The 57,671-nt window shown below is 60.1% G+C and carries 33 protein-coding genes (1 of these 33 cut by a window edge); 8 read left to right on the top strand and 25 right to left on the bottom strand.

The genetic code is table 11. The annotated features are described in order from the left end of the window. Positions 1 to 33: 33 nt before the first annotated feature. The 9 genes from PMI07_RS19025 to PMI07_RS18985 all read right to left on the bottom strand — a co-directional run bounded on the left by PMI07_RS19025 (position 34) and on the right by PMI07_RS18985 (position 11,377). On the bottom strand, positions 34 to 2,370 hold the full coding sequence (locus PMI07_RS19025; RefSeq protein ID WP_007758413.1) for a polysaccharide biosynthesis tyrosine autokinase: 2,337 nt from the start codon (positions 2,368 to 2,370) through the stop codon (positions 34 to 36). Between the two features lie 78 nt (positions 2,371 to 2,448). After that, positions 2,449 to 3,354 carry a UTP--glucose-1-phosphate uridylyltransferase gene (locus PMI07_RS19020; protein ID WP_007758412.1) on the bottom strand — a complete coding sequence of 302 codons (906 nt, stop codon included), beginning with the start codon at positions 3,352 to 3,354 and terminating at the stop codon, positions 2,449 to 2,451. 44 nt (positions 3,355 to 3,398) lie between these two features. Continuing rightward, positions 3,399 to 4,364: a glycosyltransferase family 2 protein gene (locus tag PMI07_RS19015; RefSeq protein ID WP_155956564.1), complete on the bottom strand. Its 966-nt coding sequence runs from the start codon at positions 4,362 to 4,364 to the stop codon at positions 3,399 to 3,401. Between the two features lie 2 nt (positions 4,365 to 4,366). Further along, positions 4,367 to 5,296 (bottom strand): glycosyltransferase family 2 protein, encoded by a 930-nt coding sequence (locus tag PMI07_RS19010; RefSeq protein WP_007758410.1) that lies wholly within the window; start codon positions 5,294 to 5,296, stop codon positions 4,367 to 4,369. Beyond that, complete coding sequence (locus PMI07_RS35380) at positions 5,296 to 6,306, bottom strand: glycosyltransferase family 2 protein (RefSeq protein ID WP_024163931.1); 1,011 nt, start codon at positions 6,304 to 6,306, stop codon at positions 5,296 to 5,298. Before PMI07_RS35380 ends, PMI07_RS19010 begins: the two co-directional genes overlap by 1 nt. Before the next feature lie 8 nt (positions 6,307 to 6,314). Beyond that, the gene (locus PMI07_RS35375) at positions 6,315 to 7,508 is read right to left on the bottom strand and encodes a glycosyltransferase (RefSeq protein ID WP_007751332.1); all 1,194 of its coding nucleotides are present in this window, start codon (positions 7,506 to 7,508) and stop codon (positions 6,315 to 6,317) included. A gap of 67 nt (positions 7,509 to 7,575) precedes the next feature. Further along, positions 7,576 to 8,316: a glycoside hydrolase family 16 protein gene (locus PMI07_RS18995; protein WP_280949774.1), complete on the bottom strand. Its 741-nt coding sequence runs from the start codon at positions 8,314 to 8,316 to the stop codon at positions 7,576 to 7,578. 60 nt (positions 8,317 to 8,376) lie between these two features. Further along, positions 8,377 to 9,534 (bottom strand): acyltransferase, encoded by a 1,158-nt coding sequence (locus PMI07_RS18990; protein ID WP_245277194.1) that lies wholly within the window; start codon positions 9,532 to 9,534, stop codon positions 8,377 to 8,379. 358 nt (positions 9,535 to 9,892) lie between these two features. Next, positions 9,893 to 11,377 carry a lipopolysaccharide biosynthesis protein gene (locus PMI07_RS18985; protein WP_007751329.1) on the bottom strand — a complete coding sequence of 495 codons (1,485 nt, stop codon included), beginning with the start codon at positions 11,375 to 11,377 and terminating at the stop codon, positions 9,893 to 9,895. A 112-nt stretch (positions 11,378 to 11,489) separates the two neighbouring features. Here PMI07_RS18985 and PMI07_RS18980 point away from each other — a divergent pair, with 112 nt between their 5' ends. Then, positions 11,490 to 12,458, top strand: a complete 969-nt coding sequence (locus PMI07_RS18980) for a glycosyltransferase family 2 protein (protein WP_007751326.1) — start codon at positions 11,490 to 11,492, stop codon at positions 12,456 to 12,458. A gap of 44 nt (positions 12,459 to 12,502) precedes the next feature. After that, a complete protein-coding gene (locus PMI07_RS18975) occupies positions 12,503 to 13,447 on the top strand; it encodes a polysaccharide pyruvyl transferase family protein (RefSeq protein WP_007751323.1) in 945 nt (314 codons plus the stop codon). Here PMI07_RS18975 and PMI07_RS18970 read toward each other — a convergent pair. Beyond that, positions 13,438 to 14,442, bottom strand: a complete 1,005-nt coding sequence (locus PMI07_RS18970; protein ID WP_007751308.1) for a glycosyltransferase family 2 protein — start codon at positions 14,440 to 14,442, stop codon at positions 13,438 to 13,440. The two genes, PMI07_RS18975 and PMI07_RS18970, sit on opposite strands and share 10 nt — an antisense overlap. 86 nt (positions 14,443 to 14,528) lie before the next feature. Continuing rightward, positions 14,529 to 14,819: an exopolysaccharide production repressor protein gene (locus PMI07_RS33720; protein WP_007751306.1), complete on the bottom strand. Its 291-nt coding sequence runs from the start codon at positions 14,817 to 14,819 to the stop codon at positions 14,529 to 14,531. 727 nt (positions 14,820 to 15,546) lie between these two features. On the opposite strand from PMI07_RS33720, the gene PMI07_RS18960 reads away from it, so the two are divergent. The 3 genes from PMI07_RS18960 (at position 15,547) to PMI07_RS18950 (ending at position 18,852) form a co-directional block, all read left to right on the top strand. After that, positions 15,547 to 16,227 (top strand): sugar transferase, encoded by a 681-nt coding sequence (locus PMI07_RS18960; RefSeq protein WP_007751303.1) that lies wholly within the window; start codon positions 15,547 to 15,549, stop codon positions 16,225 to 16,227. Positions 16,228 to 16,328: 101 nt separating this feature from the next. After that, positions 16,329 to 17,585, top strand: coding sequence for a polysaccharide biosynthesis/export family protein (locus tag PMI07_RS18955; RefSeq protein WP_007751300.1), 1,257 nt, complete (start codon positions 16,329 to 16,331; stop codon positions 17,583 to 17,585). 7 nt (positions 17,586 to 17,592) lie between these two features. Then, complete coding sequence (locus PMI07_RS18950; RefSeq protein WP_007751295.1) at positions 17,593 to 18,852, top strand: O-antigen ligase; 1,260 nt, start codon at positions 17,593 to 17,595, stop codon at positions 18,850 to 18,852. On the opposite strand, the gene PMI07_RS18945 is transcribed toward PMI07_RS18950, so the two are convergent. From PMI07_RS18945 to PMI07_RS18935, 3 genes are all read right to left on the bottom strand, one after another. After that, positions 18,842 to 20,446 (bottom strand): GMC oxidoreductase, encoded by a 1,605-nt coding sequence (locus PMI07_RS18945; protein ID WP_037087633.1) that lies wholly within the window; start codon positions 20,444 to 20,446, stop codon positions 18,842 to 18,844. The genes PMI07_RS18950 and PMI07_RS18945 overlap by 11 nt on opposite strands. 225 nt (positions 20,447 to 20,671) lie before the next feature. Next, a complete protein-coding gene (locus PMI07_RS18940; protein WP_024163930.1) occupies positions 20,672 to 21,733 on the bottom strand; it encodes an aldo/keto reductase in 1,062 nt (353 codons plus the stop codon). Between the two features lie 266 nt (positions 21,734 to 21,999). After that, positions 22,000 to 23,133: a hypothetical protein gene (locus tag PMI07_RS18935; protein ID WP_155956563.1), complete on the bottom strand. Its 1,134-nt coding sequence runs from the start codon at positions 23,131 to 23,133 to the stop codon at positions 22,000 to 22,002. A gap of 283 nt (positions 23,134 to 23,416) precedes the next feature. Between PMI07_RS18935 and PMI07_RS18930 the strand changes: the two genes are divergently transcribed. Beyond that, complete coding sequence (locus PMI07_RS18930; protein ID WP_007751280.1) at positions 23,417 to 24,397, top strand: transglutaminase-like cysteine peptidase; 981 nt, start codon at positions 23,417 to 23,419, stop codon at positions 24,395 to 24,397. Between the two features lie 63 nt (positions 24,398 to 24,460). Here PMI07_RS18930 and PMI07_RS18925 read toward each other — a convergent pair whose 3' ends face one another. The 7 genes from PMI07_RS18925 to PMI07_RS18895 form a co-directional block, all read right to left on the bottom strand. After that, the gene (locus tag PMI07_RS18925) at positions 24,461 to 25,090 is read right to left on the bottom strand and encodes a ribbon-helix-helix domain-containing protein (protein ID WP_024163928.1); all 630 of its coding nucleotides are present in this window, start codon (positions 25,088 to 25,090) and stop codon (positions 24,461 to 24,463) included. Between the two features lie 29 nt (positions 25,091 to 25,119). Next, positions 25,120 to 26,370, bottom strand: coding sequence for an HlyD family type I secretion periplasmic adaptor subunit (locus PMI07_RS18920; RefSeq protein WP_051484223.1), 1,251 nt, complete (start codon positions 26,368 to 26,370; stop codon positions 25,120 to 25,122). A 38-nt stretch (positions 26,371 to 26,408) separates the two neighbouring features. Continuing rightward, complete coding sequence (locus PMI07_RS18915; protein WP_024163927.1) at positions 26,409 to 28,565, bottom strand: type I secretion system permease/ATPase; 2,157 nt, start codon at positions 28,563 to 28,565, stop codon at positions 26,409 to 26,411. 18 nt (positions 28,566 to 28,583) lie between these two features. Further along, on the bottom strand, positions 28,584 to 29,990 hold the full coding sequence (locus PMI07_RS18910) for a TolC family outer membrane protein (protein ID WP_245277193.1): 1,407 nt from the start codon (positions 29,988 to 29,990) through the stop codon (positions 28,584 to 28,586). A 464-nt stretch (positions 29,991 to 30,454) separates the two neighbouring features. Beyond that, a complete protein-coding gene (locus PMI07_RS34995) occupies positions 30,455 to 47,488 on the bottom strand; it encodes a DUF5801 repeats-in-toxin domain-containing protein (protein WP_024163926.1) in 17,034 nt (5,677 codons plus the stop codon). A 637-nt stretch (positions 47,489 to 48,125) separates the two neighbouring features. Further along, positions 48,126 to 49,757 (bottom strand): glycosyltransferase family 39 protein, encoded by a 1,632-nt coding sequence (locus PMI07_RS18900; RefSeq protein ID WP_007753436.1) that lies wholly within the window; start codon positions 49,755 to 49,757, stop codon positions 48,126 to 48,128. Further along, entirely contained in the window at positions 49,754 to 50,782 is a 1,029-nt protein-coding gene (locus PMI07_RS18895) for a glycosyltransferase family 2 protein (protein ID WP_007753438.1), read from the bottom strand. The genes PMI07_RS18900 and PMI07_RS18895 overlap by 4 nt, the downstream gene beginning before the upstream one ends. 220 nt (positions 50,783 to 51,002) lie before the next feature. Between PMI07_RS18895 and PMI07_RS18890 the strand changes: the two genes are divergently transcribed. Together PMI07_RS18890 and PMI07_RS18885 are read left to right on the top strand one after the other, a co-directional pair. Beyond that, on the top strand, positions 51,003 to 51,566 hold the full coding sequence (locus PMI07_RS18890; RefSeq protein WP_007753439.1) for a GtrA family protein: 564 nt from the start codon (positions 51,003 to 51,005) through the stop codon (positions 51,564 to 51,566). Further along, positions 51,547 to 52,671, top strand: coding sequence for a hypothetical protein (locus tag PMI07_RS18885; protein WP_007753441.1), 1,125 nt, complete (start codon positions 51,547 to 51,549; stop codon positions 52,669 to 52,671). Before PMI07_RS18890 ends, PMI07_RS18885 begins: the two co-directional genes overlap by 20 nt. Positions 52,672 to 53,083: 412 nt before the next feature. Here PMI07_RS18885 and PMI07_RS18880 read toward each other — a convergent pair whose 3' ends face one another. The 4 genes from PMI07_RS18880 to PMI07_RS18865 form a co-directional block, all read right to left on the bottom strand. Further along, complete coding sequence (locus PMI07_RS18880; protein ID WP_245277192.1) at positions 53,084 to 53,809, bottom strand: response regulator transcription factor; 726 nt, start codon at positions 53,807 to 53,809, stop codon at positions 53,084 to 53,086. 287 nt (positions 53,810 to 54,096) lie between these two features. Then, positions 54,097 to 55,359 carry a glycosyltransferase family 4 protein gene (locus PMI07_RS18875; RefSeq protein ID WP_197032540.1) on the bottom strand — a complete coding sequence of 421 codons (1,263 nt, stop codon included), beginning with the start codon at positions 55,357 to 55,359 and terminating at the stop codon, positions 54,097 to 54,099. A gap of 455 nt (positions 55,360 to 55,814) precedes the next feature. Further along, positions 55,815 to 57,266, bottom strand: coding sequence for an oligosaccharide flippase family protein (locus PMI07_RS18870; RefSeq protein WP_007753445.1), 1,452 nt, complete (start codon positions 57,264 to 57,266; stop codon positions 55,815 to 55,817). 132 nt (positions 57,267 to 57,398) lie between these two features. Beyond that, positions 57,399 to 57,671 carry the end of a type I polyketide synthase gene (locus PMI07_RS18865; protein WP_007753446.1) on the bottom strand. The gene runs 6,279 nt beyond the window's last position, so 273 of the gene's 6,552 nt are visible here — the last part of the coding sequence; the start codon falls outside the window, past its right edge — the gene reads right to left on this strand; it ends in the stop codon at positions 57,399 to 57,401.

The following is a 57,671-nucleotide window of genomic DNA, read 5'->3' as shown; positions in this document are numbered from 1 at the left end:
AAAAGGGGCGGTCGAACCGCCCCTTCGCAAGATTTATCGCGGCGCGGACGCCGAGCCTTCCTTGTAATAGGAGACGTAGCTGCTGTGCAGCCGCTCCGGAGCGCCCGGATCCGCATAGCGATGCAGCTCCGACATCTCCGTCTTGTTGAGGATCACGCCCACCGTTTTCGAGGCGATCTGCGGTTCGGACCGGATGACCGACTGCACCGCCTTGGCGGGCGTCACGCCCCATTCGGTGACGAAGACGAAGCCATCGACATAGGGTTCGAAGGCCTTGGCATCGATCACCGGGATCAACGGCGCCAGGTCGACGACGATAACGTCGAACGTATCCTTGATGCTCTCCAGGAAATGGCTCATGCCGGAAGAGGCGAGAAGTTCGCTCGTATGGGCGAGCTGCTTGCTGCGCGTCGTCATCGGCAGGATCGTCAAGCGCGAGCGGCGATCGACCCGTGCGGCATTGGTCCATGGCGTCTTCTGGAGCACCACTTCGACCAGTCCGATTTCGGGCTCGGAGGCCAGCATGCGGCTGAGGCCGGGATTGCGCAGGTCGGCGTCGATCACCAGCGTCCGCACGCCGCTCGAGGCGATCAGGCCCGCGAAATTCGCCGCGACCATGGATTTGCCTTCGCCGGGCAGGCAAGAGACGACGCCGATGACCCGGCATTTCCGATCCTGAAGCATGATATCGCAGGCGAGCTTGGCATTGCGCAGCGTTTCGGCAAACTGAGACCGCGGCGCTTCCACCGCAACCCGCATCAACCGCCGGAACGAGATCGGGTTACCGGGGGGCGCCCCGGCCGTCTCGGCCTCGGTCGGTGCCGGTGGCGGCGTTTCCTCCGCACTGGCGCCGCTCACCATCGGCAGGTAGCCGAGGAAGCGCAGGCCCAGTTTCTCCTGCACGTCGTCACCGGTCCGGAAGAACCGTTCGCGGAATTCCAGGAGCGTCGCCGTCGCCCCGCCGATCAGCAGGCCCAGCACGATGGAGAGCGCCATGGTCAGCGTCTTGCGCGGGCTTGACGGCGCGCTGGGCAGGCCGGCATCTGAGATGACACGCGCCTTGGCGATCGGGAAGGATTGCCGCTGCGTCGCTTCCTCGAAACGGCCGAGATAGGATTCGTAGAGCGTCTTCAGCGCCGCGGCCTTCTGCTCCAGCTCGCGCAGCTGGACCATCGAGACATTCGCCTGCGAATTGCGGCCGGCCACCCGGTCGATACTCTCACGCAGCGATTTTTCGCGCGAACTTGCCACTTCGAATACATTGCGGAAGCTGCCGGTCAATTGCTGCAGCTCGCGATAGATCTGCTGCGCGAGCTCGCTCTTTTCCGCCTTCAGCGCGACCGCCTGCGGATGGTTCGCTCCGAACTGCTGGATGATGCCCTGCTCGCGGTCCGAAATGTTGATATAGCGCTTGCGCAGGTCCTGAATGACCGTGTTGTCCGTATCGCGAGCCGAAACGACGGCGTTCTGGACTGCAGAGTCAGGCCCCTTGTCGATGATCGCCTGGTATTGATTGTAGCGCGCCGAAGCCGTCGCCGCATCGGCCTGGGCAACGATCAGCTGGCTGTTGAGATCCGACAGCTGCTGCGTCGACAGAAGCTCGCCGCGGGGGGACACAAGGCCATGCTCGGTCTTGTATTGCTCGACGGCGAGCGACGCCTGTTGCGAGCGGCTGTTGAGGTCGTTCAGCCTCTCCTGCAGCCAGAGCGAAGCTCGCTCCGTCGCATCGAAATTGGCGTTGAGCTGTTCCGTCAGATAGGATTCGGCGTAAGTCTTGGCAATCGTCGCGGCAAGCTGCCGGTCCGGCGAGCGGAAGGACAGTGCGATCACCGAACTGCGGCCGGTGCGCTCCACGGTCAGCGATTGCTGCAGGACGGCCGCGGCCTTTTCACGCCGACCCATCCGCGCACTCTCTTCCGAAGGCGGTGGACCGCCCGGTGTCAGGAGAGCGACGACGCTGCTGATGGCGCTCTTGGCGAGATCGATCGGCGATCGCGGAGGGTTGACCACCGTCTCGTTCTGATCGAGCTGGGCCTTGTCTACCACCCTCAACGCCAGCGCCTTGGACTTCAAGATTTCGACCGCGCTCGACATGCGGTTGTCGATCTGCTGTGCCGTCTGGCTGTCCGGTGGGTCGTCGGCGTAACGCGAAAGGTTTTCGTCGACCAGGATCTGCGTCATGGCGGTGTAGACCGGCTGCGCCATCACGAGATAGAGCCCCGCGAGGGCAACGGTCGCAATGAGGCAGACAACGATAACGCCCGAACGACGGATCGCAGCCGCCCAGAGCTTGTCGAGATCGATGAACGTATCGTGATCCCGTGTTTCGCTCGGAAATATCGTTCTCTGCCTGAAGTTTACCTGATCCATAGGGCTCGCTTTCTGGAGCTTTGAGGTGGCGGATGGCAGAACGGGCCGCCATCCGCCTCGGATGATTTTTAACGCTCGTTACGCGGCTTTGACCCGCATCTCGTGCGACACCATCAATTCCTTGATGGAGGCGTAGATTTCGGCCCCCATGTCCTGACGCATCATGGCGAAGGCAACATTGGCTTCGATGAAGCCGCGCTTGCTGCCGCAGTCGAACGTGCGTCCCTGATAGGGGTGCGCGTGGAACGGCTGGACCTGCGCCAGCTTGTGCATGCTGTCCGTCAGCTGAATTTCGTTGCCGGCGCCGCGTTCCTGCCGGGCTAGCAGTTCGAAGATTTCCGGCTGCAGAATGTAGCGCCCATTCAGGTAGTAATTGGACGGCGCCTCGGCGGGCTTCGGCTTTTCGACCATTTCCGTCACCTCGAAACCATGCGGCACCTTACGTCCGACCCCAACGATGCCGTAGCTCGACGTCTCTTCGGGTGCGCATTCCTCAACCGCGAAGACATTGCCGCCCACCTCTTCATAGAGATCCATCAGACCGGCCATGCAGCCCTGCGAACCGTAGGAGACCATGTCGGGCAGAAGCAGTGCGAAAGGCTCGTTGCCGACCAGTTCGCGAGCGCACCAGACGGCGTGGCCAAGTCCGAGCGGCACCTGCTGGCGGGTATAGCTGACGGTGCCGGCGACCGGCAGCATCTTTTCGAGTTGGGTGACCTGCACTGTCTTGCCCGAACGGGTGAGCGTCGCGACGAGTTCCGGCGCACTGTCGAAATAGTCCTCGATCGCGGTTTTGTTGCGGCTGGTCACGAAGATGATGTTCTCGATCCCCGCCTGCATGGCTTCATCGACCGCATATTGAACGACAGGCCGGTCGACGATCGTCAACATTTCCTTCGGCATGGCCTTGGTGGCCGGCAGGAACCGAGTGCCGTTGCCTGCGACGGGGATCACCGCCTTTCGAACTGGTCTATTCATGTCCATTCCTTCGTCCTTTCTGAGGGCGCCCCGCCCTGTTGATCGGATTTTCAATTGACGTCGGCCGTTTTCACCAGCCGACGCATGCGAACGGCGATCGGCATGCGCAGAAGTCGGAGCGCACGCGGGTTTTCGATCGCCGTTTTCAGGAAGCCGCCGACGGAACCTTTCTTGATTTCGTCGACAAGCGTGAGAAAGGAACCCGCTTCGAGAATGCTGCGGGTCCGTTTGCGCTGAGCGGCCATGGCCTTCGCATCCAGCTTGTAGCGGGCGAGGAAGGCACTGTCGGTGGCCAGCATCGCATCGAGATGGCTCTGCTCCAGCACCCGCGAGATCGAGCCCTGGCGCAGATGATAGACATAACCGATCTCCGGCACGATCGCGCAGCGGGCACCGCTCGCAAGCGCCGATGCGAGCAGCAGATAGTCTTCGCCGACCCGCAGCGTCTCGTCGAAACGCAAATCGTGCTGGACGAGAAATGCGCGCTCGAAGATCGGCTTCATGTAGCCGAAATTGAAGGTCGACTGGAAAATCACGTTCGAGCCGATGAAATCGGCAAGCGTCATCATCCCGCGCCGCTTGAGCTCCTGCTTGGAGAACATGGCGTAGGGTGCGCCGCGATCGAACGGGATGACATCGAGATTGTCGACCACGATCTGCGCGCCGGCCGCTTCGGCCCGCTCCAGCATGGTCAGAAGCCTGACGGGGTAGATCGTGTCGTCGGAATCGAGAATGGCGATCCAACGCCCACGGGCCGCGGCAAGCCCGGCATTGCGGGCAGCAGCCGGCCCGCCATTTGCCGCCTGGACGATCAGCCTGACCCGCTGATCCGAATAGGCTTCGGCAATCGCCCGTGTCCCGTCCGTCGAGCAATCGTCGACGATGATCACTTCGAGCGTCACGCCGATCTGGGCGAGGGCGCTGTCGATCGCCCGGCCGAGGGTTTCCTCGGCATTATAGGCGGCAATGACGAAGCTCACGTCGGGCTGGAAAGCCGGGGTATGCAGATCACGCATCGTCATAAGGCTTCGGCAGCTCCGTACTGGCGAATCTCGCGGATACCGAGCGTGCCCGAGACCGCGCCGGCATGGAGGGCCGCGCGAAGGGCGTAGCGGATACGGGCGACCGGAGAGGGAATGGTTGCAGCCGTCAGCGCCAGGCAATAACCGAGCTTCAGGCAGGCAAGGCCTGTCTGCCTGAGGCGGCTGAGGCCGGAATTCTTGGATGCGAGAATGCGCCCATGCGTCTGGCCGGACCGGAACCTGCGCTTGGCGAGCCAGGAAAAGCTTGCCCGTTTTTCAGGAACCAGTTCCTCGACCATGGCATCCGAAGCAAATTCGATCCGCCCGCCCACATCGGTCAAAGCGGTGAAGAAATGCGTATCCTCGCCGCCGCTCTGGCCGAGCGACAGCGCGAACCTGCGGCCGGCGACGACCGGCGAACGCATGTGGAGAAGGGTATTGCAGGTATAACCGGTCCTGATCTGGCCGCCGACCCAGACGGGCATGGTCGAGTGAAAATCGCCCTTGCGCATCCAGTCGGCGCTTTGGGTCCCGTAGACCGCCCTCACCGGCCCGAGAACCGCATCGGCTCCGGTCCGCTTCGCCGTCGATACGAGCCCGACCAGCCATTGCGGCTCCGCCGTCTCGTCGTCGTCGATGAAGGCAAGATAGTCCGCATCGCTTTCGGCAAGGCAGGCATTGCGGGCAATCGAGATGTTCGACTTCGGGCAATGGACATAGCGGATCGGGAACGGCGAGCGTTCCCGCAAGCCGTCCACCAGCCCGCGTGCACTCGGGCCAACGTCGTTGTCGGCGACGATCAGGCGCAGTTCCGCGCCCGCCGGAACGGCGATCTCGAAGAGCGAGGTCAGCGTCTCGGCCAGTTCCGGCCGCCGATAGGTGCAGATGCCGATATCGATACGGATCGGCCTTTCCTCTGCCGTCATCACGCGATCCTCCGTCGTCGGATGCGGATCAGTTCCAGCCAGAAGCCGGCCGACCAGGCGAAATGCATGATCATCGCCGAGAGCGAGGCGAGCGGGCCGTAGGGGTTGTTCTGACCGACAGCGAGCCAGAAGCCGTAGCCGATGCAGGCGGCGGCCCAGATGACCATCGGTATGGCCGCCCACCAATAGAGAAGCGCAAGCACTGCGCCGACGACGACGGGGGCCACCGCGAGCGGGATCGCCTGCCGTAGCTTCGGGATGGAGCGATGTTTGATGAGGTTTTTTGCCCGGCCCCGGCCATAAGCGAGATATTGCCGGAACAGAGCGGGAGCGCTCGAACGCGGATAATAGGTCATGTAGGTCTTAGCCGTCATCCAGATGCGGAAGGCGGCGGCACGCAGCCGGAAATCCAGCTCGGCATCCTCGTTGTGACTGAAGCTTTCGTCATACCCGCCGACGGAGCGAAAAGCCTCGATCCGCATCAGCGCATGGTGGCCGTGATCGACCCATTCCCCGCCGCCACCGGCGCGATGTTTCGAACCGCCGTTTCCGAGCTTGGAGTTCTGCGCCACCGCGGTCGCCTTCTGGAAGGCACAGAAACCGACCGTCTCCATGCCGACCACCACGGAATCGGCTTCCATCTCGATCGCCTCCTGCAGCAGCGTGCGGCAGTAGTCGTCCGGATAGTCCCCATGCGCATCGATGCGGATGAGAAAGTCCCGGCCCTCGCCGAAACGATCGACGGCGAGGTTGATGGCGGCGCTCTGGATGCGCTTGCGATTATCGAGCAAAACGACGTCGCGGATCTCCGGGATGAGGCTCTGGACGATCTCCGGCGTGCCGTCCTGGCTGCCGCCATCGGCAACGACGATCAGCATGTCCAGGTCGCCGCGCTGATCATTCAGCTTGTGCAACAGCGGCTCGATCGTCGCCGCCTCGTTCAGGCACGGGATCACCAGAAGTGTCCGGATATCGGAAATCTGGGCATTGGAGTGAGAACGCGAAACCATACTCCACCTCACGATTGCACGGTTGAAACGGCCGGCAGGTCTGCCGGCGACGAAACGTTGGGATGTAAAGCCGCGAGCCGCGAGACAAGGGCGCGACAGTCCGCCGGCCCGGTCACCCACTGGCTGCGCTCGACGGCCGCAAGCCGCGAAAAAAGCTCGGCATAACGGGCTTCCGTCATTTCGTTGAACAGCGCTTCGAGGGTTTGCGGCGTCACCTGATTGCGCACCAGGCCTATGCCTCGCCTGCCGATGAAACGGCCGGTCTCGGTGCCCGCAAGAGCGATCGGGACCGCTCCATAAAGCCCGCCTTCATAAAGGCGGTTCGGCAAGAGCCAGTTCGAATTGAGCCCCTCCTCGAAGAAGTCGATCGCCCAGGTGAACTGCACGTCGCGGTAGATCGAGCCAAGATCCTCCGGATTGCGGTAGGCACCATGAAACTCCACATGCGGGGCGGCCGCGACCTTGGCACCGAAATCGTCGAACTCGCCGTAGGCGGGACGGCCGCGCAACACGATCTCGACCTTGCCGTCCATCCGGGCGGCGAACTCGATCAGCATGTCGAGCGACTTGGCGCAGCGGATCGCTCCGAACCAGCCGATCCGCCAGGGTTTCCCCGGTTCGGGTGGACGGGAAATGGCCGGCCCGGAAACCAGTTCCGGCTTGAGGGCCAGCACCTTGTTTTCCAGGAGCATCACCGGCAGATCGAGGCCGGAACGCGGTTTGAAGAAATTCTCCACGAAAGCCGGCGAACTGGTGATCAGCAGGCTGGCGCGACGGCCGAACGCCCGCTGGGCCGCCCGCATCATCCGGCCTTTCATCCCCTCGTCGAGCAGGAGCCGGTGAATGTCCAGGCATTCGTAGACCACGGGGATCTCGCGGCCGAACAGCGACGCAGCGCGCCCCGCCAACGCCAAAGTTTCCAGATTGCGGGCGATGATGACGTCAGGCTCAGCGATATCGGCCAGCCTCCGCTTCAGCGCCATGCGAGCGGCAACGACCGCACCGATGCGTTGCACGAAACGCCCATCGGCGGTCTGGCCGAGCGAAATGGTCGTCACATCCAGCTCGTCGGCAAGCACGTTCGAGCCCCGGTCGAAGCCGGCGACGGTCACCGTCGCACCGCCGGCCTTCAGGGTCAGGACACGCCGCCGGATGGCCGCATCGGCCATGTCATGCGCCAGATAGAGAACGTTCAAAGTCAAATGGTCCAACTCCATTTATCGAGCCGTAAGCTCTCGAAATCGTCGGGCAACGAGCCGCCGGGACGGCTCAGTCGAGCGTGCAGAGCACGGATTCGGGAAAACGGCATTCCTCGCCGATTGCCGTAAAGGCGACCCGGTCGATGCTCATCGAGGTCGGCTGACTGTAGGAGAATGCGCCCATCCACTGCTTGAGCGTGTCTGTGCCCCACAGGCTGAGGAAAATCTTCTGGGGGTTTTGCGGTATCTTCGCCTTGTCCGTGACTTCGTGAACGAGCTTGCCGTTCACGAAGTAGCGGAGGCGGCTCTCCTCCCAGATGAAGGCATAATCGTTGAAGCCCTGATCAGCGCCGCCAGCGACCGGCACCAGCTTTTCATTGTTGCCCTTGGCGGAAACATACTGATTGAGCTGGACCTGGCCGGTATTCTTGCCGAGCACTTCGAAGTCGATCTCGTCATGCGGTTTTTTGTCGGTCGGGCCGATATAGGTGAAGAACGCCGAATTGAGGCCTGCACCCGTGGCGGATTTCATCCGCACCTCATAGGTGCCGTATCCGAAGCGCGCCTTGGTCTGGATTTCGCCGCAGGCGAAGTCCCGCTCGCCGGTCTTGCCTTCGGTGAAGGTGAGCTGCAATGCGCCACCCTCGGCCTTCACCTGTTTCTTCGACCACGTGCAGTTCTGATGTTTGCCGTTGTTCCAGCCGTCCGAGACGTACCAGACGGAACGGTCGAGGCTGTCGAAGGTCTCCACGAAGGACTGACCCGCAGCACCCTGCTGGGCATATGCTGCGGGCGAGAGAAGTCCAGACATCGCGGCAGCGATGATAACCTGGCAGGTTCGTTGAATCTGTCTGGCCTTGGCCGTCATGTTTCACCTGTGCTGTTGCGTTATTGCGGGTTCGCCAGGGCGCGTGGCCCCGGCGGATGGGTGGGATTTGAGGGCGGCCGAAAGCTTGGCTTTGCGGCCGCGGCTGCCCGTCAACACCTCGTAGAGACCCGGTGTTGTGCGCGAGACGAGGTGGTTGCTGGCGAAAAGGATGATGAAGCTTGTGACGACCGCTGCCCCATAGAAGAGCGGGTAGAAATCATCGCCCGCCACGCGGTTCCACACCATCCACATCAGCACGAGCAGCGGAAAATGGGCGCAGAACATCCAGAAGCTCAAGCTTCCGGTGGCCGCCAGCCGCTGACCGATCCGGGGACGGATGGCGATCGCCGACATCAACCAGAAACCGCCGGCACCGAGGATCGACAACGCATTGCGCGCCAGATCGAGCGCCCAGGGAAAATCCGGACCGGTCTGGTAGAGACCAATCGAGAGCAGCACGGCGGCGGCGAGCAGGACCGCGGTCCCCAATGCCGCGAACCTATCGACGGCCTTGAGATCCACGCGATTGAGCGCCAGGAAGATGCCGAGAGTGAAGCTGAACAGGATCGATTTCTTCAACACGATACCGATCGTCAGCCCCGGGATGATCGCAAGCAGGAACAGCGCCACGAGCGTCGGCACCGGAAAACGGCGGACGAGCACGGCGAGGATCGGCGACAGGACGATGCAGACGACGAGGTCGCGCAGGAAATAGAGCGGGATGTCGATTGGCAGCCCTTCCGTGGCGAATGCGTAGCTTAAGGTTTCACGCGTCGACGCGTTCCAGAGGTCTGGAAAATACCCAATGCCGATGTCGGCGCGCTGGATGACGAGCACCGTCGCAAACAGGCCAAGGTTCCATATCAGGAACGGCACGAGGACCGTCCTCGCCTTGGAGCGGAGCGTCTTTGTATAGTTGAACGCCTCCCAACCCCGCTGGAACAACAGGTAGCCGGAAATGGCGCTGAGGCACGGCACGCCGATACGGAACAGGCTATCCACGAGGAAAACCCTGACCCAATCGAAGAAACCATTCAGCCCTAGAAACGGGCTGGTCGCCGGATCATGCGGCACATGAACGAAGACGATGCCGGAGATCAGCAGGATGCGCATCAAATTGATACGGGAGGATATGTTGTGATCGACAGTCAAACGAGTCACCCTTTTTGGGCGGCGCCTCCCGTCACCACCGTTTCAATCAGAGCAGACTTGAGCCCGCAGTCAGGCAAAAAGGATCGTGCCGAGATTGGCACAAAATGTGGCGGCGCAGCAAAAAACGAGCCCGTGACAGATTCCCCCGGGTTCGGAGGAGCCTTGGTTTGATCGCCCCTGCAACCGACCTAGGCCTATGGTTTGCAAGGCCTCAAGGCACATTTTCATCGCTCGAAATGCTGCACCGCAACAGCACAAAAAAATCTTTTTGCAATAGACTAAAACGGCTAGTCCTTCGTATCTCCATACCTCTTCCTCCCCAGCCAGGGTTCAAATGTGGCGAAATATGGGCAAATCTGCGACACATTCAGGCGGACGGAACCGTCGGTGCGGCGCCCAGCTTGCGGCGGCGGACGAGCTCCAAGATTTTTCGCAAAAGCGCGCGTTCGGTCAGCAGAAACAGCACCGAATAGAGGATTGCGCCCACCGCGCCGCCTGCCAGCACTTCCAGGTAGGGGTTCGTTAACCGTTCGGCGAAGATGTGCAGGAAGGCCCGAACACCGATCGCCATCACGAAGGCGGTGATCATCGACCGGCTGCTGGTCAGGAGGCCGCGCAGGAACGGAATGTCATCAACGCGGAACACCGCCCAGGAATAACCAATGAGGGTGATGGCGTTGACGACGCAGAGCGCAACCATCGCATCGACGAGGTTGCCGTAATAGGCGGCAATCGCGATGGCGGCCGTCGTGGCGATCGCCCGGAGCACGGCCGACCAGAACAGCACCCGGCCATGCCCAGTCCCCTTGAGATACGGGATGAAGGTGCTGCAGGGCGTCACGATCGCCTTCGACAGGGCGAGCAGACCGAGCACCGGCCAGGCATAGGCCCATTGGGGGCCGAAGAGCACCAGCATCCCCGGTTCCGCGATCGCCCACAGGCCGAACATCGCCGGCGCCAGGATGACGGTGGTCACCTGCGTGCTCAGCATCAGTGCATCGGCGCGGCGTTTGCGATCGTCGCCCATCAGGCTGAAGGCCGGGAAAAGCACGCCCATGACGGCCGAGAGGACGACCTGGTTCGGAATGCTGGCAAAGCGGTTGGCGGCCGAATAGGCGCCGGCATCGGCCAATCCGAGCATCCGGGCGATCACCACCATAGGCGACTGGAAGGTCACGAAATTGGCGATCTCCGACCCCATCAGCCCGGAACTGAAGGCCAGCAGCGGCACGATCTTGCGTGGTTTCATCGAGAACCGCGGCATGTAACCGACGACCGCATAAAGCCCGACGAGCCGGATCAGTGCTGCGGAAAACAACTGCATGACCAGCGCCCAGACGCCAAATCCGAAGAAGGCGAGCGCCACGGCCGCTAGCGCTGCGATCGATTCGGAAATCGTGCTGAGCACCGCATCCTTGCTGAAATTCATCTGCCGGGCGAGTAGCGAATAGGCGACATCGCCGGCAAGCTGGAGCGGAATGAGCAGCGCCATGATCCGCAAAAGGCCGGCACTTTCGGGCGCACCCATAAGGATCGCAAGATCGTCGGCACCGAAGAAAAGCAACAGCGCCATCAGGCATGCCATGGCCAGATTGGCCCAGAAAACCGTGTGGACGGTGTCCATGTCGCCGTCCCGATCGACGACCAGGGCGGAGGTCAGACCGGCGCCCCCGATCATCGCCAGAAACTGCACGACCGTGAGCGCCACGGCCACCGATCCGAAATCTTCCGGGGTCAGCAGTCTTGCCAGAATGGGGACCGTGACAAATTTCAGCCCGAATGTAGCGGTCTTTGAGAGCACACTCCAACCGACGTTGGTCGTGATCGTCTTCACGCCTTGGCTTGGAGCCATATGATCAAATCCTGTTACTGGAGGTCATTCGATACGGCAGCGAACTGCCGCTAACCCGGAGCCCGACAAAAGTCAGCGGCTTGCAATTCTTTGAAAAAGCAGGGGCGAAAACATGGCGACGTTCACGGTTGTTATCCCATTTTACCAAAAGGAAGCCGGCATTCTTCGCCGCGCACTGAAATCCATCTTCGAGCAAAGCTATCAGGACTTCGATATAGTCATTGTCGACGACGAGTCACCCCTACCCGCCGATACGGAACTTCAAGGCATTGAAGATGCTTGGAAATCTCGCATCCGTGTGATCCGCCAACAGAACGGCGGGCCGGGTGCCGCACGCAATACCGGCCTCGATAACCTGGGCCCGACGACGCGTTTCGCGGCCCTTCTCGATTCGGATGACGTCTGGCTGCCGGATCATCTGAAAAACGCCTATGAGAGCATGACCCGGTTCGATGCGGAGTGCTATTGGGCCTCGATGCAGGCGAGCGCCGAATTTTATTACCACTTCGGCATGGCCGAGCTCGAACAGGCCGAGGGTGGTACACGGCTTTCCGAAAAGCCGCTGCTCATCGAGATGCCCGATCTCGCCAGCGTGATGCTGAAGAACTGGAGCTTCCTGCATCTCTCCTGCATGGTCATCGCCCGGCCGGTCTTCGAAACGGTCCGTTTCGACCCCTCGTTGCGGCTGGCAGCGGAAGACGTGCTGTTTTTCGTCGACTGCATCCTGAAATCGAAGCGAACCCTGCTCTGCGACGAAGAGGGCGCCGCCCGCGGCATGGGCCTCAACATCTTTCACAGCATCGACAACCGGTCGCCGCAGTTCCTGCGGCAGCAGTTCAACACCTGGGTGGCGCTCGATACGCTGGAGGAGCGATTCCGGTCCCGCCCCAGTGACGTCGCCTCGATCGCCTCCTACAAGAACACCGCCCGCCGGCAGGCGCTCTGGAGCCAGGCCGGACGGGTGAAACGCGGCCAGGCTCCGGATCTCGGCCTGCTCGCCCGCTGGCTGACGCGCGATCCCGCACTGATCCGGGCGGCATTCGAACTCGGGGCCGGAAAACTCGGCCGCGGCGCACGCTAAATGCTTGCGTTTCCTTTTCAATTCATCATCCCACGGAGGCCCGCATGAAAGCGTACTACTGGGAATCTCATCACGGCAATTTCGGCGACGATCTCAATCTCTGGCTCTGGGACGCGCTGCTTCCCGGCTTCCGGGACGTCCATCCCGACACCCTGCTGGTTGGTGTCGGCACCGTCCTCAATCCCATCCTCCTGCCTGCCGGGCAGAAGAAACTCGTCATCGGCAGCGGTTATGGCTACGGCACGCCGCCGGACGTCAGCGATCCCTCCGAATGGGACATACGGGCGGTCCGCGGGCCGCTGACAGCCGCCAAACTCGGCCTTTCGCCCGACAAGGCGATCACCGACCCCGCAGCGATGATCGCCGACATGCCGGAGTTCCGGAACCTGCCGAAAATCCACAAGAAGACCTTCATTCCCCATTGGGAATCAGCCGAGTTCGGCATGTGGAACGCCGTCTGCGAGCCCGTCGGCCTCACCTATCTCGATCCACGCGGGGAGGCGAAATCGGTTATCCGTCATATCGCCCAATCGGAACTGATCATCGCCGAATCAATGCATGGCGCGATCCTGGCGGACGCCTTCCGGGTGCCGTGGGTGGCCGTCAGCAGCTCCCGTTCCATCAACAATTTCAAGTGGAACGACTGGGCCGCATCGGTGGGGACGACATACGAACCTCGTTACGTGCCGGTCTCCACGCGAGCCGAAGCGGTGGCCAAACGCTCGCGCTTCTGGGGCATCAGCTTCGACGGCCAGCAACCCGCCCATCAGGCGGCGCCGGATGCCCACAGCGGTGAAGTCCTCACCCGTACGTCGCCATCGCAGACTGGCCTTCGCGGCATGGCGAAGCAGTTTCTCGCTGCCCCCTCCGTGCTGGCACTCTGGCAGGCAAGCCGCGCAGAAGCTCGGCTCAGCCCCGACGAAACGCTGGCCCAGCGCAAGGAGAAGTTCCGGATGATGCTGGAAGGGATCCGCCGCGACTATTTCTGAACAGCGGGAATGCCGGGCAGAAGATAGCGCATGCTGGCCGGCTGGGCCTGCGGCTTGGACGACCTGGCGCGCAGGAGATCGAGTTTGTCGAGAAAGATACCCTTGGCGACGGCCGGCAGGACCTGCGGGCGGGAGAGTATGTGGCGGATAGCGGCACCCTTCCCCGCCTGCGATTTGACGTCCAGAAAGGCGCGCAGCTCGTACCGGTCGCGGATAAAGTCGCGATGCCGGGTAATGACCGCCCTTGCATCTTCGCTAAGTGCCGGATCGGCCAAGATCGCGTTGTCCGCCTCGTAGAATTTGCGCAGATCCTCGGTAAGGTGCCGGCCGCTCAGCGAATCATGGCGCACGATGGCGCCATAACCGCAATGTTCGATCACCTTGTAACGCGCGCCCTTGGCAAGCGCCCGGGCGTAGAAGTCGTAATCCTCGCCGAAGCCCATGTTCTCGTCATAACGAAGGCCGTGGGCGTCAAGAAACGCCCGGCTCATCACCGGCTTCAGGAACCCCGTCTCGCCGCGTTTGACGCCGCGCTTGGAAATGTTTCCTTCCACGAATTCAACCAGCGACATGGTCCGTGCTCGCGTCTCGAACCGTTCCGGACAGATCGATTCGCTCGGTTCGTAGATGAAGGCGATATTGTCGGCGATAAAGTCCCAGCCGTCCTCCGAAAGCATCGGCTTGAACCGGCCGGCAAAGAAGAAGTCGTCGGCATCGAGGATGCCGATCAGAGGCGCACTGGATATGGCGATGGCGTGATTGCGGGCAGCCGAGGGTCCGCGATTCTTTTCGAACGAGACGACCGTCAACCGTCCCGACCTGTCGTCGGCATTGCGCGCGGCATCTGCGGTACCGTCGGTAGAGCCGTCATCGACCACCACGACCTCGCTGACATACACCTCGTTCAAGGCGGATTGGACTGCAATTCCAATCGTTTCCGCAGCATTCTTGGCCGCGATGATGACGCAGATCGTCTCGGAAGAGTGTCCAGCCATAGCCTTCTCCATAGTTGCCGACCCGCAACTATGGGCTCAGGAAAATGGCCCTGGTGTGAAATTGCCGGAAAAAACCTTCCCCGCTGTCAGGTATCGCCGGCCGGAAGGTTCGGAGCAGTATCGGCACGCAACCCGTCACGCCGGCTGCCATCCTTGGAGCTTTTGACGCCGGCCGTCTCACCCAAGCCTTCGTCAAGAAGCTTTTTTTCGCGGCGAACCAGGTAGAGAATGCCGACGAAATATCCGACTTGAAGAAGCACGGCGCAGAGCAGCGTGTGTATGAATGCCGTATAGGCCGAGCCGCTGATAAAATACGCAGCCACCGCGAACACGATCAGAGTCCCTGTCATGCAGATGAAGACGCGCGGCGCGTACATGATCGTTCCTCCCGAACATAAAAGTTCAGTTCGTGAATTTTCAGGCTCCTCTCCCGATAGAACAACCATATGAGTCTGCTGGAGAGGATTCAAGTTTCCGATCTCGATAATGCCAGACTAGTGGTGAAACTTTCGTAAGGTCAGGGAGGTTCCGAATAAATAGTGCAGGCTGTGAATCGGCCACTATCTCAGTACCACAAGGAAAGTGCCGTGATTTCGCCACATTTCCGCCCCGATTCGTCCCCGTTGGAACGAATTGTCCTGCCGCCTCTCTCAACTCGCTCAAAATTCGATCAACTTTTATTACAAAGCTCACTCAGAAGCGAAAGCCGCTGCTGCATCGCAGCATTGTATTGCGACGCAACAAGAGTGGGCCTTTGGTCCCGGGCGCAAGCTTCTTTGGTCCCCATCTTGAAGAGCGGGGCGATCTATGACTAGACCGCGCCCAGGCTACGGAGCGACGATAAGTTTGAAGCAGGTGGGGAATATTAGCTATTCAACCGATTTTACACGCCTAATACAGTATTGACTGTACTTTCGGCGTATATCTCCGAAGTTGTTCCCAACCAATCGCGGGTTGGAAACCGGCTCCAGCCCTCCGCCGGATTCCGCCGGTGGAAAAGTTTGACCTTCATCAAATTCCGAACACAGACTTATTATCACATTGGCGCTCAATGACGCGCCGTAATGGCACCGACTATCGCAAAATCTCAATGGAGTTCACTCTATGAAGTCAGCGACACGTTCGGCAGGTTCGCCGTTCTCAACGTCAGACCAAGCCCGCATGACCCTCCCAACTGGGGGCTTGGCAAAACGCAGCTTCGATATCACTGCCGCCGCCCTAGCCCTCATCCTGTTCAGTCCCATCTTCCTGATGATCGCGGCGTTGGTGAAGTTTTCCGACCATGGCCCCATTCTCTACGGGCATCGTCGGATCGGCCACAACGGCCGCACCTTCAAATGCCTCAAGTTCCGCACGATGGCCGTCAATGGCGACGAACTCCTGCGAAACCACCTGAAAGCCAATCCGCAGGCCGCGGAGGAATGGCGAGCGACACGCAAACTCAAGGCCGATCCCCGCGTGACGGTCGTCGGTACCGTGCTGCGCAAGCTCAGCCTCGACGAGCTTCCGCAGCTTCTCAACATCCTGCGGGGTGATATGAGCGTTGTCGGTCCTCGGCCCGTGGTGGATGAGGAACTGAACCTCTACGACAGCTTCGCGGCCTACTACCTGAGCACCCGCCCGGGCCTTACCGGCCTCTGGCAGATCAGCGGCCGCAACGACGTTTCCTACGAAACCCGCATCGCGTTCGACACCCACTACGTCCAGAACTGGTCGCTCATCGGCGACGTCGCAATCATCGTGAAAACGATCCCCGCCGTCTGCATGGCGCGCGGCAGTTACTGATCATCCATCCCCTCTGCTGATGCGCCGGGACCTTGACGGGATCGGCGAATTTGGCGGGCTTCGAGCGCGGACCTTGTTCCGCGCCTTTTGAGGAAAAATCCATGCAGACACAAACCGCCTCCGCGAGGAGCCTGCGTGCTTTATGTTTTCTGGCCGGTGCGATCACAGTCGCTCTGGCCGGTAGCGCGTCTGCGGACGAGACCGGCTATCGCCTCGGCGTGATGGACAAGCTGCGCGTCCGCGTCGCCGAGTGGCAACCAGCCGACGGCACGATCCGCAACTGGGATGCAGTAAGCGGCGACTATACCATCGGGCCGACCGGATCGCTGTCGCTCCCCTTCATCGGCGACCTTCCGGCAGCCGGCAAGACGGCGGGCGAAGTGGCCAGAACCATCGGCGAAGAACTGCGCGGCAAATTCGCGTTGCGCAACCTGCCGTCGGCTTCCGTGGAAATCGCCCAGTTCCGGCCGGTCTTTCTGGCTGGCGACGTTCATACACCGGGTGAGTATCCCTATGCGCCCAACCTGACCGTCCTCAAAGCCGTTACCCTCGCGGGCGGCCTTCGCAGGTCCGATTCGGGGCAGCGTTTCGCTCGCGATTTCATCAATGCGCGCGGCGACGCCTCCGTCTATGATTCCGAACGCGGGCGGCTTGTCGCCCGCCGTGCCCGGCTTCTGGCGGAAGTCGACGGAGCCACCGAACTGAAGATTCCTCCGGAACTCAAGGATGTCGGCAATGCCAGCAAACTGATCGCCGGCGAGGCCTCGCTGATGAAATCGCGGCGCGACCGCTACGAACTGCAATTGAAGGCACTTACCGAACTGCGAACACTGCTCGAAAACGAGGTCCAGTCGCTGAGCCAGAAGACCGAGACCCAGAAGCGGCAGTTGCAGATCGTCAGCGAGGACCGGGAAAAGATGGCGAAGCTGACCGAACAGGGCCTGGCGACATCCAGCCGCCGCATCACCGCCGAGGAAAGAGCAGCCACCATCGAATCGAACCTCCTCGATATCGATACGGCGACACTTCGCGCCAAGCAGGACATCAGCAAGGCAAACCAGGACGAGATCAACCTGCGCAATGATTGGGAAGCCCAGCGTGCCCAGGAGCTGCAGGATACCGAGGCCGAGCTCGAAAAGCTCGGGTTGCAGCTCGGCACCAGCCGCGAGCTGATGTCCGAAGCCGTGGCCCAATCGGCCGAAGCGCTGAAATTCGATCCCTCCGGCAAGTCCGCCGCCATCAAATACACCGTGGTGCGGGACGACGGCCAGGGGCCGAAAGAAGTTGTCGTCGGCGAAAACGACAGGCTTCTCCCCGGCGACGTCGTCAAGGTTACCGCCGAACTGCTGATGCAATGAGGACCGCATGAGGATTGCCAGATCCGCGCTGATAGATCCGGCTCACAATGAAGTCTACGGCGTGGCCGCGGTCGCGCTGTCCTTCTTCATGTTCGCCTATTCGAGCCGGTTCGGGCCGATTTCGATCCTCGTCTATTACGGCCTGTGGTTTCTGCTCGTGCTCGCCGATTATCGGCAGGCACTCGGCAATTACCTCAAATATCTCTGGATCTTCGGATTTGCGCTGTTCTGCTTCATCTCCGCCTTCTGGTCGCCGGCCTTCGGCATCTCGCTGCGGACCGCGATACAATATCTGACCCACGTGGTCTGCGCGCTGATCGCCATGCGCACGATCAGCGTGCTGACACTGACCCGCGGCGCGATCCTGGGCACCGCGGTCGTGCTCATGTATTCGATACTGTTCGGCACCTATCTCTACGATGCGATCGACGGCAGCTTCAGTTTCGTCGGCGCCTTCTCCTCGAAGAACCAGCTCGGCTTCTATGCCTCGCTCGGCCTTTTCTTTGCGGCGTCCTATCTGCTCATCTGGCGGCAGAAAGGCCCCTGGTTGATTGCTTCGGGCGGCGTCGGCCTCTTGAGCGCCTATTGCCTTCTCGCCTCGCAATCGGCGACCTCGGCCATCACTACCGCAGGCGTCCTGGCGCTCTGCGCCGGTTACATGCCGGTCGCACACCTTTCCCCCAACCACCGCAAGCTGCTGGTGGCCGGGCTGGTGGTCATCGGAGTGGTTGCGGTGATCGGGGCGCTTCAGATCGGCGCGATCGACGCCGTTCTCGGCATTTTCGGCAAGGACTCGACACTGACCGGACGGACGTATCTGTGGCAGCAGGGGATCGAAGCGGTTCGCGAACGTCCGGTTCTGGGTATCGGTTATCAGGGCTATTGGGTCGCCGGCTTCGCCGATGCCGAAAGGTTGTGGGACGCCTTCTTCATCACCGGCCGCACCGGCTTCCATTTCCACAACACGTTCATCGAGGTCACCGTCGAGACCGGTCTGATCGGGCTCGCTCTGCTGTGCATGATCATGCTGACAAACGTCTTCGGCCATCTGAGTGCGATGCTGAGCCGCAACCGCGATCCCGGGTCGACGCTGTTATGCGCGCTGAGCATCCTGTTGCTGATGCGGGCTTTCGTGGAAGTCGACGTGCTCTTCCCGTACCAGATCGGCTCGTTCCTGATGTTCTACGCCGCAGGCCGGCTGACCCTTCGCCGGACACCCGTCCCGTTCGCCGACCCCATCAGAGGCCGGCGGGCCATCATCGCCTGAGCTTTTCGGACAGATGGCCGGCGAGCCGTAGCGCCAGCGCCACGGCCGGCAGTGTGGGGTTGGCATGGCCACCGGTCGGGAACAGGCCACTGCCGGCGAGATAGAGGTTGGTTATGCCGTGCACGCGGCAATCGGCATCCGCCACGCCATTGTCGGGCGTGCCGGACATGCGGCTGAGGCCGATCTGGTGATAGCCGTCGAAAGCCTGGTTGAGCACAGCCTGCCGACGCGCCGGAGCGTCATGCAGATATTCCAGCCGACCGAGTCCGGTCTGGCGAAGCCACGTATCGAGGATCTCGTGCGATTTCAGAACCGAACCCAGATCCTGTTCGACCACCCGATAATCGACGGCAACCGCGCCCTGCCTGCCCGTTCCGCCCGCAGGGTGAAGGCGGACCCGGCTTTCGGGATTGGGCACCTGTTCGGCATGGTAGCGAAGCAGATAGCGGCCCTTCGGATTGATGAGCGTGCGCCACGGCTCGATGCGTCGCTCCAGCATGTTGAGAAGCGATCCGAATAGATCGAATATCGATCGGCGATCGGTGCGGATATTCCGCCAATGGTGGCGGCGATCGATATTCTCGATCCCCCTGGCCGTCGGCGCCAAGCCGAGCGACAGGCGACGATAGAGACCGAACATTTTGAGGAACAGGTAGATGAGCGACAGCGCACCCGAACCATGCACGGGGTCGGCGACCGAAATCGCGTCGATCCAGAAGACGCAATTGAGAAGCTTCTCCTCCGCCTGGACCGCCGGCGTGATCTGCAGCCTGCGCCGGAAGACATAACCCTCGTCGTCCACATTGAATGCGAAGTGGCTCGCGATCCTCGGCCTGTCGAACTGCAGCACGGCGATGTAGCCGGTGAGATGTCCCTGATAGAAACGGCCGAGCGGGCCATCGGCACCGCCCAATGCCTCCGGCCACACCTCCCGCAGGGCGAGCAGCAGTCGGACATTTTCCAACCCTCCGCCGGCGAGGACGAAGGTTCGCGCCGTGATTTGGTTCTGCCGCCCATCTCGATAGACGGTGAGGCCTTCGACACGCTCGCCGGAAGCATCAAGAGTAATGCCGGTGACTGTCGCGTTGACGAGACGAATACGCTTGGAGGCCTTGAGCCGCTCCCCATAAATCGGTCCAAGATCAGGAACCCGGCTCCACCGCTCCAAGGCGTTCGTGTCGATCCTGTTGTCGGAAACGCCGATCGCCTCGAAGGCAGGCTCGCCGGCATTGCAATTGAGGACCGCCAGCGCCTCCGCATAATGGCGGCGAAGTTCCTCGTGGGAAATCGGCCAGCCCGAAAAGGGCACGTGATCCCGTACCTCGAAATCAAGATCGTCGAAGGTGACGCACCGGCCGCCCCAGAGCGCCGACGCACCGCCGATGCCCGGGCGGGACACCGCCATTGACGGAGCATGATGGCGGTTGGTGAATTCGATATCGCCGGCGCCATCTACCGCCCCGCCCGCGCCCATTTCGAGGAGGGTTACGGAGAGTCCGAGTGTCTCCAGCTTGAAGGCGAGCGCCAATCCGACGGGGCCAGCACCGACGATGCAAACATCCGCGGTTCCCGTCTCGGAATGTCCTGATGCCATGTACGCCTTTGAGAGAAAGCCCTGGACCATCCGCAAATAGCGCATGCCGCCGGAAATGGAACCGCATCTTTCGGATGAAGCTCGGGCGAATTTCGGCTTCTGCTGTCCAGCGCTACGCTTTGAGGCTTAGTAAGCAGCCAACCCGCAGTGATGCTGCGGTTCACCGATATCGATCAGGCGCCGAGACGATCGAAATCCAACTCGCCGCCTGCTCACGTGCATCGACTAGGCGACGCGCTGCGAGCGAGTGAGCGGAGCGACTTGCGCCAATCCCGCCGCTGAACGGACAACGCGGCCTTCGACCGGATGAGCCGGATCGGTGAAGCCCGGCGTCGAAGGATGGCCGGTGGCGACGAGCCGATCGACCAGCGCCTCGTCCTCGGCATCGAGCTTAACGTCGAGCGCGCGGACATACCCATCCCAATGTTCCTCAGTGCGCGGACCGGCAATCGCCGAGGTGATGAGCTGGTTGTTGAGCACCCAGGCCAGCGCGAAATCGGCGGCCGCGATCCCTTTCGCCTGGGCATGAGCGGCGATCTGCTTCGCAATCGTAATCGACTCTTCGCGGAACTCGACGTCATGCATGCGCTTGTCGCCGCGACCGGCCCGCGTGTCGGCAGCCGGTGCCTCGCCGACATTATACTTACCGGTCAGGATGCCGCGTGCCAGCGGGCTGTAGGGAACGACGCCGAGACCATAGGCGGCCGCGGCCGGCAGCTGCTCGGCTTCCGCCGTGCGGTTGACGATATTGTAGAGCGGCTGGCTGGCAACCGGCCGGTCGATGCCGAGCTGGTCGGCCAGGTGGGAGACTTCGGCGATGCGCCAGCCGCGGAAGTTGGAGACGCCGAAATAGCGCAGCTTGCCGGCCTTGATCAGGTCGGCGATGGCTCGCATCGGTTCGTCCAGAGGCGCATCGAACACGGCCCGGTGGAAATAGAGGATATCGATATAATCCGTGCCGAGATTGCGCAGCGAATTTTCGACCGTCTGGAAAACCCATTTGCGCGAATAACCGCCGCGGTTCGGCGCCTCGCCGCGGGAATTGACGAACTTGGTTGCAACAACCCAGTCGTCGCGATGCGCCTTGATGCCGCGTCCGACCACTTCTTCCGACTTGCCGTCATGGTAGACGTCGGCGGTATCGATGAAATTGATCCCCTGCTCGCGCGCCTTGTCGATGATGCGGAAGGCCACATCGTCCGGCGTCTGGTTGCCGAACATCATGGCGCCCAGCGTCAACGGCGAAACCTTGAGGGCGCTGCGGCCCAGATAACGATAATCAACCATTCAAATCTCCCACTCTTTCAGTTCGATAATATTCGGCTGTGAGTGTCCGCGAAATCGCGCACGACCGAAAGGTCGCGGCTAATGAAAAGGCGGGAGGAGCGGAACTCCTTTTTCGTCTCGACCGGCACATTGAGGAATTGCTGCCGGATGGGAGAGATCTGGCGCCGACACCGTCGTCTCAAAGTCGGTCACGGCATGGACGACGCATCAAGCGCCCGTGCCGTTTCAAGTTCGATCAGCAGTTACGGCAGGACCCTCAAGGATATCTAGAAGCTGACCGCCTTCGGCTCAATGGCGACCAGCCGGCCACCCTCGATCTTGTAGAGGCCGATCTTGCGCTCCGCCATTCCGCTCGGCGTAAAGCGAAAGAGGCCTGTCACACCGCGAAATCCGGTCTTGGTCATCAGCGCTTCCGGGGTCAGCGCCACGGCACCCTTGCCTCTGACGATGCCGGCAGCGACTGCGATACTGTCGTAACCTTCCGCCGCATAGACCGTAAGCGAACGCTTGTTGAAGCGGCGATAGCGCTCGCCGATCAACAGGGACGCCTCAGGATCGACCGTGGCGATGATGACATTGGCGGCAGCCGGATCGGCATGAAGTTCCATCGGCCAATGGCTGGTTCCGACAACGGCCAGTTTGGCAAAAGAAGCCCTCACACCCTTCAGGATCGGCCCGACTGCCGCAGAGTCCCCCATCAGCACCAGGGCGCTGGCATCATCGAGCAGAGCCTTGTTGCGGGTGAGCAGATCACCCGGCGGCGCGGCGGGATCGTAACGGACCACGCCGATCAGCGCACCGCCGGCCTGGCCGATCGCGGATCTCAGCCGCTCTTCATCGACACCGGCTATGGTATTGGGCGCCAGGACCACAACTTTCTTCTGGCCCGATGCGATGACCGAGCGCACGCCTCTTGCAGCGCTCGCCACTTCGTCGAACCCGAAATTGAATACTTTCGCGCCCGTCACAGGGCTTGAAAGATTGATGAGAGGCGGCCGCTGATCGGCCGGAATGGCGGCGATCGCCGCCGTGGTCGCCTGGGGCGCATAGCTGATGAGCAGACCAGAATTGCGGGCCCTGGCAGCCGCGAGCGCCGGAGCAACCGCTGCCGGCCCCTCCGCCACGTCGATCACCTTGATCTTCATCACGCCGGCATCGTCAAGTTCGCCGATGGCAAGAGCCGCACCATCGCGTATGTCGCGCGCCGCACCATCATAGAGGCCGCCCGGAGCCCGGGTCAAAAGCAAGGTTATTTCCGTCGAGCCGCGCCCGAATGTTTCCTCAACCACGGATGGCGGCGGCTTCAGCGCCTTGTCGTCCAGAACCTTGTCGGCAACCGACGAGGACTCGCATCCGGACAGTATGGCGGCGGCGACCAAACCCAGCAGCGATGCGCGCATCGGACGCAGCCACGCCCTGATTCCGAGAATTTTGTGGGCAATATCGGCAAGAGCCGGCCGGTGAAAAAACGAGCGTCCCTGGGGCATTTCCTGGACCAATCTGCGGCCTTCTTGTTTGTGTCGGCGGCATGCTAGCCCAGACAAAACCTATTAACAAGCGCTCACACAGAAATATAAAATTTTATGCTTTTTCTATCAAATAACTTATTTATAGATTATCCATCTTCAAGAACCAGAAATTCAGGTGGATTTGCTAATTTCTCTCCAACAAGGGAGATAGAAAATGGCAAACAAGAAGAATACTCTGAAAGCCGCAATCATCGCTGCCATGGCATTACCATTCATTGCTTCCGCAGCGGCATCCTCCCCCATAACCAGCCAACAATTTTCGATCAATACTGGATCCACCGTATCGATTATCGGAAGTCACGTTCTGGAATACCTCCCTAAGCCAATCTCGATCATGGCTTCGCTTGCGTTCGGCAACGTAAAGGTTGCCGCAGCATTTCAGACATTCAGCCAATTCGGTTCAACGATCGCTCTGCCGGCGGCAAGACCTGCGGGAGTGATCGAAGTTGCAATCAAGCCGGCCGACATGTCTCCATCCAAGCGTTTAGCCGAGCCGGCAACGTCCAACGGCGCCGTGTTCGATACGGTTGCCATCCCCTTCAAGCGCCTGGCCGCCTTGAAGAAGCTCGCTCCCGCACTCGAAGAAATGGACAATGGCACGGCGGTGAAATGCACCGGCAAAGGCTGCAGCCCGGCCTTTGCCGCGATCCAACTCGTCGGCATGAATACGTCGCAGTCTTCGCTTCGCGACAAGCTCAACGCCGTCAACGCCGCGGTCAACCAGTCCATCCGTTACCGCACTGACCAGGATACCTACAAGGTCGCCGATCGCTGGAGTACGCCTCAGGAAACGCTTAAGCTGCAGCAGGGCGATTGCGAAGACTTCGCGATCCTCAAGATGGCGGCACTTCGCGCCGAAGGCATCGATCCCGACCAGATGTCGATCGTCGTCCTGTTCGACCAGAAGCGGCATTTCTACCACGCTGTCCTCTCGGTCGAAGCCGGCGGCAAGTTCTTCATCCTGGACAACATGCGCAATCAGGTCCTCCTGGATACGCAGCTTCCCGATTACATGCCGCTTTATTCCATCAAGGCCGGCAAGGGCTTCCTGCACGGCTCGCGCCGCAAGGACCAGAACCTTGCCATGGCAACGTCGCTGGAAAAGATTGCACCAGGCGAAGGCGCAAACTTCTGATCTCTCTCAAGTTTCTTCGCATGGCCGGTGCGCGTTGCGCTCCGGCCTTCAACCTTGAGAAGATCAATAACGGGAAATATAGCCGATCAGCATCGGCTTTTCGTGCGCCGGAGCAAGGGCCAGGTTGATCTGCCCTTTGATGATCTGCCGGGCGCAGGAGATCGTGAAGCCGGTATTCAACGTCTTACCGCGGTTCATCTGCAGCGTATCCATGGCATCCTCGATCTGCGTGTCGATCGAGAATTTCAGGGTCTTCATCAGCTGCGAGGTATCCTCCCCGACGAGCCGCTGCCGAAGCATGACAAGAAACGGCTCGTTGAAGAATTGCAGGCGCTTCTCGCGTGTCAGCACGACCGTTGGGGACGGCGATGCCTGAACCAGTGCGTTGAGGTTCTCGAGCGAGGAGACGTCTTCGACGGTCGCCAGCCGTCCCAACGCCCATTTGAGGCTGAGGACACGCAGCAGCGACGTGAGATTGCCCGCCTCCGGCATCTGGGCCGCAGTGTACTGCACCAGGTCACCCGTGGTTATCTTGCCCGCCGCCGACATGCGGCTGAGGCCCTCCCAGTAGATCTTCTCAAGCCTGATGCCGCGACGCTCGCCATTGCGCGCCACGACCGCGCGAAAACGCGGCTCGACTTCTTCCTTGTCGATGATCGGCAGCGGATCGCCCGCAGGTTCGATGACGGACATTGAAAGCGCACCTGATTTCATTGGGGTTTCTACCGTTCGGTAAGCGCATCGGAGCGCGCCCGATTGATAGGCTTCATGAGGTAGCTGAGGACTGTCTTGCGGCCCGTCATGATTTCGGCAGACGCAATCATGCCAGGGATGATCGGATAGGACTTGCCATTGCGTTCCAGCTCCGACTTGCTGGTCTTGACCTGGACGAGGTAATAGGTCTCGCCCTTTTCCTTCTCGACGATACTGTCGGCCGAAACGTTGGTCACTTCGCCTTCGAGACCGCCGAAGATCGCGAAATCATAGGCCGTGATCTTGACGATTGCCGGCTGGCCACGGCGGACGAACGCCACGTCGCGCGGCGATATGCGCGCTTCGATCAGCAGCGTATCCGCCGTCGGAACGATGCCGGCAACCACGCGGCCCGGATCCACATAGGCGCCGATCGTATTGACTTCCAGGGTATTGACGATGCCATCGACCGGCGAGCGAATATCCGTGCGCTTGACGCGGTCCGAGGCACCACGGATCGTTTCATCGATGACCGAGAGTTCCGCGAGAGCCTGTGCCTTGTCGGTCAGGGCCTGCTGGCGGATCGCCAGCGAAATTTCCCCGACCTGGAGCTTTGCTTCATCGATGGCACCGCGAAGGCGTATCAGGCTTTCCTGATAGACCCTGAGCTGGCCCTGCTGGTCCGTAAGCTGGCTCTCGACCGTCAGAAGCTGGGTCTGCGACACCAGTCCCTTTTTTGCCAGCGGTCCGTAGAGATCGCGCTGCCGCGTCGACGAGGCGATATTCTGTTCAAGCCGATCGATGTTGGCGTTGGCTTCATTGAGTTCGTTCTGGCGCTGCTTCACGCGCTCCTGGAGCACATCGAGCTTGTTCTTGTAACTGGCCTTGTTCGCCGAAAACAGCCGTTCCTCGTTGTCGCAGACGGTCTTGGCCATCGCCAGAACATCCGCCGGGCAAACGAACGGCTGATCGTACTCGCCTTTTTCTTCCATCTGCAGGCGCGCAATCTTGACGCCGAGCGCCCTCGCCTTGGCGACGGATTCTCCGAGCGTGGATTCGGTCGTCGTATTGCTCAGCTGAACGATCAGATCGCCCTTGCGAACCACCTGGCCGACCTGAACCGCAATCTCCTGCACGACGCCGGCTTCGGACGACTGGATGATCTGCGTCTTGGAAACGGGAATGACCTTGCCTTCGCCGCGGGCGATCTCGTCGATCTCCGCAAGTGCCGCCCAGGCGAGAAATGTCGCCATGCAAGCCGCTACCAGGCCAACCAGCATGCGGGCGAAAAACGGAGGATTGTCGTGAACGCCTCTGCTCACGGCTTTGCTCCCTTGCGCTGCATCGCCTCGAGCACGGCAGCCTTCGGGCCATCGGCAACGATGCGGCCCTTGTCGATCACCACCAGACGGTCGCACAGTTCCAGCATGCTGAAGCGGTGCGTGGCGATCAGCAGCGTCGTATCGCGGCTGAATGCGGTCGAGAGCTTGGCGAGCAGATGACGCTCGCTTGCAAGGTCCATAGCGCCTGAAGGCTCGTCGAGAAAGACGATCTTCGGCTTGGTCAGAAGCAGGCGGGCAATCGCCAGAGCCTGCTTCTGGCCGCTGGAAAGATTGCTGCCGCGTTCCCCGACCGGCATGTCGAAACCGCGCGGATGGTTGGAAACGAACTCATCGACGCCGGTCATGCGTGCAACGTCGAGCAGTTCCTCGTCCGTCGCATCGGCACGGCCAATCAGCAGGTTTTCCTTCACCGTCCCCGAGAACAGGTCGGACGATTGCCCGGCCACCGCGACCGCGGAGCGGACTTCGGACATGTGATACTGGCGGATATCGACGCCGTCGATCAGCAGGCGACCATCGGACGGCAGATAGAGGCCATCGAGAAGACGGCCGAGCGTCGTCTTGCCCGAACCGATGCGCCCGATGATCCCGACACGCTCGCCGGGAGCGACGGTCAGCGACAGCTGATTAATGACCTTGTAATCGGATCCCGGATACTGGAATGCGACGTTCTGGAAGCTGAAGCCGCCCCGCTTGATCTCGCGGTTCACGAAGCCCACCGTGGACGGACGGTCTTCCGGCTGTTCCATGATCTTGTCGAGGATCTTGAGCGAGGTCATCGCCTGGCGGAAACGCGCAAGCGCCATGGCGATCTGGCCGAGCGGAGCTCCCGCACGGCCCGCCAGCATGACGGTCGCGATAATCGCGCCCATCGCCAGATGGCCCTCGGAAAACTCGTAGGTGCCGGCGATGACGATCAGGACGCTGACCATCTGCTGGACAAGATTGGTGAGGTTCACCGCATTCGAGGAGACATGCTTGATATCCTCGCTGGTGCGGCTCGAAAGCTTCATCAACTCCTGCCAGCGACGCAGCATGCCCGCTTCGGCGCGAAGGCTCTTCACGGTCTCGATCGTCGAAATCGTCTCGACCAGCAGCGATTGACGGCGCGACGCCTCGTTGGTCGCGGCCGCCATGCGGTGACCGATCTTGGCCTGGGCATGCAGACCGATCAGCACGGAAAGCAGCAGCGCCACCGCCGGGATCACGACAAGCCAACCGGAAAGCAGATAGATCACGATCAGGAAGATGAACACGAACGCCGTATCGATCAGCAGGCCGATCGTGTTGGACGTGAAGAATTCACGCACGAACTCATATTGAGTGACCCGGTTGGCATATTCGCCCGTCGATAGCGGACGTGACGCAAGCGTCGAGTTCAACACCTTGTCGAAGATCATCTGGGAAAGACGCAGGTCCGCGTTGCGCCCCGCATGATCGATGAGCGCGGCGCGGGCGGTCTTCAAGAGGAAATCGAACGTGTAGGCAAGCGTGATGCCGATGGCCAGCACCCAGAGCGTCGGAAACGCCTTGTTGGGAAGCACGCGGTCATAGACGTTCATCGTGAACAGCGGCGAACCGAGCGCAATCAGGTTGATGAACAGCGCGGCCATGATGACGCGCATATAGGTGCGCCAATAGGGAACCAGCGCCCGCAACAACCAGTGGCGGCGCTCGATTTCTCCCGCCTCGCCGACCGAGGCATTCTCGGACGCATTCTGATAGTAAAGCGTGAAGGCAAAACCGAAGCTCGGCTTCAGTGCCACGAGCTCCTGCCGCGTCAGCTTGACGGCATTTCCCGAGGCGGGAACCAGGTCGGTGACGTAGTTTCCATCAGGATCGGTTTCCAGCAGCGGCAGGACGCCGCCGTTCTCGAAGACGATGATGGCGGGGCAGTCGAAATTACCCTCGCGACACTCGCGCTCGCCATGGCGCATGACTTCCAGCCCGATGCGCTGCGCAAGATGCTCGACATCGTCCAGTTCAAGAGATTCGGAAACCTCGTCCGGCAATCCGGAAAACAGAACGATGTCTGACGTCGGGCGTCCGTAAAAGCTCGCAACAGACCTGAAAGCAGTTTTAAATGTCCGAAACGGCGTCGTATCTGCGTGGTCGAGCTTTACGTTGAGCATATGGTCCTTGCCAATCCGTTACTGTCGGATCGGCGCCAGGAGATCCATGGGCATGCCAGCCTTTTGACGGGAGTCAATTTCGACATAGCCAGGATTCGTGACGCCACCCGGGACAGTGAACTCATTCCGGGCATACGCCTCAGCCTGGCCGACGGGCTTGAGCTTCATCGACTGAAGCAGACTGCCTGATGCGGCCAAGATTTTATATTCGGCGAAAAGAGAAGCAAATCGTGCGGTTTCCGCAAGAATGCTGGTGTTGAAACGGGTGTTCTGGGCGTCCAGCACGTCGAGAAGCGAACGCTGGTTGACCTTGAACTGCTCGCGATACGACGAGACGAGGCTGCCGTTCGTCGAGGACTGGCGCGCCAGGATCGCGGACAGTTCGCCGCGGCCGCTGCGCTCGTTCCATGCGGAGCGAATCGATTCCTCGACCTCGCGATGGGCCTGCGCCAAACCGTAACGCTGTTCGCTAGCACGACGGATCTGCTCCTGCTCGCGAGCCTGATCGATGCCGCCGCGATAGAGGTTCCAACGGGCGGTCACACCGACCTGAACGTCGTTGGTATTGCCCTGGTTGCCGTCGATGTCGTTGCCGACGCGGGCACTTCCCTGAAGGTCGACCTTCGGAAGATAGCTGGAGCGCGAACCGCGAACGCCCGCATCCGCCGCATCGACGTCGGCATCAGCCGCATGAATCTGCGGGCTGTTTTTCTTGGCGATGAAGATCGCGTCGTTGAGCGTCTTCGGAATGAACTTGGCGAGCGATACCGGCACCTTGACCGGGCCGATCGGCTCGCCGACCGTCTTCAGGAAGCGGATCTTGGTGAGTTCCAGCTCTTCCTGGGCTTCCCGCAACCGGGCACGCGCCGCTTCGAGTCGCTCACGGCCCTGCAGACGATCAGCGTCGGTCAGGGCACCGCCCTGGATGCTTGCGCCGATATCACCGAGGATCTGATTGTGGGCAGCGACGTTCTGCTGGGCGATGCCGACGATCTTGGACTGCAGGATATACTCAAGATAATCTTGAGTAACCTGAAGAGCCAGCGACTCGGAACGCTCGACGACGCGGAACGAAGCGCCGTCAACACGTGAAGCCTGCTGCTCGACCTGAGAACGGCGACTGCCGCCGTCAAACAACGTTTGTGTAATCGTTAGGCTCGTATCCGACGGCGTATAGGTTTCGTAGTCACGGCTCAGCGTGCCAGTACTGCTGTTCGACAGTCTACGACGACCAACTCCCGCCTGCAGATCTATGGAAGGAAGATAAAGCCCCCGGGCCTGCCGCAGTTCAAACTCCACAGCTTCGCGGTTTTCTACCGCCTGCATGATCTGCGGGTTGGTTTTCAGGGTCTTTGCTACTGCTTCATCAAGCGTCATGGCGTTGGCGGGTGCGCTAAACACAACCCCCAAGGCTACAGTCGCCAACAGCGTCGCCCAAATTCTTCTGCTCTTAAACAATCGGAAGCCCCTCGCCGATCTAAATCCCATAACGGCATTCATATACTGCGGCGATTTCGTTGGAAAGTATTATCATTTTTGATTTAGGCGCCCAAGCCCACTTCGAATATTCCATGGCCTAGGGTTAATTACCAAATGTAAACCATCTATCTATCTGTTTCTTAAGACGAAATTAAGAATGAAAAATAGTAGCTTAAAAACTTGTGGGTTGGCGTCCAGTTACGCAGACGTATACATTTACCTCTTGTGTAGCCGCCGAGACACATTGGCGAGCAGGCCCCCATAGTTGGCCGCAAATCATGCGGCGTCCTAAAAGTGTATAAAATTCGAGAGACTCAAGTTTTAGCGTTATTTTATTGATCAGCGGTTGCTGAAACAAGAAAAGGCGCTTGCGCGCCTTCCCGTTGTTTTCGATTTTGGGCAATCTTCACTTAGACGTGAGAGATGTTTGCCGAGTGCTTGTCGTCGTCGAAGAGGATCTTGACGGCTTCGGTGTGGTTCTGAAGCACGGCAACGTCCTTCCAGCTGTCGGTCGCAACCTGAACACTGACGGTCGTGTCGTTACCGGCAATCGTCGTGCGGACATTCGCGGCAGCCTCTTCACCGGTTGCCTGATGGCCAAGCAGGGTGTCGAGAAGCTTCGAAACGTCGACCGCATCGCCTTCGTTCGACTTGTAGTCGGTGATGACGTCGGCCATGTCGAGTTCGTGCAGGGCCGAAGGATCGAGCACGAACGTATCCGCACCGGCACCGCCGGTCATCTGCGTCATGCCTGGCATGGCGGCGAGGATATCGTCACCGTCCGTTCCGACCAGCACGTGATCAGGCGCATCGCTGAACAGAGTGTCGAACCCGACTTCGACGAAGGAGCCGGTCGATCCGTCTGCGTAGTTGAACGTGCCTTCGGCAAACAGCGTCTGGCCGTCGATATAACCTTCCGCGGCGTGGGCATCGAGCGAAATGCCGGTGATGCCATAGTCGTGGAGGCCCTTCAGCTCGCCGGCATCGCTGATGCCGTTGCCGTTGGCATCCTGCCAGACCAGCAGCTTGTCGAAGCCGGTGTCGGAGGCATCGATCTTGCCGTCATGGTTGACGTCAAGCGTCGAGAGCGCCGCCACACCGCCGGCATGCGCGCCGCCGGCAAAGTTCGGAGTGAAGATCTCCGAACCGTTGTCGATCTTGCCATTGCCGTCGACATCATAGGCAAGGATGCCGTCGGTCTTGGTCCAGGCTACCTGATCCAGCTTGCCATCCGCATTGATGTCGAACTTCACGCCGTCTTCCACCGAGGTGAAGGTGAGGCCGTTGTGATCGAGATCGAGGATGATGGGATCGGCTGCGTCAACGAGGTAATTGCCCTTCAGCTTGACGCCATAGAAGTCGTTCCAACTAAACAAGTTAATGTCGTCGGAATTGTCCAGTAGGAAGAATACCTGCCCGGCATACAGCCCGGCCTGAAGCTGCTGAGCCGTCAAAGTGATATCGACGCTCCACCTTACTTCGTCGCGGTCAGGGGTCGCTTGAACAGTGACGTTCCCTAGTCCCGGGCCAAAATTACCCAAGAACTGATAATCGGATCCGTTCCAGAAGCGAACACTGATGAATTCGCTCGAATTGTCGGTGCTGAAGTCTCCCTTTGCCGAAATGGTAATCGTTTGATTGCCCGTGAGCGTGCCGGGCAAGCTAAACCCGAACGTGTGGCTTTCGCTAAAGTAGTTCAGCGGCTCGGTTTGCAGATTCGACTCCCAAGCCTTCGTCTTGGTGTCCGGTACTTCCGTGACGGTAATCGAAGCCGTATTCATCTCCGTTGAAAATGCCGTGCTGCCGCCTCGCTGCGGCAGGGGCACGTTCGCGGTCGAGCCCGCCGTACCGGATGTCTGATCCCAGGCAACGTAGTCGAAGGACGCAGTTGTTCCATTCTGAGCATTCGGGACAAACCTGACCTTGTCGTCTGCCGCAAGCAGCAACGCATTACCGTTGCTGTAGTTGCCGAAGTTGGTCCAGGTCGTGCCGTCCAGCGAATACTGCCACTGGCCGTTGCCGCTGGACTTCCCGGTAATCGCAATGCCTTCGAGAGCACCGCTGTCGGCATCCGTGACCGAAGTCCCCAGGATAGAAGCAACTGTCTGGCCACTGTTCGTGGTCTGGTCTTCGTTGATCGTCGTGAGGGACGGTGTCGCATCCGCCATGACCGGAGCATCGTTGACCGATGTCACCGTGAACGAGACGGAACCGACATCCGTCTTGAAGTCGTTGGCGCCGTTAGTCTGGCCGTTGTCACGGACCGTGTAGTCGAACGAGGCCGCACCGTTGAAGTTCGCCGACGGCGTGAACTCGATGTTCGTGCCGTTGATGACCGCAGTGCCTCCGACGATGTTGGAGAGTGCCGTGATCGTCAGGGTCTGTCCCGACTCGTTGGCCGGACCTTTGCCATCGTTACCGAGCAGCGAGTCGAAGCTGATAATCCGCACGCCGCTGTCTTCGGCAACCGAGGACAGAACGTTATCGACTGCATTCGGCGCATCGTTGACCGGCGTCACCGCGAACGAGACAGAGCCGACGTCCGTCTTGAAGTTGTTGGCGCCGTTGGTCTGGCCGTTGTCACTGAGCGTGTAGTCGAACGAGGCTGCACCGTTGAAGTTCGAGGACGGCGTGAACTCGATGTTCGTGCCGTTGATGACCGCAGTGCCTCCGACGATGTTGGAGAGTGCCGTGATCGTCAGGGTCTGTCCCGACTCGTTGGCCGGACCTTTGCCATCGTTACCGAGCAGCGAGTCGAAGCTGATAATCCGCACGCCGCTGTCTTCGGCAACCGAGGATAGAATGTCGTCACCCGCAGTCGGCGCATCGTTGACCGGCGTCACCGTGAACGAGACAGAACCGACGTCCGTCTTGAAGTCGTTGGCGCCGTTGGTCTGGCCGTTGTCACGGACCGTGTAGTCGAACGAAGCTGCACCGTTGAAGTTCGCGGACGGCGTGAACTCGATGTTCGTGCCGTTGATGACCGCAGTGCCGCCAACGATGTTGGAGAGTGCCGTGATCGTCAGGGTCTGCCCCGACTCGTTGGCCGGACCTTTGCCATCGTTACCGAGCAGCGAGTCGAAGCTGATAATCCGCACGCCGCTGTCTTCGGCAACCGAGGACAGAATGTCGTCGACCGCAGTCGGTGCGTCGTTCACCGGCGTGATGCTGACGCCGATCGAGCCGGTAGACACCTTGGTATCAGTGTGGACAGCAAGATCGGAGAGCGTGGCGCTATCAACGACGGTTGCCGAAACGCCGAGGTTGAAGTTGCCGGCGAAATCGTGCGGCGGCGTCATCGTTAGGCCGGTGGTGTTGACCCCGGCAGTATTGGCGATGACCCAGACCGCGCCTTCCAGCGCGCCCTGGTTGAAGGTCGCACCCGCCGGGAAGCCGGACAGTTCGATCCTCGTGACCTTCTCGGAACCATCGGTGTCGCCAACGGCGATGTTGAGGCCGATGGCAGCCGATGCATCTTCGCTGCCGGATCCGGAACCGGAGATGGTGGCGGTATCGGCGATCGGACGAACATTGACCGTGACGGTCGCGGGGCTCGTGAGGCTCCCGTCGGACACGGTGTAGTTTATGATCGAATAGCCGGCTTCATTTGCGATCGGCCGGTAGAAGAACGTGCCGTTCGAGGTCATCGAAGCGTATTCTAGCGGTCCGTACGGGTTTGCGGTGATGATATTCACCCTGGAGATGGCGTCGCCATCGACGTCACTATCGTTCGCCAACACATTCACTCCGGAGAGTTCCTGGTCTTCGTTGACGAAATAGACCTCATTCGCCGTGGTCGGAGCATCGTTTGCCCCGGTTATCGTGAAGGTCAGGGTCGATGTGGCGGACGTCAGGCCATCGCTGACACCGTACTTGAAGACGTCCTGCACCGGCTGCCCGCCCGCCGGCAACGCATCGTAAGTGGCGTTCGGCGTGTAGGTGTAGGTACCGTCCGAATGGATCGTCAGATCACCATAGACGCCATGCGCAACTGCACTTCCGCCTGCCGAAACCGGACTGAAGACTTGGTCGCTGGTCACAGCGCGGATCGTGATAACGCTGAGAGATGTGCCGTGATCCGGATCAGTGTCATTGGCCAAGACGCCGACGGTACCGTTGAGCACCGTTCCAGCGTCCTTGGCTGAAGTATCCGTCAAGCTCACTGCGTCGGCAACCAGCACCGGCGCGTCGTTCGACCCGGTGATATTGACGGTCAGCTCAGCACTCGATGTCAGGCCATGGGCGTCCGCCATCGTGTAGGTGAAGACGTCGCTCGCGGCCGCATCCTTGGCAAGCGCCTGGGTGTCGCCGTCGTTGTTATCCAGCGCATAGGCATAGCTGCCATCGGAATGGATGGTGAGCGTACCGTAGGTACCAGCGATCGTCAGGTCGCTGCCATCGGCCGGAACGGTCACTGCCGGACCTGCACCGAACTGGATCGCAGTCACCTGCTTGCTGTCGAAAACACCATCCGCGTCGGTGTCGTTGCTCAGGACGTTACCGGTCGCCGAAGGATCGCCAAGCGTGCCGTTGGAAACACCACCGGCTTCGACCACCGGGTCGCCGGCATTGCTGTCGGCACCCGCATGCGGAGCGTCGTTGAGAAGATCCGCCGCCTGCATGGTGCCACCAGCACCACCATTCTCACCCTGGAAGGTGAACTGCTCGACATTCTTCGCCGTCGCCACGACGCTGCCGCCTAGGCTGAAGGTGAAGGTACCATCGAATGCGCGCGTAATGACATAATCAGCCCACTTGCCGGCCAGTTTCACCGTATCGGCGTCCCCGCCCGTTGTGTCGTCAATGTCATTGATCTCGACCTTGGTGCCGACCAGACCGGTCAGGTCGATAGTGTCGCTGCCGAGGCCGCCGTTGATCACCACGGTCGTCGGCGCGATTGCCGTGCCGCTCAAGTCGCCTACAGCGATGCTGTCGCCGGCACTGCCCAGGGTGACTTCGATACGCTCGATTTCATCGGCGCGGACGGTTGCACCGTTGGCACCGGTGTAGCTGACCAGGATGTCGGTGGCATTGACGCCCGCGACGATATCGGTCCCGCTGGTGGCCTTGGCGATGTTGAAGCTGCGCTGAACGGCATCACCAGCGATCTTGAGCACGTCGTAGTCCGGGTTGCTTGCCCCGGTTTCCGAGCCGCCGTCGATGATGTCCGCGCCGGCGCCGACCTTGTAGAGGATCGTATCGTTACCTTCGCCGCCAAAGATCGTGTCAGCGCCGGCCGAGCCGGTGATGGTGTCGTTGCCGGCACCGCCGTCCAGGGTGAGCGCTACAGCAGGCAGCGCGACAGTATTGAGGTTGCTGGCATTGATGACATCATTGCCGCCCTTGCCTTCGATGGTCAGCTCGGACGTGCTGATCCCCGAAACGGACGGGATGCCGTTGCCATAGACCTGCAGGAGATTGGAGTTGCCTTCGATCGTAATCGTCTCGGCCGTATCCTGGCTGCGGACCGTGATCTTGTCGGCACCGTCGGCCTGATAGAGCACCACCGATTCGATGTTGGTGGCGTTCACATCGACAATCCCATCGCCCTCGACATCAAGGGTGAAACCGGTCGAGGTCACCGTAAGAACTGCGGATTCCGCAGTGGCGTTTCCGGAAGTCAGGAGAACGTCACCTTGGGTGCCGCCATCGATGGTGTCAACACCATCGCCAATGGCATAGTTGAAGGTATCGCCACCGATCCCGCCGTCGATCGTGTCGTTGCCGAGACCTCCGGTGATGTTGTCAATGCCGCTTCCGCCATTGATCTGATCGTTGCCGGCGCCGCCCCAGATTTCGTCGCTGCCGGCGCCGCCTTCGAGGATGTCGTCACCGCCGAGGCCTGAGATCAGGTCGCTGCCGTCACCGCCGTTGATGATATCCGCTGAATTCGAGCCGCCGAGGACGTCATTGCCTTCGCCGCCTTCGATCGTGATAGGCCCGCCGTCAGCCGTTGAGCCTGCCGCCAGGAGGATGACGTCATTGCCATCGGTACCCACGATCTTCTCGACGCCGGAGAGATAATTGGGAGCCGTGGTGTAATCGGCTACGAAGCCCGGTTTGCCATCCCGCTCAAGGATGATCGTGTCGCTTCCTGTACCGCCGGTGACCTTGTCGCCAGTGCCGGCAAGACCAGTAATGTTGACCGCCAGGAGGCTGCCGTCGCCCAGCTGAATGTTGCGGGTACCGGAACCGGTCACGTCCGCGCCGAGAACGAAGGTGTCGTTGCCTCCGCCACCGTTGAGAACGTCGTTGCCGTCACCGCCGTCGAGGATGTTGGCGCCGTCATTGCCGTTGATCGTGTTGTTGAGGCCGTCGCCGATAACATTGATCGGAGCTTCGCCCTGCAACGTGATGTTCTGTACTCCGTTCAGCGTCAGCACGATGCCGGTGTCCTCGGCGCCGCCGACAACCGTCAGGTTCTCCTTGGTGATCGTCGCAGACTGGTTGGTGACCGTGCCAACCAGTTCGATGCGGAACCCGGCAGACGCTGCAGTGTTCGCGTCGGTAATCGTCGTGAACGTACCGACCAGATTGTTGCCGTCGAAAAGCTGTATCGGCGCAGTCAGATCCAGCTCGACCGCACCGCCATTGAAGTTGATGCTTTCGACACCGTACAGCTTGTCGATCTCGCCATTGACGGTATTCAGTACCTGCCAGCCGCCATCGAGCATCCTGGTGATCGCGAAGTTCGACTGATTGCCGTAATAGACAACCATATCGTTCTCGCCGGCAGTCGCCGCGATATCGGCTTCCCCATTGCCGTAGATCGTGTCCGTGCCGCCGGTTGCGAAGAACTGATCATTGCCCGTGCCGCCGACCATCTTGTTGGTGCCGGTACCGCCGCCGAAGCGATCATTGCCCGCACCACCATAGAGGCTATCGTCACCGCCGTTGCCGTTGAGAACGTCGTTGCCGTCACCGCCTTCGAGGATGTTGGCGCCGTCGTTGCCGTTGATCGTGTTGTTGAGGCCGTCGCCGATAACCTTGATCGGAGCTTCGCCCTGCAGCGTGATGTTCTGAACCCCGTCCAGCGTCAGCACGATACCGGTATCCTCGGCGCCGCCGACAACCGTCAGGTTCTCCTTGGTGATCGTCGCAGACTGGTTGGTAACCGTGCCAACCAGTTCGATGCGGAACCCGGCAGACGCTGCAGTGTTCGCGTCGGTAATCGTCGTGAACGTACCGACCAGATTGTTGCCGTCGAACAACCGGACAGGTGCCAGCAGATCGAGAGTCAGGTTATTGAACTGGATCTTCTCGATCCCGTAAAGGTTGTCGGTATCGACACTGACATTGCTGCCGATGAATTCCGGAGCGCCGTCCAGTGCCTGGACTCTCCAGATGCCGAGACCGCCACCGAGGACCGAGGTGTCGAAGAAGACATGATATTTGTCCGCGGCGCCGCCATAGTTCGCGCTATCGGCTTCACCAATGGTCGCATTCAGGTCTGAACCCGTGTTGCTGGTTCCATTGCCGAAGAGACTATCGGCCGCCTTGCCGCCCCAAAGCTTGTCGTCGCCAGCGCCACCCTTGAGGATGTCTGCACCGTCGCCACCGGCAAGCGTATCAATGCCCTGGCCGCCGTCGAGGACATCATTGCCGGCGCCGCCGACGATCGTGTCGTTGCCGATACCGCCTTCGATGGTCGTGCGGCCCGCAACTTCGTCGGTGACGTAGTCCGATCTCATGATGATCAGATCGTCGCCATCCGTGCCGACGATACGCTCGACGCCCACGATGTTGGTCTGATAGCCGTCGAGCACGAAGCCCTGAGCGCCGGTCTTTAGATAAACGGTGTCACCAAGGTCAAAACCGCCGTTGATCGTATCAAGCGTGCCGGCCTTGCCAGCAATATTGACGTCGATGGCCGTAAGCCCGACCAGAGGAACGCCGCTGCGTACGGCACCCGCGGCAAACGTCGTGTCTGCGCCAAGGTTGATCGTGTCGCTTCCGGCGCCAGCTTCGATGATGTCGGCACCAAGGCCGCCCGTAAGCGTGTCGTTGCCGTTGCCGCCCCTCGCGGTATCCTTGCCAGCGCCGCCGATGAAGCTGTCATTGCCGTCGTTGCCATCGAAAATCACGGAGACAGGATTTGCGGCGGTAATACCGCTCGCGTCGACCACGTCGCCGGTGGCCGAATTGCTGCCGGTCACATGGATCGTGTTCGGCAGAACCGCAGTGCCGGCGAGGCTGCCGACATTGACCGTGATTGCGCCGCTGCCGGCAACGATGTCGATACCTTCGATTTCGTCGGCACGGATCGAAGCGCTGTTCGAACCGTTGTAGCTTACCGAGATATCATCGGCATTGCCGGATCCCGCATTGATCGCCGTACCACCTGAAGCCAGGCCGATGTTGAAGGTGCGAGCCTGAGCGTCGCCCTCCACACGCAGAACGTCGTAATTCGGAGAAGTAACGGATGTTTCCGTGCCGCCGTTGATGCGGTCATTGCCATCGCCGACCTTGTAGATGAACAGGTCGTCGCCGGCGCCGCCTTCCAGCGTGTCGTCGCCACCGTTGCCGATGATGGTGTCGTTGCCGTCGCCACCGCGGATCGTGTTGGCCTGGCTGCTGCCAACGAGGATGTCGTTGCCGTCACCGCCGGTGACGTTGACGATACCATTCATCCTGTCGATGCCGAGAACCTTGTCGGTAACGGCAGTGAGGTCGGTTGCCGTATCGCCTGCCACCGTCTGGCCGTTCACGGTGACGGAGTTGTCACCGAGGTTGACGAATACGCCGGAGTTCAGGTCGTCGTAGCTGATGTTGTTGCCGTTGTTGGTGACATTGCCGGCGGCATCCACGCGGACCGTGAAGCTGGCATTGTCGCCGTCGCCATCGCTGTCGGTTGCCGTGTAGAGGAAGCGCAGATCCAGATAGGCGTCGTCATTGCTGATCGGCGCGCCATGATCCAGCGGCTGATGCAGGGTGAAGGTATAGCTGCCGCTGCCGTTGTCGTTGAGCGACACTTCGAACACGCGATTGGCCGCGATTGCCGGGTCGCCATTGACATAGGCAACCAGGACACCCGCCAGCAAGGCATAAGACAAGGTCTGTCCGTTGGATGTCAGCGTGATCGGCTGACCAGCCGCATTGGTGATGTTGGCTGCCGGAGTTGCGTTGGCGAAGGCCACCGAGCGGTTTGCGCTTCCGCTGTTGTTGTCGTCGCTCTTCCAATCGATCCCGAGCGAAACATTGCTGACCGCCGGGCTGCCGCTGTGCTCTTCGAGGAATTGGCGCGAAGGCGTGTCGGCTTCCGGCGTGTCGTCGACGATGGTGACAGCGAACGAACCGGGTGCCGTATCACCATCACTGTCCTTGGCAGTGAAGCCGAAGTTCAGCGTTGCGCTGGAACCATTGGCACCGAGGTGATCGATATTGTCATTGAGGATGAAAGTGTAAGAGCCGTCACCCGAGTCGGAGAGCGAGACGGTGAAAACGGTGGTAGCACCTGCCGTGGCAGTCAGCACGGTTCCATCAGGCGACAGCGTATACATGATCGCCGTGCCGTCATGGGTCAGACCCGAGTCTGCACCGTTGAGAGCGGCATTGAAGGTCACGGAGCGGTTGAACGAACCGGAATTGTTGTCGTCGGCACCCCAGTTGATGTTGAGATCGCCGCGCTGGATCGTCGAATAATCGGTGTCGGCCAGGAATGCGTCGCCAAGATCTGTCGGCAGATTGTTCTCGTTGACGGTCTCGTTTTCAACGACCCCAACCGAAGGTCCTCCATCTGCGATGGTGACGTTGAAGCTGCCCGATGCTTCGTCATTGTCGGAATCTTCCGCAATGAAATTGAAGCTGAGCGTCTTGCTCGCCGCGTCGGCATTGGTGTGGTCGATATTGTCGTAGAGCTTGAATGTATACTGACCAGAACCGTTGTCATCGAGAGAAACAGTAAAGATGATCCGGGCGCCGAAACCGCTACCCGTATAGGCAGTCAGCGTCGTTCCATCGACATCGTACCTGATGGTCTCGCCGTTCGACGTCAGGCCTGAAGGCGCACTGTTGGCACCAAAACGGACGGAGACGTCCGGGCCGAAATTGGCATCGCGGTTGTCGGCCCCCCAATGAATGTCGAGGTTGCCGCGCTGGACGGTGGAGCTATCGCTGTCTGCGTTTGCTTCGTCGCCCAGTGTGTAGGGAAGATTGACTTCCGAGACGGTTTCCCCTTCCGGCGAACCGATATATGGCGCGTCGTCGTCAATGGTCACCCGAACGGTACCGCTTGCCGGGTCGCCGTCGCCATCCCGGATGGTGAAGTTGAAGTCGATATTGATATCGTCTTCCTTGTTCGCTCCGGACGTGGTGCTGTGATCCAGCGGCCGCTCAAGGGTGAACGTGTAAGCGCCCGTGGCGACATCCGTCACCTTGAGTGTAAAGACGACGGGGCCAGCATTGCCGGCGGTCGCCGTCAGCGTATTGGTGCTGTTATCCCAGGCGTAGCTGAGGCTGGTGCCGAACGACTTCAATCCGAGGCTTGCGAGATTGCTTGTCTGGAAGACAACGTTCGTCGCTTCACCGGCGAGACCATCCGTGCCGAAATTGTAGCTGAGGTTGGCGCTGGCGGTCTTGGCGTTGGAGGCGGCGTCATCCGTATATGCAGGACCCGCACCATTGCCGCTGGAGAGCCCGTCCTCGTCGACCGTCACACCCGTCTGCGTCGGCGAAACGGTCGGCGCGTCGTCCCGGACCTTGATGTCGAGAGCGGTCGATGTCGTGGCATGCGTCGTATCGCCTTCGCGATCGGAAATCGTCGTGGTGACGTAAACGCCGTTGACACTTGCGGTTTCGTTGGCATTGGCGGCATCGCCATGCTTGATCGGCTGGTACTGGGCCATGGACACCGTACCGTTGCCGTCGATAGACAGGGCGAACACGACGGTCGCACCGACCTTGCCGACGACCAGGTTACCTTCGGTGTAAAGCTTCACATCCGAACCGTTGAGCGTCTGGATGCCGGAGTTTTCACCGTTGAAGACACTACCGTCAGCCTTGGTCAGCGCCAGTGACTGAGAACCGGCTCCATCGGCGCCGTAGCTGTTGCCGGCCGTGGAAACCATATTTGCCTGCTGCGACCATCCGAGCGCCGTGCCGAGGCTGGAGAATGCGCTGGGAAGTGCGCCCGCCATATCGTCCGTGCCGGCGTCAGCGCCCGCAGTCTCGTCGCCCAGAAGGGTGTTGCCGGCAACGGTCACAACGCTTGCAATCGGCGCATCGTCATCGATCGTCACGGTAAAGCTGCCGCGACCGGTCGAGTCGCCATCGGAGTCCGTCGCGCGGAAGTTGAAGGTCAGGTCGAGATTGTCTTCGGCATTCGTGCCGCTGTGGTCGAGATTGCCGAGGAGATCGAACTTGTAGCTGCCGTTTGCCGCGGTCGGGTCAAGCGTAACCTTGAAGACCTGGTTTGCGGCGGCAGTCGGATCGGTGCCGTCCTTGTAAGCCGTCAGGACGTAGCCGCCGTTCCAGTTGCCCGAACCATCGCGCAGGTAATCGATGCGGTAGTCGAGCGAGACGCCATCCGACGTCAGGTTGGCGAAAGCAGAGCCGAGATAGCTCGACACATTGTTGTCGCTGATCTTGCCGGTGCTGATTTCGACGACCTGACCGCCAGCGCGCACGAAATTGATCTCGCGGCCGATCGGATCGTCATCGTAATCGCGGTTGTCGCCCAGATATTCCGACTTGACGTCCGCATCAGCACCCCAGTTGACGCCGAGGCTGACGGCGCCCGTCGTCGTCGATGCACCGGCGAGGTCCGCGTTGGTGCCCGTAGCGCCCGGATAGCTCTCGCTGGCATTGCCGCCGAGCAGGCCGTCTTCGTCCACGGACGAAGCAGCGACGCTGGTGAGCGACGGAGTGTCGTCATCGATAGAAACGTAGAACGCGCCATCGGCATCGTCGCCATCGCCGTCGACCGCGGTGAAGTCGAAGCCCAGCGTGATCCTGCCGCCCTGGAAACCGCTATGGTCGAGGTTGTCGATCAGCGTGAATGTGTAGGAACCGGAGTCCTGATCGGACAGGCCGACGGTAAAGACCGCAGCGCCTGCCTTGTCGGCACCGAGATTTTCCCCGTTTGCACCGACATAATGGCCGTCTTCATACCGATAGGCGGTCAGCAGGGTGCCGTTCAAGCTGGTCTCGTAACGGATCGCATGACCATTGGAGGTCAGGCCGTTCGGAGCGGAATTGCTGTCGAACACGACATAACGGTCGCCATCCACGTTGGAAGAGCCGGCATTGACTGCGGAATTGCCCTGGTCGGCGCCCCAGGAGATGTTGAGCGAGTTGGTCGTGGCCCCGGCGGCGGTACCGATATCGTCTTCGTCGACGCCACTGGAGCTCGGGAAGAGGCCCAGAACCGGCGTATCGTCGTCGATCGATACGGAGAAGCTCTTGGTGACCTGATCACCGTCCGCGTCCCGAGCGATGAACTGGAAGTTGAGGTCGGTGTTGTTTTCTTCATTGCCACGTGCCTGGTCGATATTGTCGAGCAGCGTGAACGTGTACGAGCCGGAGCCGGCATCTGAAAGCGAGACTTTGAAGACCGCGGCCGAGGCTTTCGATGCAGCGTCAACGGCATGGCCGTCGGCGTCATAGTAGCTGCCGTTCTGCTGACGATAAGCGATGAGTTCAGTGCCGTTCGCGCCCACTTCGTAAACGATCTTGAAGCCGTTCGAGGTCAGATCTGCAGGGACAGAATTCGTGCCGAAGACAACCGAGCGATCGCCTGCGACCTGCGCGCCAACGTAGCCGCCGTTGACGTTCTTGTTCGCATCATCCGCGCCCCAGGAAATGTTGAGGTTGCGGGTCGTGACCGTATCCACGAGCAGCGAATCCCCGCCGCCGAAGAGCGGGCCCGGATTGCCGGCGCCGGATGCGAGCTGGGTCCAGCCGTCTTCATCGACGTCGCCATTCTGCGGAGTGCCAACCACGAGCTGGTCATCCGCGATCGTGACGGTCGCCGTCCCGACTGCCGCGTGGTCGCCGTCCGCATCCGTTCCAACGAACTTGAACGACAGGGTTGCAGAATTCGAACCTTCGGCGTGATCGAGTTCGTTGAAGATCTCGACCGTGTAGGAGCCCTTCGAGGCGGTCGGATCGAGAACGATCTGGAAAACCTTGGTTTCCGTGCCCTGGATGTAGGCGGTCAGGGTCTGGCCACCGTTGACGTCGCTGGTCAGCACGTAGTTCAGCGCGTTGCCACCCGAGGTCAGCGCGCCACCGGTGATGCTCAGGCCGAAGGTCGAGGCATCGGTCGTGGTGATCGCCGAAGCAATGGCACCGGCAGAATTCGAGAAACCGACCGTGCGGCCATAGGTGTCGCCGGCGCCGCGAACGTCGTTGTCAGCCCCCCAGGAAATGCCGAGCGAAGCAGCATTCGTCTTGACCACATCCGCAGACGTCGCATCGGTCGCCGAATAGGTTGAGACATCATCTTCGTTGAGGCCGGCATTGGTGCCGACAGTCCCCTGGACCGGCGTGTCGTCGATCACCGATACGGTGAAGGAACCACCAACGCTATCGCCGTCGGAATCCTTCGCGATGAAGTCGAAATCGAGATTGATCTTGTTTTCGTTGCTACCGGCCGGATGATCGAGCGTCGCGTTGAGAGTGAAGTCATAGCGACCCGCACCGAGAAAGCCGTCGTCGCTCACGGTGACGGTAAAGACGACCGTGCCGCCTTCGAAGCTTTCGCCAGTATAACCGATCAGAGTGCAGCCGTCGTCAGCAAGATTATACTTGACATCTTCGCCGTTGGACTTGAGGGCAACATCGTTGCCATAGGTCGCCACAGCGCCTTCGACGATGCCGCCGAAAACAACGGAGCGATCGTTGAGACCGGCGCCGGGCGTCGGGTTATTGTTGTCGGCACCCCAGAGAATGCCGAGCGAACCGAAGGAGGACTTCTGGGTTACGTCGACGAGGCCACCGAAGACCGTGAAGTCATTATCGCCCGAACCGGACGTATCTTCATTGCCGCCAGGCAGTTCCTCTTCTTCGACGCTGCTGTTGATAGCACCGAGCCAGATCGGCGCGTCATCCGCCACGATGATCGAGAAGCCGCCATCGACGGCATCGCCGTCGGAATCGGTCGCCGTGAAGCCGAAATTGAGGGTGAGCTGATCGACGGCTTCGCCGCCGGCACGATGGTCCAGATTGCCCAGCAGCTCGAACTTGGCATTGCCGCCATCGGTCGTCGGATCGAGCGTCAGCCTGAAGACCGCATCGCCATGCGTATTGTAGATGGTGACAGTCTCACCGCCATTGGGCAACGAGGTAACCCCATCAGGCCCAACCTGCAACGCGTAGCCATCCGATGTCAGGCCTGCGAGAGCCGATGACAACCCGCTGAAGCTCAACGCACGGTGCGTGGTCGCACCGGCATCGCCGACCTTCGCATCGTCAGCACCCCAGGAAATGCCCAGCTCAGCGGAGCTTGTCCGCGGTTCCTTGGAGAAGTCGTTGCCGAGCGGGAGATCGTCTTCATCTACGCCATTGAGCTGGACCGGCTTCCCAACGGTCGGAATATCGTCGTCGACATTGATGGTCAGTGTGCCGGGCGTTGCAGCGGCGTCGCCGTCCTTGTCGGTGGCCTGGTAGGAAACCGTGAACTGCACATTGTCTTCCGTGCCGGGGATCGTTCCCTGCGGATGGTTGATCGGTGCAAGCTGGGTGACCTCATAGGCACCCGTCACCGTGTCGGTGATGGTGATCGAGACGACCGCACGTTCGCCCTGATAGATGGTCATCACCTTGCCGTCTTCAGACGGCGTCGCGGTGAAGCCTTCGGGCAGTGTCAGGCCGCTGGAAAGCCACAGCACCGAGCCGGCGCCATCGGCACCGTAGGCATGCGCAAGCACACCCGTGGCGTTGACGGAATCGGCGTCATCGCCATTGCCACCCTCGATGCCGCCTTCGAGAGCGTCGTCATCGAGCTGGACCAGCGAATTCTCGCCGATCGTCGGAATATCGTCGTCGACATTGATGGTCAGCGTGCCGGGCGTTGCAGCCGCATCGCCGTCCTTGTCGGTGGCCTGATAGGAAACCGTGAACTGCACATTGTCTTCCGTCCCCGGGATCGTTCCCTGCGGATGGTTGATCGGTGCAAGCTGGGTGACCTCATAGGCACCCGTCACCGTGTCGGTGATGGTGATCGAGACGACCGCACGTTCGCCCTGATAGATCGTCATCACCTTGCCGTCTTCAGACGGCGTCGCGGTGAAGCCTTCGGGCAGCGTCAGGCCGCTGGAAAGCCACAGCACCGAGCCGGCGCCATCGGCACCGTAGGCATGAGCAAGCACACCCGTGGCGTTGACGGAATCGGCGTCATCTCCGTTGCCACCCTCGATGCCGCCTTCGAGAGCGTCGTCATCGAGCTGGACCAGCGAATTCTCGCCGATCGTCGGAATATCGTCGTCGACATTGATGGTGAGTGTGCCGGGCGTTGCAGCGGCGTCGCCGTCCTTGTCGGTGGCCTGATAGGAAACCGTGAACTGCACATTGTCTTCCGTGCCGGGGATGGTTCCCTGCGGATGGTTGATCGGTGCAAGCTGGGTGACCTCATAGGCACCCGTCACCGTGTCGGTGATGGTGATCGAGACGACCGCACGTTCGCCCTGATAGATCGTCATCACCTTGCCGTCTTCGGACGGAGAGGCGGTGAAGCCCTCAGGCAGCGTCAGGCCGTTGGAAAGCCACAGCACCGAACCGGCGCCATCGGCACCGTAGGCATGCGCGAGCACACCCGTGGCGTTGACGGAATCGGCGTCATCGCCGTTGCCACCCTCGATGCCGCCTTCGAGAGCGTCGTCATCGAGCTGGACCAGCGAATTCTCGCCGATCGTCGGAATATCGTCGTCGACTGTGACGGAGAAGTTACCGGTCTGCGAATCGCCGTCGGCATCCGTTGCCGTATAATTGAAAGTCAGCGGAAGGCTGTTGCTTTCGGAAGCATGGTCGAGCGGACCTTTCAGCTCGAACGTCGCAGTGCCATGTTCGGATGTCGGATCGAGGGTGACGGTGAAGACCGCCGGACCTTCGATAGTGCCCTTGTATGCCGTGATGGTAACCGTACCGTTGGCCGAGACCGTTGGCGCGCCATAGACAACCGCAACGCCACCCGAAGTCAGGTTCTGCGGCAGGCCGTCGCTATTGAAGGCAATCGAACGGCCGAAGGTATCGCCTTCCGACTCGCCCTTCACATTGGCGTCGGCGCCCCAGGAGATGCCAAGGCCTGCCGAAGTGACGAGACTCTCGTGGGATTCGCCTTCGTCATTGCCGCCCGAAAGATCGTCCTCGTTCACCGAAACGAGCGTCACCGAACCGCTGATCGACGGACCGTCGTCAGCGATATCGATCATGAACGAACCCGTGGACGCGTCGCCGTCCTTGTCGGTAACCGTAAACGAGAAATTCAACCGCAGAATATCGTCGGCGCTGGTTTCATTGCCGTCCGGATGATCGAGCGGCTGGGACTGCGTGAATGTGAACTCGCCGGTGATCGCATTCGTGACCTGAAACGCGAACACCGTGCTGGTTACACCACCAACCGTAATCGTTCCGGTTACCGTCAAGCCGTCCGGAGAGGTCGTCACGGTGACAGGATGTCCGCCCGAGGACAGCGTCTCTGTATCACCAGGAGTAGGGGTCGGGGCCTCGTTCAGGTTGTTGGCGTTGTTGAAATTGACCGAAGTCACGATTCCGAAATCATCGCCGCCGTCAAACTGCAGCACGCCCGTGATGGTCTCGTTGCCAGTGATATCATCGACCAGCACCGATTCCGTCAGGCCGAACGGCGTCGACATGTCGACTGCGATCGGCTGATCGTCGCCCGTCGTCTGGGGGCCAAACGGTCCGCCATCACCAAATTCCGTGTCGCCGAGCAGGGAGGCCAGCTGAATGGGGCCATTCTGGCTCTGCTGAATCGAGTCTTCGAATTCGGCGCCGGAGCTGTCGGGCCGTCCGGTTGCGCTGAAGGATCCATCCGGGCCGGCGGCGACGTTGATGCCGCTGTCTTCCAGCGCGGCAAAGAGTACCTGCTGGGGAACTTCCACCTCGCCGATCAGCATTGTCGGGATCTTGGCAGCGCCGTTGACGATGACGATCTCGGTACCATCCGCCTGGACCAGGATCAGGTTCGCGCCGTCGACGCGGACATCATCGATCGAGACATTCGCCGCGAGGTGAATGATGTTGTTCGCGTCCGGGGTCACTTCCGCAGCCGGAGCTGCAGGAGGAGCGGCCGGCGCGTTCGGATCGGTCGGAATGCGGCCCGTCGTCGGGGTGCGGCCATCGCCGGCCTGCGCCACCTGGATCTCATGCTCGATCGGCGAAGGCGTCGAAGAAGAAGAAGCGATCTCCTCCTGGATTTCCGACGAGAAATTCTCAGTCAGATTTTCTTCCGAGATGTTCGACAGGCGCGGATCTTCAACGGACATGACTCTAACCCCCAATAAAAACTGTGCCGCAATCAACTCCGCCCCCAAATATAAAGCAAGAGTTCCTTAACCTTCGGGATATAGCCGGTTATGTGGTGGAAAAGGAATTATTGACAGAAGGTTAACTGCGGTGGCCGAAGACGTATTAAAGCCACACATCTTGGCCCTGTCGGCGGGAAATCATGGTTTCCGAAAGGTATCCGGGGTGGTTGCTACAGGCATACACCCGGCCTGATCGAGCTACTGCCGCCTCAGGCGATCGATTTGTCAGCTGAAAGGGGGCTGATTCGGTCTTCAACTTCGCCTGACTGGCTGCCGGGAGACACGAGCAGATGGATGCGAAACAAGCTAAGTAAGCTGTAACGCCGTGATTTTATTGACCGGCAGGCAGCATCTGCTTTGGCAGGCCAGCCGCCGAAATCAATGAATATTCGGCCATCCAATAAATTCCTGACAAGAGCCAAAGCAAATCGACGGACTATACTATATTAAATTTTAGTAAAATTTGCATCATTCCCCCGCGGCACGCTGGCCACCGGTTCCGGAAACGGCTTTGGAATGTGGTCGCGATCAGATCCGGATAAGCTCAACTGGTATTGATAGAGCCATCCTGTTTCGCACCACGCTATACTTTCGGCTAGAGCCGCAAATTGCGGCATTGCGTAAGATGGTTGCCGCCAAGCGAAATATCGGCCTCTTCCTGGTAATCGGAAACACCCGTGCCAGTTCCCGCCTCCGCCAAGATGCAGTTCGCTTTGGGTGGGTTGAGGATCCAGAACGCCGGCAGGTCGGACGCGACGTCCTCGGCGAGATACGGATAGATCCGGCGGCCCCCGACCTGGGCGTAGTTCAATCGCCCGAACAGCCCCAGGCTCGCGGCGCCCATTCCCTCCAATTTCTGCTTGATCCGCAACATCCCGTCCCGGACAGGCGCCTGAATTTCCAGGGCGCTCCGTCTTCCCTCTCCATTGTTCAGATACCGCATCACCGCCCAGAATTCGGAAGGCCCATTCGTCATGATGACGGCGTCAGCCGGAGAGCTGGCCTCCCATGCCGCGACGATCTCGCGATACCCCCGCTTCTCGAAACTCATCGTATAGTTGATGCCGCCCGCCAGCATGACGAGGGCAATGGCGGAAACGACGATGCGCTGGACGATGGTCTGGGCCTTGAAGACGGCATCCGCATAAAGCGCCAGCGAAATGGCGAGAAACGGCAAGAAAAGACCAAGTGTTCGATAGATGAAGACTGGCTTGGCGAGCAGTGAGATGGCGAGGAGCACCAAGAACGGCAGAAATACCAGCGCCCCACCGATCCAGCGCGCCCGGGGTTCGGAAAGGGGCAGAAGCGTTAACAGAGGCAGGATTAGAAAGCCCGCGATGGTGGGCCAGGGAAATTCGAGGCCGAGAAGCGTCAGCGTCAGATGGATGCCGATGGTCGGGAGATCGAAACCGGCTATGCCCTCGGTCTGGCGAATGGCACCGATCACCAGCGGATAAAGCGCGGCCAGGGCCACCACCACATATGTCGCGATCAGAAATAGCAGATCCCGGCCCGGCGCACCCTGCCTAAGCCGGATCGCCGCATGCAGGAACAGGAAGAAGGCCACGAAGAACCCGAGCCCATGCGTCAGGGTGACCGCGAGCCCCAGGCATAACGCTGCAATGAGCCTTCCCTTCGACGCATGACGGTCTCTCACCATCGCCTGCAGCACGTACCAGAGGCCGATCTCCAATATCGCGAGCATCGGGTACATGCGGACATTTTCCGCGAAGAAAAGCTGCAGCGGCATCACGGCGAAGATCGCGCCTGCCCAGAGCGCAACGCTGCGATCGTAGATGCGCCTGCAGGCCTCATAGATCGCCACGATGGCTGCAACGCTGAGAAGCGTCGAATTGAGGATGTACCAGCGATCGCTGTCGCCGAATGCCGCCCAGAGATGCAGCTGGACATAATAGAGCGGTGGATGCGTATCGAAGCGCAAGGCCGCGAAAAGCAGATCGATCAGCGGGCTTTCGGCCAGCGCGACGGAAAAGACCTCGTCTTCCCACAGCGAGGCATCGAGGAGAAGGTTGAGAATTCGGAGCACAATTCCGGCCGTGATCAGAGCGACGAGGAGAATTGGGACGCTGTCCCACTTTCGTGTATCGCCCGACAGGCTCGATGGCTTTCCGCCCTTCGGAGAGGATTTTTCATAGTCGGCGGCGGCATCCTCCCGCCTCATTGCCCTTTGATAGGCGGTTCGCACGGCGTCCATATTCGCGCTCATGTGGTGGCACGCCGGCGGCGCACTCTCGGGCCGATCGAAACCAGGTTGTCCCGGGGAGCCTGTGCGGTGAGGTTTTCTCGCACGATGTAGATCGGTCGCTGCTTGATCTCGGCATAGACGCGCCCGAGATACTGGCCGAGTATGCCGATGCCGATGAGCTGAATTCCCCCGAGGAACAGCATGCTGACCAGCAGGGACGCGTAACCGGGCACTTCGACGCCGAAATACAGCGTCTTGAAGATGGTCAGCAGGCCGTAACCGAAGGATGCCACGGAGATCGATGCCCCGACATAGGTCCAGATTTCCAGCGGTACGCTGGAGAAGGACGTAATGCCCTCCAGCGCAAAATTCCAAAGGCGCCACCCGGAGAATTTCGAATGCCCGGCGACGCGAGGCTCTCGCACATATTCGACGACCGTCGTTTTGAAGCCGACCCAGGCAAACAGGCCCTTCATGAAACGACGACGCTCCGGCAGTTGCCTCAATGCGTCCACCACTTTGCGGTCGACCAGCCGGAAATCACCGACATTGGGCGGTATCTCCTGCGAGGCAATCAGATTGTGCAATCCATAGAACATCGAGGCCGTGTGGCGCTTTAGAAAGCCATCGCTTGAACGGTCCGCACGCTTGGCCAGCACCACGTCGAAACCTTCGCGCCATTTCGCGATCAGCATGGGGATGACGCTCGGAGGATCCTGGAGATCGACGTCGATCGGGATCGCGGCATCGCTTTGACAGGCATCAAGCCCTGCCGTCATCGCCGCTTCCTTGCCAAAATTGCGCGACAGGTCGATGATCCGGATGCGCGGCTCGTCGTGCTGTGCCTCCGTCAGGCGCTCGAGAGTATGATCGCGGCTGCCATCGTTGATGAAGATGAATTCGAACAGGAGACCGTCCTCGCGCAACGGATCGAGGGTTTCCTGAACCGCTTCGAGAAATGGCGCGATGGCCTCTTCCTCGTTGTGGACCGGTATGATCAGGCTGATTGTCGATGTGGGCCTACTCTCAATTGGGCGCTTCGGCATCGCGGTCCTCGCGGGTTCGATGCGACAATCCTAGGCTGACAGCTCCGCTCTTGCCCACCTATGCTTTTGATGGAACCGCCTATGTGCCCGATGCGGTTAAGCTACGCCTTTTGGGCATGATGATAGCGCGGTTATCCGGCGTGTATGGTCGCCTCGCGAAGATTTTCGGCAGACCTCTCTGTCCACCAAGTCATTCGCACCCCTGATTGGGCGGGCTCTGATGATTGAATTGACGAGATCAAAGACCGGAACTCGACGCAGGTCCGGAACGGCCGCGCTCATCGGACAGATCTGGCGCTTTGGAACCGTCGGCGTCCTTGCGACGGCCGCCCATCTAAGCATCTACTCCGCGCTCACGGAACTTCTCGGTGTCGAACCGCTGACGGCCAATGCCACTGCCTTTGTTCTGGCCTTCGGAATTTCTTTCACCGGCCAGGCGGGTTGGACCTTTCGAGACGATGAGGAGGGGCGCTGGCTTACATCCGCCCGCCTGATCCGCTTTCTGGCCGCAAGTATCGCGGGTTTCCTCCTCAATACTCTGATCGTCTTCGTGATCGTCACGTCGCTCGGTTATCCGAGCATCTATGCCCTGCCCTTCATGGCGACCCTCGTCCCGGCAGCGCTTTTTCTTCTCAACAAGTATTGGGTATTCGGCGGCGCATCTGCGGCGGGCCAGCCGGTTCAAATCGAGCCCCCCGAAAAGACGCTACCGGGGCATGCCGCAACTTTCCGGGGGAATGCCCCCAGGACAATGGAGAAGGCCAATGCTCCCGACCGGATCTAGAGGGCGCAAGCGCCTCGTTGCCGCGTCTCTCGGATGGCTGTTGTCCGGCGCGGCGCTGTCGCAAGACATCGCACCGGTCTCCGGCGCGCAAAATTCCGCACAGATTTTCTTCACCGGCCACAGCCTGATCGACAATCCCCTGCCCGACTGGGTGGAACTGATCGCCAAGAGCCAAGGCAAGTCCATCGCCTGGGAGGAGCAGATCGTCATCGGGTCGCCTCTGAGAGTCCGCACCCGCGGCGATGACGCCGAAAGTACCGGCTGGGCCGGATACAAATATGGAAAGAACCGCAACGGCGATGAAATGAATGTCATCGAGGAGCTGCGCCACCCGACCCATGTCCGCACCGGCCAGCCCTATGACACTCTTGTCGTGGCGGAAGGCCATGGCTCGCTCGGCTCGATCATATGGGAAAATGCGATAGGCTATCTACGCCATTTTCACGACCGTCTTCTCGACGGGAACCCGAAAGGGCGAACGCTTTATGTCCACACCTGGCTGGGTGTCGACAAGGACAACCCGGCGCCGTGGTTGGAACACGAGACAAACACGTCGGTCGTGTGGCAATGCGTGGCGGAGAAAGTGAAGCTGACACTGCAGGCGGAAAAACGCCCGGCCAACCTTTCCGTCGTGCCTGCCGGATCGGCTCTTGTGGAACTGGTGAAAAGAACGCTTGACGGTGAGGTTGTCGGCCTGACCGGAAGCACCAGGAAAAAGCTCGATCGGATCTTCCGCGACGATGTCCATCTGACCGATATCGGCATCTATTTCGTGGCCGCGGTCCACTATGCATCAATCTATCGTCAGTCGCCGGAGGGTGCCGCGGCACCGCCGACCGTGCCCCAGGATATTGCCAAGGAGCTGCAGAGGATCGCATGGGTCGTAACCCGGGATTTTCTGAGGCGTGAAAGCCTGCACCCGCCAAGCATGGAAGAATGCCGGCGCGTCATCGTCGAAAAGGTCTGCCGAAGCTACTGGACGCATGCCAACGAACCGAACGAGGTCGGCCGCTGCCAGAGCTATTTTGCCGAGACCCATCCCAAACCCGGAGACAATCCTTTTGTCTGGCCGGATCCGAATTGGAAGGCCCTGCCAAAGCCGTAGCCGTAGCTCCTTCTCCATCGCCGTGATGAGAACGTCTATCCGAGATTAATGATAGCAATCGCATCTGATCGCCAGGACGCGCGGGGCCGATCTCACAGTCGCGGCAACCGGACCCCTTCCGGTATTGCCTGACTGTCAGATGAAGACGCACGGATTGATCGAGCCGTTTGCTGAGAACTTGCGCACTGCGCCGTTCTCATGGTCTTTCGCCAAATGTCGTGGCGTATGGACAACCGCCAGCTTCAATGAACGATCCCTGTCGGGAGGTCTTTGGAGCCAGGAGGAAGTACCGCGACAACGCCCCTGTCAGCGCTGACGTGGTTTTTATCATACTCGGTTACTGCAACTGCGAAGCCTCTGATTTCGCAGTCGTTATTTTCGGATTTGGGCCGCCATTTGAGCCCCGAAACGGTTAGTTGGCCGCTCCGTACGGGAAGAGGTCGTTGAGTTTGTAGGCGACCTCGGTTCGATTGGTCGCTTTCAGCTTCTTCATGATGTTACGGATATGAACCTTGACCGTACTTTCGCGAAGATTGAGCTCGTAAGCGATGATCTTGTTGGCCTTGCCCTTGCGAAGGGCTTCGACAACCGCTTCCTGGCGCAGCGTGAACATTCCCGAGAGTGGCCGGTGTTCCGCCGATGGCGTTGCGGCGCTGACCAGATGCCGCATGGAGAGAACACTGCTTGCCGGAACGAAAATCCCGCCGGCAACCGCCAGGCCGATCGCTTCCACGCAGACGCCGATGCCGACGCAGGAGGGAATGAAGCCTCGAGCCCCATATTCCAGCATTTTCACGACCTGCGCGAGATCGTCGGAGTCGGAAAGCACGATGATCGGCGGCGCCTTGAACTCGGACGTCAATTTCGAGATGTCGGTCGCGAGTGCGGGATCGTCTGCCTTTCGGCCGCCTATATTGAATAGAACGGCTTGAACAGGCGGATAAAGATCTTTTTCTAACTTCCATTCCTCGATGGAGCCGACAGCACAGACATCCATCTCGAGGCCACGCCCGATGAGGGCTTTGGCAAGGCATTCGCGATCAAGCGCTCTCGCGTCGATGATCACCAGGCATCCGTCGTGACTTATTCCCTCACTGCCCCGATCATCTCTCTCGGCGAGCTTTGGGATGTCATTCATAATGCGAAAGGATTCTGCCACAGCAGGAGAACGGCTGTAGCCGCTTGGTGTGGAACTCATGTTACCCCCTTACCTGAAGTCTAGGATGGATTGTCCCCCTCAGGAACCGCAACTAGAAGTACGCCAACAGACTGTCTTATCACCTCTCAACCTTTTATTAACGTCAATATACAACTGATACGTAATTTAGTCTATCAGCAAGTAAGCAAATAGATAAAAATATTTATCAAAACGCAGGCCTAAGTTCCGATACGGAATTGGATATCTGTTTATAGTTAACGTGCACGTCAAAATATAGGCTTAGGTCCGCGATACAGGATCCAGTTGTAGATCTCGGCCATCTGAGCTGCCTTGGCCTGCCAGCTGTATCTTATTCGAACACGCCTTGCGGTTGCATTACTAAGCGAAGCCACCAGTCCTGGATTGATTTCCAGGTATTCGAATGCCTTCCTGAAGCCGGCAATCAACGTCTCGCGATCCTGAAAATCGACCGATATGCCGGACTGATCGTCGATGAGCTCCGGCGGGCCGCCGTAATTCGCAACGATCGGGACCAGCCCCATCGACATAGCCTCCAGAACGACGCCGCCTCCAAACTCCCGAACGCTCGGCAATGCCAGCACTTGGTATCCTGCGAGCCTGGAAGCCAGGTCCTTCTGCTCCACCCATCCCGCGAACTTGATGGATTTCCAAAGCCCCTTCCGGCGCACGGTCTCTTCCAGTTCTTTTCGCTGGGGACCATCCCCGACGATGAGAACCTCGATATTCAAACGCCCGCGATAGGCGGCCACGGCTTCTATCAGGATGTCCGCGCCTTTATAGGGCACCAGCCTGCCGATGAAGGCGACCGACAACCTGTCGCCGGAGAGTTCCCGCGGATGAAATGGAAAACGGTCCGGATCGGCCGCGTTTTCCGGAATGAGAAAAGCCCGCTCCGTGCAGCTCGCGGGAAGCTCGCTGAGAGTATGACGGGATCCGGCGATAAGGGCTGCCGCCTCTGATCGCGTCGCCCGGTAGGACGGCATCAGGAAATGGAGCTTCCGGATGGCCGATAACCACTCCCGCTCACGGCTTCGCACATCCGCAAAACCTTTCGGCCACGGCACGCCACCATTGAGGGGTCCCAGAACAAACGGGATCCCATGCTTTTTCAGCTTCCGCGCGATCGGGCTTTGGCTCGTGGGACTGAGCGGCGTGATCCTGTGCACGAGGTCGAATTCGCCCTCTATCAGCCGCTTGCCCAGCAGCTTCCAGACCTCGCGTTCGAAACTATAGTAGGAGAACGAGGAAAGAGCCGTCACGACCGTCCAACCCTTGTTGTCGCCGCCCCGTAGACGCTCGCTGAGCCGATAAAAGGCACGCGCTACCCTTTCATTGTCGATAGCGACGAAATCGCGCTCCTCGATCAACCCGGCGCGCAGCAGGGCATCCCGGTTCCGGACCTGCGTGACGAGCAGAGCATTGGTCCGTTGCATGATCGCATGGGCAAGGTTCCAGCCCACCAGCGGCACGCTGGTCCATTCCGGATTAGCCGCCTCCGCGATCAGCAAGGGCCGAAGCGCCTTGCCCGGCGATTTCGCGACACTGGAGGGGGCACCGTTTTCGCTACGGTTCTGCGTGGAAAGGTTATTTGCGAGAGGCCATGCATAGGAGGCCTGCAGAAGGCTGTTGGAATCCGGCCCCGCAATGCTCATCGGCAAAACTCTCTGTTCTGGATGCGGACCATCCGATGGCAAAATCCGGCCACGTCCGGAACGTTCAACAAATTTATGTTTTCGCACATGGAGTATTTCCAGACAGAATTGATGAAATCACATTAATATGACGGTTGACCAATCGTTACTCACCAGCCGCCATAAGTATCTTTTGATGATGAATATTATTTCGGGCTCCCCTCTTCATCAATCTATCGGAAGTGGGAGAACGTTACCGCTTTAGGGGTAGGATGGAATCTTCCATCACCTCCGCTCGGCTGAGGATGGAAGGCTTGTTGATTTGGATTGGATCAAAACATGCTGCCGACGCGCTCGAAAACCATCGTCGCGACGGTTCCGGCCAGAAAGCCGATAGGCCAGGCCAGCAGGACACCGACTTCATAAGGCAGGCTGTGGAGGCCGTGGCGCCGATTGAAATAGAATATGACAGCAAAAACCGGCAGCCCGTAAAGCGCGATCGCCCACAGCGCACCGTAAAATCCGAACATATAATAAGCGAGCGGGATGCAGACGAAAATCGAGATCGCCCGGACAAAATTCAGGATGGTCTGGTTTCTGGGCTCGTTGACGGCAAGGTAGATCGCCGACAGCGAACTGAAACGCGTGGTCAGAAGGCTGAAGGACAGGATCTGGATGATCGGTGCCGCGTCCAGATAACGATCGTCATAGAGAAATTCGATGATCGCTTTGCCGCCCGCGAAGATCGCCCCGGCGCTTCCTATGAACACAAGATCGAAGGGAAGGCGAATTTTCAGAAACATGACGCGCAGCTGATCGGGCCGTTCCCGCGCGACCTTGCTGAGTGCCGGCATCGCAACAGTTGAAAAAAGCCGCCCGCCGGCGCCCTCCAGCATCGCGATGAGATTGAAGGCCAGGCTATAAAGGCCGAGCATCATCGGGCTCGTCCAACCGGCAAGAAAGACACGATCCCCACTTGCCGCGACCACCGTCAGGATCGACGACAGCATGATCCACCGGCCGAAACGGATGAGATCCCGGACCGCCTCCTTCTCCCAGGAAAAGCTGTTGTTGACGCCGGGGAGCCACACATGGCTGAGAATTGTGGTCACGATGCAGGATACAAATGTCGAGACGACGAAAGACCAGATTGAACCCGTATTCCAGGCGAGCAGGACCGCGACGGTGAGGCTGATCACTTGTGCCGCGATCTCGATGATCGTCAGCCGCCCGAGATTGAGATGCCGGAAGGCGGAGATCAGTTTCGTCGATTGCAGGCCCATGATGACCGTGCAGAACGACAGTGCCATGATGATCGCGGGAAGCTCGGGAACCGTATAGACCGACCCGGCGGGAAACAGACCGTAATGGGCTGCGCGCCCGATCCCGATCGCCACCAGTACACAGGCAAACCAGATCAGGCATCCATGCAGGATCTGCAGCGTCCAGGCGGTATCGAGATAGGATTGCTCGTCTCCCATCCGGCTCTGGATAGCCGCCGGCCTGAGGCCGAGGTCGGAGAGCATAGAGACCGAAACCTGAACCATCGTGGCAACCGCCATGATACCGAACATTTCCGGGATCAACAGGCGCGTCAGGATAAGGCTGCTGGCGATGCGCAGCACCTGCAACAGGACATAGCCCATCATCGACCAGCCGGCAGCCCGCATGATGACTTTGCGGAAACGCGGCTTCGCCTCTGCCGGAGCGGTGGACGATACGAGCACGTCTGCAGGGCCGGAGGGTTTTCCATCCCAATCGGGAGAAATAGTTGCTTCAGCCACGGCAGACTCCTTGCTTTATCATTCTATTGGTCTGATTTCGCACGTGGCAACGCGGCCGCCAGCAAATGTCACCGCCCGTGGGCCTGAACCGTCGGTGAGGTCGGCAGCAACGGAACGGCTCGCCTGTGAGCATTACGCAAGCTCGATGACCGGGTTCAAGGCGGCGGATGTCCTCTGAACCAGTTGTGCCGATCCGGCTTCCTGAAGCCTCCGCTTTTCCACGGCCTCGGCAACGACGGCGCGCATGCGTTCGGCGAGCACGCGAACATAAGGGTCGAGCACCATGCTGTCGTGATCTCCCGGCACCTCCGAAACGGTGAGCTGCGTGACATGCTCGGTCCAGCCGTTGTCGAGCAGCAGAATGTCGCGGTTCTCCTTGAGGCAGCGGCCGCCGCTAAGCCGGTA

The organism is Rhizobium sp. CF080, from assembly GCF_000282095.2.
Lineage (GTDB): Bacteria > Pseudomonadota > Alphaproteobacteria > Rhizobiales > Rhizobiaceae > Neorhizobium.
Note: the sequence above shows the minus strand (reverse complement) of the source record. Positions and strands in the feature narration are given on the sequence as shown.

Coding starts and splice junctions, on each gene's coding strand:
- PMI07_RS19025 (WP_007758413.1), bottom strand. CDS start 2,370: ATGGATCAGGTAAACTTCAGGCAGAGAACGATATTTCCGAGCGAAACA.
- PMI07_RS19020 (WP_007758412.1), bottom strand. CDS start 3,354: ATGGACATGAATAGACCAGTTCGAAAGGCGGTGATCCCCGTCGCAGGC.
- PMI07_RS19015 (WP_155956564.1), bottom strand. CDS start 4,364: ATGCGTGATCTGCATACCCCGGCTTTCCAGCCCGACGTGAGCTTCGTC.
- PMI07_RS19010 (WP_007758410.1), bottom strand. CDS start 5,296: ATGACGGCAGAGGAAAGGCCGATCCGTATCGATATCGGCATCTGCACC.
- PMI07_RS35380 (WP_024163931.1), bottom strand. CDS start 6,306: ATGGTTTCGCGTTCTCACTCCAATGCCCAGATTTCCGATATCCGGACA.
- PMI07_RS18995 (WP_280949774.1), bottom strand. CDS start 8,316: ATGTCTGGACTTCTCTCGCCCGCAGCATATGCCCAGCAGGGTGCTGCG.
- PMI07_RS18985 (WP_007751329.1), bottom strand. CDS start 11,377: ATGGCTCCAAGCCAAGGCGTGAAGACGATCACGACCAACGTCGGTTGG.
- PMI07_RS18980 (WP_007751326.1), top strand. CDS start 11,490: ATGGCGACGTTCACGGTTGTTATCCCATTTTACCAAAAGGAAGCCGGC.
- PMI07_RS18975 (WP_007751323.1), top strand. CDS start 12,503: ATGAAAGCGTACTACTGGGAATCTCATCACGGCAATTTCGGCGACGAT.
- PMI07_RS18970 (WP_007751308.1), bottom strand. CDS start 14,442: ATGGCTGGACACTCTTCCGAGACGATCTGCGTCATCATCGCGGCCAAG.
- PMI07_RS33720 (WP_007751306.1), bottom strand. CDS start 14,819: ATGTACGCGCCGCGCGTCTTCATCTGCATGACAGGGACTCTGATCGTG.
- PMI07_RS18960 (WP_007751303.1), top strand. CDS start 15,547: ATGAAGTCAGCGACACGTTCGGCAGGTTCGCCGTTCTCAACGTCAGAC.
- PMI07_RS18955 (WP_007751300.1), top strand. CDS start 16,329: ATGCAGACACAAACCGCCTCCGCGAGGAGCCTGCGTGCTTTATGTTTT.
- PMI07_RS18950 (WP_007751295.1), top strand. CDS start 17,593: ATGAGGATTGCCAGATCCGCGCTGATAGATCCGGCTCACAATGAAGTC.
- PMI07_RS18945 (WP_037087633.1), bottom strand. CDS start 20,446: ATGGCATCAGGACATTCCGAGACGGGAACCGCGGATGTTTGCATCGTC.
- PMI07_RS18940 (WP_024163930.1), bottom strand. CDS start 21,733: ATGGTTGATTATCGTTATCTGGGCCGCAGCGCCCTCAAGGTTTCGCCG.
- PMI07_RS18935 (WP_155956563.1), bottom strand. CDS start 23,133: ATGCGCGCATCGCTGCTGGGTTTGGTCGCCGCCGCCATACTGTCCGGA.
- PMI07_RS18930 (WP_007751280.1), top strand. CDS start 23,417: ATGGCAAACAAGAAGAATACTCTGAAAGCCGCAATCATCGCTGCCATG.
- PMI07_RS18925 (WP_024163928.1), bottom strand. CDS start 25,090: ATGTCCGTCATCGAACCTGCGGGCGATCCGCTGCCGATCATCGACAAG.
- PMI07_RS18920 (WP_051484223.1), bottom strand. CDS start 26,370: ATGCTGGTTGGCCTGGTAGCGGCTTGCATGGCGACATTTCTCGCCTGG.
- PMI07_RS18915 (WP_024163927.1), bottom strand. CDS start 28,565: ATGCTCAACGTAAAGCTCGACCACGCAGATACGACGCCGTTTCGGACA.
- PMI07_RS34995 (WP_024163926.1), bottom strand. CDS start 47,488: ATGTCCGTTGAAGATCCGCGCCTGTCGAACATCTCGGAAGAAAATCTG.
- PMI07_RS18900 (WP_007753436.1), bottom strand. CDS start 49,757: ATGAGCGCGAATATGGACGCCGTGCGAACCGCCTATCAAAGGGCAATG.
- PMI07_RS18895 (WP_007753438.1), bottom strand. CDS start 50,782: ATGCCGAAGCGCCCAATTGAGAGTAGGCCCACATCGACAATCAGCCTG.
- PMI07_RS18890 (WP_007753439.1), top strand. CDS start 51,003: ATGATTGAATTGACGAGATCAAAGACCGGAACTCGACGCAGGTCCGGA.
- PMI07_RS18885 (WP_007753441.1), top strand. CDS start 51,547: ATGCTCCCGACCGGATCTAGAGGGCGCAAGCGCCTCGTTGCCGCGTCT.
- PMI07_RS18880 (WP_245277192.1), bottom strand. CDS start 53,809: ATGAATGACATCCCAAAGCTCGCCGAGAGAGATGATCGGGGCAGTGAG.